Raw genomic sequence first — 57,671 nt, forward strand, 5'->3', positions numbered from 1 at the left:
ACATCGGACAGACTCATAGGACGAATCGTTACCTCACGCCACTGAAATGGAAAATCCAAGGCTTTCGGATTACCGCCCGATCCCTGTTCTCTTTCCAAAATCGTATAAGCCACCTTATTACGAACGTAAACAGGCTGTGCCATCATAGGATCGATAAAGGCATCTGGGTGATGTTCAACCGCATACACCGCCATATTGCTCAAGACATTTGCATTGACCGTTTGCTCACAACGTTTAAAAGCAATGATTTGGCCCCGTTCTTTTTCCCAAATCGGTTTCATTTTCAGCAAGTAATCATCGATTTTGTCAAAAGGTATCAAACAAGGGGCTTGTTTCTCTAACAATCCAAAAGGTGCGTGCTCATCTTTTTCGTAAACAGCCAAAAACACCTCTTCCATCCTTGCATCCAGCACAGATACTAAAAATTCATGATGATGATTTAATGTGTGTTCAAACGCCATAGCCTGCAACGAGCCAATAGGCAAAACGGGAATATTTAATCCCGACGCAAGTCCCTGAACCGTTGCACAAGCCACTCTAAGCCCTGTGAATCCACCAGGCCCCTGATTAAATGCCAACGCATAAATATCTGACAAAGTGATAGATGCTTGCTCTAACAAGGCTTCAATGAACGGAATAACGCCATCGACTTTATGCCGCCCTTTTTCATCGATAATCGACCATTGTTCCTTGTTTTCACCTGCTAGGTGTACCAAAGAAAAGCTGGCCCCTTGGCCTGAAGTATCTATTGAAACGATATATTTACTCATAAAAAGTATTTTACCCTAATATATTCGCTTTTAATTTCCCAAAGTTTCTTTTTAAAAGTTACAATATAGAACATATCAACTAGTTAAAAAAATATGACCAACCGTAAAATATTAATCGTGGACGACGACGAACGTCTGCGCGAGTTACTTCAACAATACCTCCAAGGTCAAGGGTATTATGTTGATATTGCTAAAGATGCTGTATCAATGGACCAGCTGTTCCCTACCCAGCCTTATGATTTAATTGTTTTGGACATTATGCTACCCGATGAGGACGGCTTATCAATCTGTCGTCGTCTAAGAGGTAAAAATATTACCACACCTATTTTGATGTTGACGGCCAAAACAGAAGAAATCGATCGTATTTTGGGCTTAGAAATGGGGGCCGACGATTATCTAACAAAACCTTTTAATCCTCGAGAATTACTGGCACGCATTAACGCCATTTTAAGACGTGTTCCGAAAGAAAATTCATCCGCGACAACGGCTCACGCTTTGTCATCACACTCAGAAGAAATCTATACATTCGGACAATTTACCTTAAATTTAACCACTCGTACTTTGAGCAAACAAGGCAAAATCATTCCTATCACAACCAGTGAACTAGGGCTTTTAAAAGTATTTATCCAAAATGCCAACACGCCTTTATCACGTGACCAGCTCATGGAACAAACCAAAGGGAAAGAGTACGAAGTGTTTAATAGAAGCTTGGATGTCCAAATCTCACGTTTAAGAAAACTCATTGAACCCAACCCCACTGATCCCATCCATATCAAAACTGTTTGGGGCGTAGGATACGTGTTTATTACCGAACCCAATACCTAATAGCTGTTCATGACGATCCGTAAATTTTTCTCAACATTAGCCAATAGCCCTCATCTTCAACTTGGGGTGTTTACACGTGCATTTTTATTTATCGGAACCGTCATTATTGTCAGCATGACTGTTTGGCTCATTATCTTCTTTTCGGCACAAGAGACCCCAAAAGCCAAAACACTGGCCCATCGCAACGCCACCATTCTTAACATTATTTACGATGCTTTTACCATCAATCACGCCATTCATCAACAAGACTTAATCAATGCCATTAACCAATCACACAATATCGTGATTTTGCCTCGTTTGCCTAGCGATCAAGTGGTGGAACATAATGCCGTTAATTTTTGGCATATTTACCAGACAGAATTAAAACAACAAGCACTCACTAAGCACACTAAGGCATATGCGGCCGTTAATGGGATAAACGGACTTTGGCTAAGTTTCAGTGTTCATGACAAAGATTATTGGCTGATGATTCCTGATAACAGCAGCCATGACTCTATGCGATTTCAATGGCTCGGCTGGGGGATTGTCGCGTTAATTCTTACGATTAACGGTGCGGCCATTAGCGTACGTTTTGTAAACAACCCTTTATCTCGATTATCGCGTCTGGCTCAACAACTGGCTCGACATGAAAAACCCGATCCATTGCCAACGAATGAGGGACCTTACGAGATTCGTGAATTAAACCAAACATTCAATAAAATGGCTCAAGAATTAAGACAAAGTGAGGAAGATCGTGAAATTATGTTAGCAGGTATCTCTCACGACATCCGAACACCTTTGTCTAGAATTCGACTAGAAGTAGAAATGGGGCCTTTAAGCGAGAAATCAAAAGAAGGAATTGAACAAGATATGTCTCAAATCGAGCATTGCATCGATCAGCTGATTGATTATGCACGCACGATTCAAAAAAGCAACCCTAGTGTGATAGACTTATCTGCAACGCTTCATGAAATCGGACAACGCGAACAAGTGCATTGTGCCAATCGAAACGCCACGCTTACCCTAGCTATCGCCCCTAATCTACATGCACATATTTTAGAAATCAATTTGCAACGAGCGATCAATAATTTAATTGAAAATGCTTTGCGTTATGGACAAAATCCTCATACGCATACCACTGATATCACTTTGAAAGCCTTTCAATTCAATCACAAAACCGTTCGTATTGAGATCAGTGATACAGGGAAAGGGATTCCAGATGACCAAATTGAGCGACTGCTACGACCTTTCTCAAGAGGAGAAGTTGCTCGTTCCAACACCACTGGTACGGGGCTAGGCCTATCGATTGTGGAAAGACAAATTAGCCAATCACAAGGTAGCTTTTCTATCTTTAACCATGCTCCACACGGCTTAACAGCTAGGATTGACTTAGTCTCTGCTTAATTTAAAGACGTTTTTTTTCATAGGCTATAGTTGCCAAAACTAGCTCGATCCTGCTTCACGAGGATGTTAAGGGGTGAGTTATGTTTCGGTGGCGGATAAAAATTTAGAAACAATTTCTAAATCCGCTGGCCATGTCACTTTTAGATTTTGCCAATCCCCTCTTACCAACAGAGGATGTCCTCCTTTCAATTCCACTGCACTGGCCTCATCGGTCACACTGCTCAAATCCACTGTTTCCAAGGCATTCAACAATTCAGAAACTGGAAACATTTGAGGCGTTTGTGCCAAATATAAAGATGAACGTGATTGAGTATGATCGATATGCAAACAACCGTTTTCATCTTCAATGCCGTATTTAACCGTGTCTGATACAGGCATAGCCAAGATTCCACCTTTTTGTTGTGACAAACACATATCGATTAAACGTGCCAATCCATTCATCGTCAAACCGGGACGTGCGGCATCATGAACCAACACCCAATCTTTGGCACCACTTGTTTTTATCGTATTTAACACGGTTTCTGCACGCGTCTGACCACCACAGTAATACCATTTTACGCGTGCATCCTGAATATCCACCAAACGTTCAAATTCTTTATCTTGAGGCGATAAACCAATATGCACAAACGTGATTCTTTTGTCCGCCAATAACGCTTGTATGCTATACCAAATCAATGGTTTACCATCTATCATCAAGTACTGTTTTGGTAGCGATGCACCTAATCGTGAACCAACACCCGCCGCAGGTAGAATTGCATGGATCTCCATCACTCATATCCTTGTTCATCTTCTGAAAACGTGGATTTTGCTTGTTTTGATTGTTTGGGTTTCTTTTGTTTACCTAACCATAAATGACGATAAACGTAGGCAGGATAAGCCATTGCCACAAAAATACATAGGGTCACGACATAAAATTCCCACCCCTGCTGAATCGAATTAAAGTAATGCGTTTCAATGGAAAAGCCCACCGCTCCTACTATCAGATACATGGCAAACCATTCAATCAAGCGAGCAAAAAAACCTTTGTATTGCGTGCGATTGAACAACAAGGCTGACACCGCCATCACCAAAAACAAAATAATACCTAACACAAAAATTTTAATATCATCACCTGAAACCGCAATACAATACGTAGCTAAGCACACCAAAATATAATTGAGCAGAACCTGCCCAACAGAAAGCCATATCGGCATATTGGGACGATATGTAAACAATAAATGTCGATTTAATAAAAATGGCAACATCGCCATAACAAAAGCAAATATGGTGTAAAGCAGAACAGAAGTCGTTGAGAACATATGAACCAACCCATAAAAAAACCCGTACTATTGTAACATTGAGAAAAGAGAATGATATTGGACTTTTTACCCTACATAGTGATATTTATCGTTGGATTTTTGGCTGGCGTTGTCAATATTATGGCAGCAGGCGGTTCTTTTGTCACGATTCCCGTACTCATGTTATTAGGGCTAGATGCAAATATTGCCAATGGCACCAATCGAGTAGGCATTTTCATTCAATCTTTAGCGGGGTTAAAGGGATTTTCACATGCAAACAAAGTGCCAAGTGGCCATAAGCTTTGGGGGATTCTGATTCCCTGTGCATTAGGCGGATTAAGTGGATCATTGCTCGTAGCTTATCTTCCCAAAGAAATTTTAAAACCTATTTTGCTCATTGTGATGCTGATTGCTGCTACGTTTATAGCCGTGCGTAAAAATCTTTTTGCTCAACATCATCATGAACCGCTAGACATCAAAGATCGCCCCATCGCTATCTTTTACTTGTTTTTAGGCGGTGTGTACGGTGGCTTTATTCAAGCGGGGGTAGGCATTATTCTCTTACTGATTTGTGCAGAACTACTTCGTTATGATATTGTTCGTGCCAATGCTTTGAAACTTATCTGTACCTTGATTTTCACGATCGTGTCACTGGTTATTTTTGTCATCTACGATCAAATCCATTGGGGATGGGGAATTACCTTGGGTATTGGCAATGCACTTGGCGCATTATTAGGCATCCGAGTGATGATACACGTCAACCCAAAATTCATTCGATTACTGCTGTTCATTGTTGCAGTGATTGCTATTGTATGGGCTTATTTTAGCGGTTAATGAAGCTCATCATTAAGACCAAATACGTTTTATATCACACGCTGATATTGATTCATATCACTGCTTACAGAGACAGCGTCACTCACATTTAAACCTTGGCAAGTAACACTACAGCGTTCGCCGCAATGCCTTGTTCTTGACCAAGATAACCGAGTTTTTCATTTGTTTTAGCTTTAATATTGACTTGGTCAGCCGACAAACCTAAATCGTTACAGATATTTTTTTTCATTTGAGGGGTGTGAGGTAGCATTTTAGGCTTTTCCGCATGAATAGTCGCATCAATATTGACAATCTGCCATCCCAAACTTTTAACTTTTTCATATGCCTTTTTCAACAGCTGACGACTATCTGCATCTTTGTACAATGCATCGGTATCTGGAAAATGCGTTCCAATATCACCCAAACCAACTGCTCCCAACAAAGCATCCGTAAGGGAATGAAGCAAAGCATCCGCATCCGAATGCCCTTTCAGTCCTAAATGATGAGGAATATGCACGCCTCCCAAAATCAGTTTTCTGTCGGGAACCAAGGCATGCACATCAAACCCTTGACCAATACGAAATGGTATCGACATTAAAATGTTTCTCCACCAATTTCACGGTTGCACGCACAAGGAGCTTCTGTTTGCAAAGCGTCTAACACTCTTAACACTTCATGCGTGCTACGACATACGCGATGAGCATTCACGCTTACAAAACGAATCTCATTGTCAGGATCGATAATAAAGGTCGCACGCATCGCCACGCCTTCTTCATCACGGACCCCCAACTGATCGACCAAAGATCCTGTCGTATCAGCAAAGGAATAATGGCTTAAATTCTCCATCTCTGGATATGCTCGTCGCATGGCCAATTTACAATGTTCACTATCCGTTGAACCGCCCATCAATACAGCATCACGCTTTTCAAACTCAGAAGCAATTTCCTCAAATGCAATAATTTCTGTAGGGCATAATAAGGAAAAATCTTTTGAATAAAAATAAATCACTTTCCATTTTCCAGGAAAAGAACTGGCGGTGATCGTTTCATAAGCACTCACGCCATTTTCCTCACGACATTTAAACCCTGGCTTCACACCCACCACTGAAAACGCTTCTAATTTATCGCCTACTGTTTTCATCTCAAATACCTTCATTCTAGAATAGATGACAAGTAATACTATAGCCGAAAAATGACGACCACTCAACTTTCATCTCGTGTTACCCTCTACGCCATCTCTTCTTTCACCTTTGATCCCCATAAAAAAAGGATCTCAATAAAATACTGAGATCCTGTTAAATTTAGTATGGAGATATTGACAAATATTTTAATTCATTAAAACTTTAAAGAAGCGTCAATCACTTGTACGCAAATCATCATTAAAGCACCTGGCAAGATACCGAGCAACAATACTAATAAAGTATTTACCGACATCACGCCACTGCGGAAACTAAAGGCATTTCCAATAGCTGGCGCATTTTCGCTAGGCTGATCGAAATACATCACTTTAACGACACGCAAATAGTAGAACGCACCGATTAAAGACATCACCACACCGAAAATGGCAATTGAGAAATACCCTGCGGCAATAGTTGCTTGCAATACAGCTAATTTAGCATAAAAACCTGCCAAAGGAGGGATACCTGCTAAAGAAAACATTAATAACAAAATACCCAACGCCATCGCTGGATTGCGTTTGTTTAAACCCGCCAAATCAGAGATTTGTTCACATTCAAATCCTTTTCGGCTCAAGATTAAAATCATACCAAATGTTGCCAAGGTGGTTAACACGTAGATAATGATGTAGTACAAAGAAGCACCGTAGGCTCCTGTGGCCACAGACCCATCTGGCAAATATCCAGAAAACAATCCCAAGAAAATAAAACCTACTTGAGAAATTGTTGAATATGCCAACATACGTTTAAAATTTGTTTGTACAATCGCCGTTAAGTTACCCACTAACAACGATAATACAGCCAAAATCATTAACATGGGTTGCCAGCTAAGCACGGTTTCATGTAATCCCTCAACCAAAAGACGCATTAACATGACCATCACAGCAAGTTTTGGTGCTGCCCCTAAAGTCAATGTAATCGCCGTTGGTGAGCCTTGATATACATCAGGTGCCCACATATGGAAAGGCACCGCTCCCATTTTAAACGCCAATCCGCCAACAATAAATACTGTTGCCAACATCAAGCTCATTAACTTAGGATCGTTTGATGCAATTAATTGGCGAGACACCTCTAAGACAGCAGACAAGTTGATTTGGCCTGTTGCCCCGTAAACCAAGGAAATACCGTATAACAAGAATCCAGATGCCAATGACCCTAATACGAAGTACTTCATGGCCGATTCAAGTGCCGTACGATCATCACGACGAATGGCGATCAAGGCATAAAGCGATAAAGACATCAACTCTAAACCAAGGTAGATAGTCAACATACTAGATGCTGAAATCATCACCATTTGACCCAGTAAAGCCAACAAAGTCAAGGCATAGGGTTCACCGCCACGAATCATATCGCGGTCCATCATATATTGACGACCGTATATTAAGGTGACTAATACGGCAATGTATGACAGCACCTTGAACAGATGAGCCATCGGATCAAGGACAAACATCCCATAAAAAGTCGTTCCACTTTCACCTGCATTCCATTGGATTAATTGGACGACGATAAGCAGTACCAATGTAATCAACGATGCAACGTAGCTAAAACAAGCATTTTTACTTTTTACAAAGGCCTCTAGCAAGAGGATTCCCATCGCCAAGACTGCCAATAAAATCTCTGGCAAGGCAAGTACAAAATTAAATTCATTTTCCATTGCAATTCGACCTTATAGTTTAGAGGCAGCTGCCTGTTCTAATAAATGAGTCACAGAAGTATGCATCATGTCTGTAAAGAATTTTGGATAGATACCCATAAACAACACAAATACCGCCAACGCGAGCAATATAAAGAATTCACGACAACATACGTCAGACATTTTCAATATATGCTCATGTTCTGCTTTACCAAAAATCACACGTTTTACCATCCACAAAGTGTAAGACGCACCAAAAATCAAGGCAGTCGCTGCAAACAGCCCTACCCAGAAATTCGATTCTACCGCTCCCATGATCACCATAAACTCACCCACAAATCCTGCGGTTCCAGGTAATCCAGCGTTCGCCATACCAAAAAGGATAAAGAACGTTGCAAACTTAGGCATCACATTAATCACGCCACCATAATCAGCGATCTGGCGACTATGAACGCGATCATACATCACGCCGATAGACATAAACATCGCACCTGAGACGAATCCATGTGCGATCATTTGAACGATCGCCCCTTCCATACCAGCCGTATTAAAGAGGAAAAAGCCCAAAGTCACGAACCCCATGTGGGCAACTGAAGAATACGCCACCAACTTTTTCATATCGTCTTGAACAACAGCCACTAAACCAATGTACACGACTGCCACCAACGATAAGGTAATCATAAAGGTCGCTAAATACTGAGACGCATCGGGTAAGATAGGCAAAGAGAATCTCAAGAAACCGTATGCACCTAATTTCAACATAATGGCCGCCAACACGATAGAACCGCCAGTAGGTGCTTCCACGTGAGCATCTGGCAACCATGTATGAACAGGCCACATAGGCACTTTGACCGCAAACGCAGCAAATAAGGCAAAGAAAATCAAAATCTGTGCCGTCATACTCAAGTGCGGTAAGGCTTGCCAAGTCGCAATATCAAACGTACCTGTTTTAACGTAAAGATAAATAAAGGCAATTAACGTTAATAAAGAGCCTAACAATGTGTATAAGAAGAACTTAAACGCTGCAAACACGCGGTTTGGACCACCCCACACACCAATGATAATGTACATTGGGATCAGCGTCGCCTCAAAGAACACATAGAATAACAACCCGTCTAATGCCGCGAATACGCCAATCATCAAGCCTGATAGCATCAAGAACGCAGCCATGTACTGGGCCACTTTTTTCTGAATGACTTGCCAACCCGCTAGAATCACGATGATCGTGATAAACGCTGTTAACAAAATAAACCAAACAGAAATACCATCAACCCCTAAATGATAATTAGCATTGAACGCATCGATCCAAGATACGTTTTCCACAAACTGCATATTGGCTGTATGCGGATCAAAATAAACATATAAAGGTATCGTTACAAGAAATGAGACGATTGCGCCTAATAATGACAATTTGCGAGTAAACTCAGCCTTTTCATCTCGACCGAATACCAATACTAAAATACCTGCCAAGATGGGCACAAAGATAGATAACGATAACCAAGGAAATGTTGTCATCATAAGCTCCTTAGTTCATCAAAACAAAAACTGAAATTAACACGATTACTCCCACGATCATCGCAAAGGCATAGTGATAAATTCGACCTGTTTGCAAGATTCTACTCATCCAAGCTAATCCTGCCACCAATCGAGTTGCACCACCGATAAGATAACCATCGATGACCCCTTTATCGCCTTTAAGCCAGAAGAAGCGACCTAATGCACGAGAAAAACGTGCCACCACTTGCTCGTTCACCCAATCCACAAAATACTTATTCTCAAGGATTGAATTAATAGGTACTAAAGCACGATAAATCTTAGGAGGTAACGCAGGATTGATCAAATAAGCGTACCAAGCCACCACTAAACCAGCGATCATCAACCAGAAAGGCACTGAAGTAAAGGCATGTAAGCCATACGCCACCCAACCATGCCATGCTTGAGCCAACTCACTCATCACTTCATGATTTTCATGGATCGTGATAGTTCGAGCAAAGTAACTACCAAACAACATATAGTCCACCGCGATAGCACCGATAATAATCGATGGAATCGCCAATAACACTAAAGGTAACGTCACTACCCAAGGGGATTCATGTGGTTTTCCGCCATGATGTCCATGATGTTCGGCTTGATCATAACGTTCTTTGCCGTGGAACACTAGGAAATACAAGCGGAATGAATATAACGAAGTCACGAATACGCCACATAATGTTGCATAGTAAGCAAAGGTATGTCCCCAAATATGGCTTTCTGCAGCTGCTTCGATAATTTGTTCTTTTGAGTAAAAACCAGAGAAGAACGGTGTACCCACCAAAGCTAATGTACCAATCAAGAAGGTTATCCAAGTAATGGGCATATATTTACGCAAGCCACCCATATGACGAATATCCTGATCGTGGTGCATACCGATGATCACTGAGCCCGCACCCAAGAACAATAAGGCTTTAAAGAATGCGTGTGTCATTAAATGGAAAACCGCCACGGGATAAGCTGATACACCCAGTGCTACGGTCATATAACCCAATTGGGATAAGGTCGAATAAGCGATAACACGTTTAATATCGTTTTGGATAATCCCTAGCAAGCCTAAGAATAACGCTCCAATCGCACCGATAACGGTGATGATAGACAAGACGGTAGGTGCTAATTCAAACAAAGGTGAAAAACGAGACACCATGAAGATACCCGCTGTTACCATGGTCGCCGCGTGAATCAACGCAGAGATCGGCGTAGGACCTTCCATGGAATCAGGCAACCATGAATGCAAAGGTACTTGTGCAGATTTTGCCATGGCACCGACGAATAAACAGAAGCAAGCTGCCGTCAATAAAGGCCATCCCGTTCCTGTCACGGTTTGTTCAGACAAGGTTTCTGCTTGAGCGAAGATTTCGGTATAGTTCATGCTACCTGCATGAGCAAAAATCAAACCAATCCCCAAAACAAAACCAAAGTCACCCACACGGTTAACCAAGAATGCTTTTAGGTTTGCAAAAATAGCTGTTGGTTTGGTGTACCAGAAGCCGATCAAAAGATACGATACCAAGCCTACCCCTTCCCAGCCAAAGAACAACTGCATCATGTTATTACCCATGATCAGCATTAACATGGCAAAGGTAAACAAAGAGATATACGCAAAGAAACGCTGATAACCTGGATCATCGGCCATATAACCAATGGTATAAACGTGTACCATCAAAGATACGCTGGTCACTACAACCATCATCGTAGCACTCAACGAATCAATCATAAAGCCGACTTCAAAAACTTTATTGCCCAACAAGGACCACGTATAAAGACTTTGGTTAAAACTGTAGTCATTTGCCAGCACTTGGTATAAGACCCAAGCTGAGCTAAAAAATGAAAAAGCAACCAAAGCTATCGTAATAGACTGAGCACCTTTGCGACTGACACAGCGACTAAAGAAACCTGTGCCAAATAAACCTGCCGCCATCGCGCCAAATAAAGGTGCCAATGCAATCAACAGCAAAAAGGTTGCGGAAAATGTTTGTGTCATTTGAATTTTCCCCTTAACCTTGAAGACTATCTAAATCGTCCACGTTGATAGAATTTATCTTACGGAACAACAAGACTAGAATCGCCAAACCAATCGCCGCTTCTGCCGCTGCCACCGTCAAGATAAAAAATACAAAAATCTGTCCATGAGGATCAGGAATCCCCTCAGGTGTCGGCATCCAGCTAGAAAACGCAACAAAGTTTATATTCACTGCCAACAACATCAACTCAATGGACATCAACAAATTAATTAAATTTCGGCGATTTAAGAAAATTCCAAAGACGCCAATCGCAAACATAATCGCGCCTAAAATCAAGTAATGCGATAAAGTCATGATTGAACTCCTTTTTCTTCTGTTGCCTCAGTCGTTTCTGCTTCCGCTTTCGTTTCCACTTCGGCAGGCATAGAAACCACTGTTAAACGATCTTTTGCACGAACTTTAAGCTGTTCACCCACTAAAACATACTTTGGATTGTGGCGTTTTTGGAGGGTAAGCGAAATCGCTGCAATCATACCCACAAACAGAATTAAGGCACCAATTTGAATTGCATAGGTGTATTCTTGGTACATTAATTTACCTACTTCTAGTGTACTGTTGTAGCCTTCAGGCAAAACGATGCTCGAACCGTCTGTAAAGCTGCTAGCTAACACAAAACCTAATTCTGACACCATCACCACCGCCACTAGGATTCCTAAAGGCAAATAGGCTTTGATGCCTGCTCTTAATTGTTCTGGCACTGTATCGATCATCATGATCACAAATAAGAACAGCACCATGACGGCTCCTACATACACGACGATCAATAACAAAGATAAAAACTCAGCTCCTAATAACATCCAAAGCATTGAAGCTGTAAAAAATGTCAAAATCAAATGCAATACCGCTACGATAGGACTACGTGCTGTAATGACGCGTAAACCCGCAACAATCAGTATCAATGAAAAGACATAAAACAGAAAATCAGTAAATGTCATAATTACCCCTTAGCGATATGGTGCATCAGCTTCACGGCGAGCAGCAATTTCTGATTCATACTTATCGCCAATCGCCAGTAACATTTCTTTTGTCATATACAAATCACCACGTTTTTCACCATGGTATTCGTGAATATGCGTTTCAACAATGGAATCCACTGGACAGCTTTCTTCACAGAAGCCACAGAAAATACATTTCGTCAAATCAATATCGTAACGAGTGGTACGACGTGTACCGTCTTCACGAACGTGCGACTCAATCGAAATCGCCATCGCAGGACAAATGGCCTCACACAATTTACAGGCAATACAACGTTCTTCACCATTAGGATAACGACGCTGTGCATGTAAGCCTCTAAAACGTGGAGAAGTAGGTGTATGCTCAAGCGGATAGATCAACGTAAACTTTGGCTTAAAGAAATATTTTCCCGTTATGGCCATACCTTTGAGCATTTCGGTTAGCAGTAAGCTACTAAAAAATCTTTTGATACTCATATTCCTATTTCCAAATATTAAAAGGTGTTTGCATCCAAATGGCAACGACCAAGAACCATACACCTGTTAAAGGTATGAAGACTTTCCAGCCTAAACGCATAATCTGGTCGTAACGGTAACGAGGGAATGTCGCTCTAAACCAAATAAAGAACGAAACCACGCATACGGTTTTAATGGCCAACCATACCCAGCCTGGGATCCATGTAAAAGGAGCAAAATCCAAAGGAGATGACCAACCGCCCAAGAACATAATGCTTGCCATCGCTGACAATAACAACATATTGGCGTATTCAGCAAGGAAGAACAAAGCAAATCCCATACCTGAATATTCCACCATATGACCCGCTACAATCTCAGATTCACCCTCTACCACGTCAAATGGGTGACGGTTCGTTTCTGCGACCGTACAAATCACGTAAATCACAAATAATGGCAACAAAGGCAACCAGTTCCATGACATAAACGTCACTCCGTGATCAGCAAACCAACCGCTGGTCTGACTCATCACGATACTGTTCATGTTCAAAGAACCTGTCACTAGCAATACGGTTAACAACACCACGCCCATTGCCAATTCATAAGAAATCATTTGTGCTGATGCACGCATGGCTCCCAAGAAAGAGTATTTTGAGTTAGATGCCCAACCCGCAATAATCACCCCATAAACACCTAATGAGGTAATCGCCATGATGTAAAGCAAACCAGCGTTTACATTGGCCAACACAGCTTCTGGTCCAAAGGGAACCACAGCCCATGCTGCCAAAGCGGGAGCAAGAACGATAACGGGTGCAATGTAGTAAAGAATTTTGTTAGCTTTAGAGGGTGTTAACACCTCTTTCGTCAACAACTTCAATACATCGGCAAAAGGTTGCAAGATACCGCCCGGACCCACACGGTTAGGACCACGACGGATGTGCATGTAACCGATCATACGGCGTTCCCATAGCGTTAAAAATGCCACACTGATAATGACAGGGAAAGCGATCACAAGAATACAAATTACGTACCAAATAATCGTCCAAAGCGTCTCTCCAACAAGACCTGTTCCCCACGCATTAAGTGCATGAATAAAATCCGTAAACCAAGACCAAATATTCATTTAAACGCACTCCACTTTTAGTTCTACAAATGAGCTACCTAACACCGCTGTTTGTTCAAAAGACTGGGCCACTTTCACGGTATGGTTTGCTAACTGGTTAGCCACCGCTGCTTCTAACGTTACACTTCCTTGCGATGAAGAAACCTTAACAGACTGACCTGCTGTCACCCCTAATTGGCCCATTGTCCACTCATTCATATAGGCTTTTGGTGGCAAGCTATGGTTGTCTTTTTGTAAGGCCTCTGCACGTCTTACCATCGCATCAGAACGATAAACAGGGATATTGCCTACACGTTGTAACCCTTGTGATGAAGTAGGTGTGCTAGGTGCAAGCTGATACGCGTTATTCAACAAAGCACTCACTTCTTCACTGAGGATCTCATCTCTGATTGTTTCTGTGCTTTCATCTTCAAAGTTTTCTAACTTCAAGATATTACCAAGCACTCGCAATACTTTCCATGCAGGACGACTTTCACCTTTACCTGGTACCACACCTTTGAAGCTTTGGACTCGTCCCTCAGCATTCACAAAGGTACCTGAAGTTTCAGTAAAAGGAGCAACAGGCAACATAATCTTCGCCCATTTTTCTGCAGCACTACGATAAGAAGTTAATGCGATACTAAAGCTATTGGCTAATTTTGCTTCCAACTTCTGACCATTTTCTGCATCTAACAAAGGTTCTGCATGCAAAACCACAAAGGCACTTAAATCACTATCAGCCATTTGACTAGCATTCAAGCCACCTTTCTGAGGAACAGCTTTTGCCAAATAAGCACCTACTGTGTTTGCACCTGATGTCAAATAACCTAATTTGGCACCGATTTCTTGAGCGATCGCTTGGGCATAAGCCACCAAATTAGACGCATCTGGGGCACTCATCGCCATATTACCAAGGAATACATAAGCATGCTCACCTCCCTCTTTCAAGGCTGCTGCGGTGCTAGCATATTCATTTTCCTGACCTTTCAAAGCATCCCATACTTTTGCAAGGGCCGAAGCCATCTCAGCAGGAGACACAACGTGATGACGAATATTTTTGATATAAGGATCGGTACCAACGCTTTCAATCAAAGCAATCTTCGCACCTGATTTTGCTGCTTGACGCAAACGCTGTGTTAATAAAGGATGTTCGGCTCTCATATCCGATCCAATCACCAACACGCGATTTGCTTTATTTAGACTTGCGATAGACGTGCCTAACCATGGCACACCTGCACGTCCCTCATCAAAACGAGCATCCACCAAACGCAAACGGCTATCAATGTGTTTTGATCCCAAACCTTTCATGAGACGTGACAACAGACCCAATTCTTCTAATGTCGCATAGTCTGTCGATAATGCCGCGATTTTATCAGCACCTTGAGTCTCTTTAATCTGGCCTAACGCCTGTGCTGCAGCCGTAATCGCGTCTGACCACGAAGATTCACGCCATACGCCATCATCACCTTTGATCATTGGTGTCGTTAAGCGATCTTCAGCATTTAAGCCCTCATAAGACCAACGATCACGGTTACTAATCCAGCATTCATTAACGTCTTCATTCTCAAAAGGCACTACACGCATCACTTTATCGCCTTTAACTTGGACGACTAAGTTGGAACCCACGCTATCATGCGGTGTAATGCTGTAACGGCGTGCCAACTCCCATGTACGTGCAGAATAACGGAATGGTTTAGAGGTCAACGCCCCAACGGGACAAATATCAATCGCGTTACCCGAAATCTCAGAGCTGACCGACTGACCCATAAATGTCGTAATCTGAGAAGTCTCATTACGATTAATCATGCCCAGTTCCTGAATCCCTGCAATTTCCTCGCCAAAACGCACACAACGTGTACATTGGATACAACGAGCCATCTCTTCTGCTGAAATCAAAGGCCCCAAGTTCTTATGAAAGACGACACGTTTTTCTTCTTGATAACGCGTACCGTCCTTACCATAACCAACGGCGATATCTTGTAATTGGCATTCACCTGCTTGGTCACAAATCGGACAATCCAGTGGGTGATTAATTAACAAAAACTCCATCACCGCTTGTTGAGCAGCAACAGCCTTAGCCGAACATGTATATACCACCATACCATTTGTCACGGGCGTTGCACAGGCTGGCAATGCTTTGGGAGCCTTTTCGACTTCCACTAAACACATACGACAGCTCGCTGCAATTGATAATTTCTTGTGATAGCAAAAATGAGGAACAAACACACCTAACTTGGTGGTTGCATCCATCACCATACTACCTTCTGGCACAGAAACGGGTTTACCGTCAATTATTAATTCAACCATTTTTTGACCTATCGGTATTTAGGAACCACACATGTTTTATGTTCAATGTGGTATTCAAATTCATTACGGAAATGTTTTAAGAAACCTCGAACAGGCATGGCGGCTGCATCACCTAAAGCACAGATGGTGCGACCCATGATATTACCTGCTACAGAATCCAATAACTCTAAATCTTCAGGACGACCTTGTCCATTCTCAATGCGATTCACAATGCGATATAGCCAGCCTGTTCCCTCACGACAGGGAGTACACTGTCCACAACTTTCTTCATGATAGAAATAAGAAAGGCGAAGCAAAGATTTCACCATGCAACGAGTTTCATCCATCACGATAACCGCACCTGAACCCAACATCGATCCTGCTTTAGCGATAGAATCATAGTCCATCGTTAATTCCATCATTTGGTCACCTGGAATCACAGGTGCTGAAGATCCTCCTGGAATCACGGCTTTTAACTTACGTCCACCACGCATCCCACCTGCCAACTCTAACAATTTAGAAAACGGCGTACCCATCGGGATCTCATAAGTACCAGGTAATTCCACATCTCCCGTGATAGAAAAAAGTTTTGTGCCGCCGTTATTGGGTTTACCTACATTTAAAAACGCTTCGCCACCATTGCGAATAATCCAAGGAACGGACGCGAATGTTTCTGTGTTGTTAATTGTTGTAGGTTTACCAAACACACCATAACTAGCTGGGAAAGGCGGTTTGAAACGTGGCTGGCCTTTTTTGCCCTCTAAAGATTCCAACAAGGCCGTCTCTTCACCACAAATATAAGCACCAAAACCATGGTGAGCGTGAATATCAAAGCTGAAAGAAGTGCCTAAGATGTTTTTGCCAAGAAAGCCTGCTTTACGAGCCTCTTCCAAGGCTTCTTCAAAACGCTCATAGACCTCAAAAATTTCACCATGAATGTAGTTATACCCTGTGCAAGCACCCATGGCATAACCAGCAATAATCATCCCCTCGATAACAGTATGGGGATTCCATCTTAGAATTTCTCTATCTTTAAACGTACCTGGCTCGCCCTCATCCGAGTTACAGACCAAATACTTATCCACAGGTAAATTACGAGGCATGAAGCTCCATTTTAGGCCTGTCGGGAACCCTGCACCACCACGACCACGCAAAACAGATGATTTAATCTGCTCAATCACTTCGTCTTGTTGCATTTGGGTCAATACCTTACGCAAAGCCTCGTAGCCACCGCGTTTAATATATTCTTCAATATGCCAATTCTCGCCATTTAATCCTGCCAAGATCTGTGGCTGGATATGACGATTGTGCAAAGACATACTGTTTTCCCAGTTTCCACCTGGATTAGGTGTCATACCATTTCCATATTTTTCTAAAAATTTCATGATTGACCCTCTTCTTTTTTGATGTCTTCTAGCATTTCATCAATGCGTTCTTTGGACATACGAACACACATATGAAGATTATTGACCAACATGACAGGGGCATCACCACAAGCTCCCATGCACTCACCCTCTTTTAGCGTAATCAATCCATCTGGTGTCGTTTCGTTGTAGTCAATACCTAATTTTTCTTTTAGGTACTCACCAACCACTTCACCATCACGCAAAGCACAGGGCAGGTTTGTACATACAGTAATTTTGTACTTACCCACTGGTTTCAAATCATACATATTGTAAAAAGTAGCCACTTCCTGAACGGCAATAGGAGGCATACCAATGTATTCAGCGATATCTTGAATGACTTCATTTGATACCCAGCCTTTTTCTTGCTGAGCAATACGTAATGCAGACATCACGGCAGATTGACGACGATCGGCAGGATACTTCGCCAATTCCTTATCAATCTTTTTGTACGCTTCTTGAGTTAACAACATATTCTTATCCTGAAATCAACGGTCAATTTCACCAAACACAATATCTTGTGTACCAATAATCGTCACCACGTCGGCCAACATATGTCCACGAGCCATCTCATCAATCGATTGCAAATGAACGTAACCGGGAGAACGGATCTTCAAACGATAAGGCTTGTTGGCACCATCTGACACCATGTACACACCTAATTCGCCTTTTGGATGCTCCACTGCCGCATACACATCACCTGCTGGCACGGGATATCCCTCTGAGAACAACTTAAAGTGGTGAATCAACTCTTCCATCCCTGTTTTCATCTTCGCACGTTTAGGCGGTGCAATCTTATGATTCTCCACCATCACAGGACCTGGATTTTCACGCAACCACTTCACGCATTGTTTGATAATACGGTTACTTTCACGCATCTCTTGCATACGCACTAAGTAACGATCGTAACAATCCCCAGTTTTACCCACTGGAATATCAAATTCAAGGCGATCATAAACCTCATACGGTTGTTTTTTACGCAAATCCCAAGCAATACCTGAACCGCGTAACATCGGACCACTAAAACCAAGCTCCATCGCTCTTTCTGGTGTCACAATACCCACGTCCACCAAGCGTTGGCGCCAAATACGGTTATCCGTTAACAAGGTCTCATATTCATCCACATGATGATCAAAGCGTTGGGTAAAAGCCTCGATAAAATCTAATAAAGAACCCGAACGGTCTTCATTCATGCGATCGATGGCCTTTTTGTTGTGGTATTTGTTAGGTTCAAACGTGTGACGAGGCATGCTATCTGGCAGATCGCGATACACACCACCTACACGGTAATACGCCGCGTGCATACGAGCCCCTGACACCGCCTCATAGCAATCCATTAAATCTTCACGGTCCTTAAATCCGTACAACATAACCGCCATGGCACCCACGTCCAAAGCGTGAGAACCCACACTCATCAAGTGATTCAAAATACGGGTAATCTCATCAAACATCACGCGGATGTATTGGGCACGAATCGGTACTTCAATACCTAACAAACGCTCTACCGCATTCACATAAACGTGTTCATTACACATCATCGATACATAATCCAAACGATCCATATAAGGCATCGCTTGGGTAAATGTTTTCGTTTCTGCCAACTTCTCGGTACCACGATGTAATAAGCCAATATGCGGGTCAGCACGTTCAACGGTCTCACCATTTAGCTCCAAAATCAAACGTAATACACCGTGAGCGGCAGGGTGCTGCGGACCAAAGTTAATCGTATAATTCTTAATCTCTGACATGATTTGCTCCATAACCCTCTTCACGAATAACTCGTGGCGTGATTTCTCGAGGTTCGATTGTTACTGGCTGATAGACCACACGCCCTTGTGCTTCATCGTATCGCATTTCAACATAGCCAGAAACGGGGAAATCTTTACGTAACGGATGTCCAATAAAACCATAGTCCGTAAGAATACGTCTTAAATCTGGATGGCCTTCAAATACGATGCCATACATATCAAACGCTTCTCTTTCAAACCAATTCAATGGATTCCAGACAGTAACCAAAGATGGTACAGATGGAAAATCATCACTCTTAGCCCATGTCTGCACACGCAAACGCCAGTTCTTTGGAACGGACAATAAATTCACAACCACTGCATAACGACCTGGGAAAGGCTGTTTAGGACCATTACCTGGCTGTCCCCAAGTCGAATAGTCCACTCCACACAAGTCCATTGCTGAGATAAACTTTAAACGTTCATCATCACGCAACTGAGTACAGACTTCAATCCACTTTTCCACGGGGACGTGAAGTGTTAATTCACCCACATGCTCCGTTATCTCGTATTCTTGCCCAAAAACAGCAAGCAAATTCTCTTTTAATTGTTCAAGGCGTGTCATTTGAAAGACCTTTTTTAGTCACAAAACACATTCCCATTAAGCTTCACGCTTAATCATATTGGAACGACGAATCTTATTCTGAAGTTGCATCATGCCATAAATCAATGCTTCAGCAGCTGGCGGGCAACCCGGCACGTAAATATCTACAGGCACGATGCGATCACATCCTCTGACAACGGAATAGGAATAATGGTAGTAACCACCACCGTTTGCACAGGATCCCATCGACACCACCCAGCGAGGTTCAGCCATCTGGTCATAAACCTTACGCAAAGCACCTGCCATCTTATTTGTCAAGGTTCCAGCCACCAACATCACATCAGATTGGCGTGGACTCGGACGGAAAATAATACCAAACTGGTCTTGGTCATAACGAGCACAGGATGCGTGCATCATTTCTACCGCACAGCACGCCAAACCAAATGTCATCGGCCATAAAGAATTCGAACTACACCACTTTAATACATTATCTGCGGTCGTTACCAAGAAGCCTTGTTTATTCATCACATTCTCAGACATACTTTCTCCAACTGCTTAGTCCCAATCCAAGGCACCTTTACGCCACTCATAGACAAAGCCAGCGGTTAAGATTGCCAAAAACACTATCACCGTCCAGAAGCCAACTAAGCCTACATGACCGTTTGCAATTGCCCATGGAAAGACAAACGCTACCTCTAAATCAAACAAAATAAACAAGATTGCAACCAAATAATAACGCACATCAAATTTCATGCGTGCGTCTTCAAACGGGTTAAAACCACATTCGTAGGGAGAGTCTTTCTCAGCATACTTTCTTCTAGGACCCAAAAACGAACCTAGAAACACTAAGAAAATGCCCAAACCAGTAGCGATTGCAATAAACAATAATATAGGAAAATATTGAGCAATATTGGACATAGAAATTCCGTATAGAGTCGTTAAACTGTTAGATTTTAGCACTTTTCGCCCATCTCACACAGATTTTCTGCCCGTTTTATCGAATTATTAAAACTTTTTTTGATTTTAATTAAACTTCTTTTGAGGCCAATTTTTAGTTTGTTGATATTAAAAAACATTTTTTGCCCATCAGCCCCAATCCAACTATGGTTATTTAGCAAACAAGCGATGAGGGATTATACGCAAAAATCTCAATGAATCAAAAGGCGAGGTTCGAGGAATACTGGCGTTTGTCACTGACAAGTATATTTTTCAGACGCAAATCTAAAGGAGTTCACAAACGCCGACTTTTTGAATGCCGTTTAAACATACAACCACTATGAAAGATCGCCACGTTAGGTAAGCTGCTGGCGTGATTTGATACGCGAATCGAGGAGTGTTGGCGTTTCGTTGGTGACAAGTGTTTTTTTGGGCATAAAAAAACCCGCCTCGTTTGAGACGGGTATGAAGATTTAAGCGAATTATGAACGTTTTGCTAAACCTTTTACAACTTGAATCATCACGCAGAATACACCGATGATGAAGACGACATCACCAAATGTTCTTACCCAACGCAATGTTTGCAAGATAGGAGTTTGCATAAACTCTTCGCCACGAGCATACCACAAGCCTTCGCTCATTGAAGCGTGAGCTTGGATAATACCTACAGGCAACAAGCTTGTAAACAACATCAACGCTAAACCAATGTTCATCGTCCAGAATGCCCAAGACATCAGTTTATTGCTGAACTGCATGTTTGGACGAATATAGCGAAGAATCATCAATACAAAGCCTAATGATAAGAAACCATACACACCAAACAATGCTGCGTGACCGTGGTTAGCTGTTGTGTTCAAGCCTTGAACGTAGAACAATGACACTGGCGTATTGATCAAGAAACCAAACACACCTGCACCCAACATGTTCCAGAATGCTACTGCCACAAAGCAAAGGATTGGCCAACGCAAGCTAGACATCCATGGTGCACGATGTTGTTGACGCCAGTTTTCATAACCCTCATAACCAAGAATGATCAAAGGCACTACTTCTAATGCAGAGAACATGGCACCCACCGCCAATACAGGTGTTGTCGTACCTGAGAAGTACAAGTGGTGGAATGTACCTGGAATACCGCCCAACATGAATAGGACCGCTGACAAGATACAGCTAACTGTTGCTGTACGTAAGCCCACCAAACCTAGGTTGTAGAAAATAAAGGCAATCGCTGTTGTCGCAAACACTTCAAAGAAGCCTTCCACCCATAGGTGAACGATCCACCAACGCCAGTATTCCATGATTGACAAGTTAGTATGCTCGCCATAGAAGAAACCTGAACCGTAGAATAAACCGATAGCCGTTACAGACAATGTCAATAACCACAATAGACTCTTGTCACCTGGTGCTTTCAAGGCACTCCAAACGCCTCTTAACATCAAGATTAACCAGAACACCATACCAACAAACAATAAAATTTGCCAGAAACGTCCGATTTCCACAAACTCATAACCTTGATGTCCGAACCAGAAGTTCAAGTCACGAGGCATCATGTTATTCACAGCCAAGAATTGACCCAAGAATGACAATGCGACGACCGCAAGCAAGGCCACAAATAAAATATTTACGCCTGCTCTTTGGAACTTAGGATCTTTGCCCCCGTTAACGATAGGCACCAAGAATAAACCAGCTGCCAAGAATGCTGTTGCAATCCAGAAAATCGCTGATTGTACGTGCCATGTTCTTGTTAAGCTATAAGGCAACCATGAAGAAACGTCGATACCGTAGAAACTTTGACCTTCCACTGTATAGTGAGCGGTGAAGCCACCTAACAACACTTGTACACAGAATAAAGCCACTACGACCAATAGATATTTCCATAAGGCCTTTTGAGAAGGAGTTAAGCTGATCAAAGTCAATGGATCTTTTGAAGGAGCCACTAAATGGTCTTCTTCATGTTTGGTACAGAACGCCCAAATCCAAATCACCAAGCCTACACCGAACAATAACAATACTACTGACGCGATAGACCAAAGGATGTTTTCAGCTGTCGGTACATTGCCTAATAAAGGCTCATGTGGCCAGTTATTAGTGTAGGTAACATCTGTACCAGGACGATCTGTAGAAGCCGCCCATGCAGACCAGTAGAAGAAAGCACCTAAATTAGCACGATCTTGAACGCTTGGCATCGTATTTTCTTTCATGGCAAAATGCTCACGAGATTGACGATACTCAGGATCGTTACCAAATAATTTATCGTAATAAGCCGCTGTTTTTTCGATAGCCGCAATGCGATCATCGCTTAACGTTACAACACCTGTTTGAGCGTTGAATGTGTTTTTACGATATTCCGTTTTCAATGCAAATTGCAATTCGTTTTGCTCACTAGCCGTCAACTGATCGTAAGACATGCCATATTTTTTCTGAGCTTGAATATCTAACCAGTTCAACAACTCTCTGTGTAACCAATCAGCAGTCCAATCGGGAGCTTGGTAAGCACCGTGTCCCCAAACTGTCCCAATACTCATACCGCCAACAGACTGCCATGCAGACTGGCCAGCATAAATATCATCTTTTGTATATACAATATTTCCAGACTCACTAACGTAAGCATTTGGAATAGGTGGAGCATCGTTATAGACTTCTTTACCCAAATAACCTAATAGGGTAAACATCAGTACCATGACAATACCTAAAAACCACCAAAACGGCTTATATGATTTCATGATTTCTCCATATATTATCAAATAGCGTCCCTAGTCTAACAAGCCCATCTATTCTTATAAATATACCTATGGGTTAGTATCAACTAGTTCTAAAGTAGTAGATGAACATTTAATTTTCTAATTTAGATTTAAATCATTTTTATTTCCGACAAAAAAACTCGGGAATTACCCTGATAAAATCAATACCTTAGTAAAACAGTAGGATATTAGAAAAAAGATAAATAAAACTTATTATCAATTCATATCAAATGAAATTGTGACATTTAAAATGATTGAAAAAAGAAAATTTGTCGTTATAAAACAACAAAAATATCCTTTCTTTTTGTACGGTTATGCGATATTGGTTGTGAATTTTGTCTGCCTCATATTGATGGGTTTGAGGAATTTGATGAGTAAAAAAATCGTTCAATCACGTAAGTAGTGATTCGTGTGGATAAGGAGTTGGCGTGCCATTACCCTCCGAAACCTAACCATAATTTACATCCCTTAAATCGCTTGATACGCGTAAGTAATAATTCAATGCGGATGGAGGATGAGCAGTGATGTCTGTCAATGCGATTATAAGTGGCGTGGGGTGCACAGGAGAATCACTACGGTTTTGTGCGGATAAGGAGTTAGGGTGCCATTACCCTCCTGAACCCTAAGCATAATTTACATCGCTTAAATCATGAGATTCAAATAAGGCCTAAAGAAGCAAAAGAAAACGCCTCACACAGATGAAACCCGCATGAGGCGTAATCGTCTTATCACCAATTCGGCTTAACGATCATTGGCGGTGTAGTCACGGTAGAAGTGAATTAATTTCACATCTCCATTACCCAAAGCTTTTAACGTGTATTGGAGACCGAGACATGCTGCAGGCATTTCTTTTGCCCACTTCTTACTTTTCCAAGCATATTCAATATCGTAAACATAATGACGTTTCATGCCACCTGGATAGTCACGATTTATCAAAGTCTTTAACTCTTCGCGACACACCGCAAACAGCTCATTACGCAATTCACGATTGCCTCTCAACTTGTCAAAGAACGCATTTCTAGACTGTTCAAAAGCTTTTTCCATCATCGTACAATCGCGATACGTATCTGGATCCTTTTTTATCCCAAAACTTGAGTGTTTGCGATCATCGCATTTCAATGAATCCATTTCTATTTCCAATGCCTTGCCATATTTCACATAATCAGGCACAGGATTGTCTTTCAACACATCTACAATACGCTGTGTATATGCATCATAGGCCGCATTACAATATGAAAAAGGTTTATCCTTTTCAATACTCGAACAAAAATAAGCATATGAACCATCTAATGTTTTCAGATCAAACTGCGCTAATTCCTTTTGGAAATCGGCCAACATATCTGAATACAGTTCTTTTGCTGACACACACGTCGGTGCATTCTTATCTTGAGAACATTCCTGCGTAACGGTTTCTAGCACTTCTTGGCGATTTAAACCTAAATGTGCTTTCAACCAAACTGCCTGTTCAACCAGTTTTTGACGACGTTTGTTATCACGCAACGCTTTCTCTTCTTTTGCCTCATATTCATTAATCACTCTTTTGGCAGCGTCGCATGATTGCATAAACTCAAACAAATCACTTTCTGTCCAGTTTTTAACATCGCTGTTACGAATTGCTTGACATTTTGCCCATTCTTTCTTTGCTTCTTTATAACGCGTTTCTGGATCATCGCTTGAACCGCAGGCTGTCAACACCGCCACTGCCAAACCTAAACCTAATAATTGGTAGAATTTCATCTTGGTTCCCTCTATCTAAATTTTCTCATCCATTATTCCGTTGCCATATCTTTTAAGAAGGTCGCTTCTTCAATGCTCAAGCCCATCTCTAAGGCCGTCAACCCCACTTGGGTACACTCAGCACTAGTGTTTAAGAAAGCATTTAAGACTTTATCAGGCGTTGACTGATTATCTTTCGCATACTGCGCTAATTGTTCCACGCAAGCATGATGCTTTTGAGCAAAAACTTGTTTATCATTTTTCAAGCTAGCCTGCAATTTACGCGTATTTTCTTGGACAATAGGAACAATGTCTGAACACGCCTTACCTTGCAAGCTATCCAAATCTTGACAATTCTTTTGTACAAAATTAGACAACGCTTCGGCATTAGCATTTGTTCTAAACGCATTTAATGTACTATCTAATTTTTGTCTCAACAAACCGCATTTTGAGGCGGGATCTAAATCAGACAAACGATTTTCGCACCATGATTTTTGCAACGCGTATAAGCTTGTGTAATCATCTTTCGATAAGGTGTCGATGTAGTCTGACAAGTTTTTCTGATAGTGTTGATAAGCCACTTGGCATTTGGCACTCATATCAAACGTTCTGGCACAATCACTTCTTTCATAACGTTGAATCAACTGTTCAGTCGTAAATCCCAGATTATCTTCAACCCACTGTGCTTCTGCAGTCGCTAATTCTTTAGTTAACTGCTCCTTAATACGTTTCTGAGCATTTTCTCTTTGTGCCTGTTTAGCCGCCTGACATTCCGATTTTTTCGCATTAATCAATTTAATTTTCTGTTCAGCACGATCAGCAATTTCTTTCGGCGACAACTTCGATAAATCCTCTCCATCTTGATCGTCATCATCATTTTCACCAAAAAAATTAAACGTCTTTTCTTTAGGCATCAAACTTAAATCGACCGCACATTCCAAAACTTTTTCATCGGCCTCTTTTTCATTTGCTAAGAAATAAGCCTTATCGTGAAACGTCATCTCTTCTACCGTCTTTGCTTTATCATCTCCACAAGCAACGACTAACAAGCCCATCAACGTTATTAAAGTGAGTTTCTGTAATTTCATTTTTCTCTCTCAATAAAAAACATTTTTTCATCATATCATTTTTTAAAAAAGTGTTTAAGATACAAACAATTATTCTGTATCAAAATCACAACCTTAACAACCCCTCTTTCTTTTATCCCCCCCTTATTTCCTTGCTTCTCATGGTTTATTAACCACCCGCTATCACCAAACACCATTCATCCAATCCTTACAGCCTTACTCCTCTTTCATTTCTAAAGTGTCAATGCATATGTGATGTCATCCACAAAGTAAAATGTTTATTTTGCTCATAACTTCATCTACTATTTTTCGATCACTTGATCACCTCTTATTTCCTTGCTTTCGTCTATTATTCGATCTACTCTTTGCACCTTTACGCATAAAAAAAGCCTTGCTCAAAAACAAGCAAGGCAAATGAAGATTTATACAAAAAGAAATGATTACTTCGCGCAAGTAGCGTTAGGCTGAATGCGAGTTTCAGAACCCTTACCGTAAGTTGAAATCATGACCGCTTGACCTTTGGCAAACTGACATGGTTTTCCAACTTGTGTCGAACTATATACTTTATTGTTCTCACTATATACCAGTGTCACACCTTCTACGATGTTAGTTTGTTTAGAAGCCGTTGCACCACCTGCATAGCCTGCTGCACCACCGACACCAGCACCAACTAGCATACCTGATTGGCTGTCTAAATTATGTCCAATCGCACCACCGATAACCGCACCAGCCACCGTGCCCAATACACGAATAATATTAGAACTTTCTTCATTGCTGACTTCAACGCGTGCAGGCATAATCTCAATAATTTTAACCACTCTCGTTTCTTGCTTACGATTTAATTCGCCAGGTCTATATACATCAGCCGCATAATTATCACCTGTTGCCGCACAACCCGCCAAAACAGACCCCAAAACAGCAGTAAGCATTATTTTTTTAAGCATGACATACATCCTTATAAGAGATTTCCAAATTGCACATTATTATAGGATAATTTTTTTTAATCCAAAGCATTTTGTTTCTTAACTGTTTCACACACAAAAAAAAGCCACCCACGTGATGACACATAGATGGCTTATTTAGCTAAGATAAGGAGCAGATATTAGATCTCCACGCTATCGGCTACTTCTTTGAAGTCAGGAATACGATCAAAGTTCATGTAACGATAGATATTGTGCTTGTCTTTCTCAAGAACTTGCATATCGCTCATATATTCCTCTTTCGTTGGGATCTTACCTAAACGCGAACATACTGCTGCCAACTCCGCAGAACCCAAGAATACATTGGTATTCTTACCTAAACGGTTAGGGAAGTTACGTGTACTCGTTGACATCACGGTTGCCCCTTCATGTACCTGAGCTTGGTTACCCATACATAATGAACAACCTGGCATTTCCATACGAGCACCTGCCACACCCAAGACACCATAGTGACCTTCTTCAGATAGTTCTTTTTGATCCATCTTAGTAGGAGGTGCTACCCACAAGCGTACAGGAATATCGCGTTTACCTTCTAGTAATTTAGACGCTGCACGGAAGTGACCAATGTTTGTCATACAACTACCGATAAACACTTCATCAATCTTCGTACCTGCGACATCTGACAATGTTTTCACATCATCTGGGTCATTCGGGCAAGCAACGATAGGTTCGTGAATTTCATTCATATCGATCTCGATAATTGCTGCATATTCAGCATCGGGATCTGCTTCCAACAACTGTGGATTATCCAACCATTCTTGCATGCGTTTGATACGACGTGCCAAAGTACGCTCATCTTCGTAACCATTAGCAATCATCCACTTCAACAATGTGATGTTACTATTCAAATACTCAATGATAGGTTCTTTATTTAGCTTGATCGTACATGCCGCTGCAGAACGTTCAGCAGACGCATCAGACAACTCAAAGGCTTGTTCCACTTTCAAATCAGGTAAGCCTTCAATTTCAAGAATACGACCTGAGAAAATATTTTTCTTACCTTGTTTTGCAACGGTTAAAAGACCTTGTTTAATCGCATAATAAGGAATAGCATTCACCAAATCACGCAAGGTCACGCCTGGTTGCATTTGTCCTTTGAAACGCACTAATACAGATTCTGGCATATCCAATGGCATCACGCCTGTCGCCGCTGCGAATGCAACCAAACCAGAACCTGCAGGGAAACTAATACCCAATGGGAAACGTGTATGAGAGTCACCACCTGTACCCACTGTATCAGGCAAAATCATACGATTTAACCAAGAGTGAATCACTCCATCACCTGGACGTAACGCCACACCACCACGAGTACTAATAAATGCTGGCAATTCATGATGCGTACGTACATCAACAGGTTTTGGATAAGCCGCTGTATGGCAGAATGACTGCATCACTAAATCAGCCGAGAAGCCCAAGCACGCTAAGTCTTTCAATTCATCACGTGTCATTGGACCAGTCGTATCTTGAGAACCTACAGATGTCATGCGAGGCTCACAATACGTACCTGGACGAACACCTTTACCTTCTGGCAAACCGCAAGCACGTCCCACCATTTTCTGAGCCAAGGTATAACCTTTACCGCTATCTACGGGTTCTTTAGGCAATTGGAATAAAGTCGATGGTGGCAAACCTAATGCTTCACGAGCTTTCGCAGTGAGTCCACGACCAATAATCAATGGAATACGACCACCTGCACGTACTTCATCAAACAACACAGGAGACTTCACTTCAAAAGTCGTAATCACCTCACCGTTTTTCACCACTTTACCTTCATATGGGAACAATTCGATCTCATCACCCATCTTCATTTGAGTCACATCTAACTCAATCGGCAACGCACCTGCATCTTCCATCGTATTGTAGAAAATCGGTGCAATCTTAGAACCTAAACAAACACCACCAAAACGTTTATTAGGTACAAAGGGAATATCTTCACCTGTCCACCACAATACTGAGTTTGTCGCAGATTTACGAGAAGAACCTGTACCTACCACGTCACCTACATAAGCGACTTGGTTACCACGAGCTTTCAACTCATTTAATAGCTTAATCGGACCTACTTTACCGGGTTCATCTGGCTCAATACCCGGACGTGGGTTTTTCAACATCGCCAAAGCGTGTAAAGGAATATCAGGACGACTCCATGCATCAGGTGCGGGCGACAAATCGTCTGTATTCGTTTCGCCATCTACCTTAAAGACAGTCAGTTTCAAACTCTTAGGTACTTCTGGACGACTCGTAAACCATTCGCCATCGGCCCAGCTTTGAATCACCGCTTTTGCATTGGCATTACCCGCCGCCGCTTTTTCTTGAACATCGTGAAACGCATCAAACATCAATAAAGTGTGTTTTAATGCATCAGCCGCTTTTTCACCTAACTTCGCATCATCTAAAAGCTTCACTAATGGGTGAATGTTATAACCACCCAACATCGTGCCCAATAATTCCACTGCTTTTTCAGCAGAAATCAATGAACAGGACTCTTCACCAAAAGCAAGAGCCGCCAAATAAGACGCTTTCACTTTTGCGGCATTATCCACACCAGCTGGCACGCGATGAACAAATAAATCCAAAATATACTGTTCTTGCCCTGCAGGTGGATTTTTCAATAGCTCAATTAACTGTGCTGTCTGATCTGCGGTGAGAGGCAAAGCAGGAATACCTAATGCTGCACGCTCTGCCGCATGTTGATTGTACGCTTCCAACATGATGCTTTCCTTTTCAAAAATTAAGATGGTTTATTATACTCTAATTCTTATATCTTATATAAGACTGAAAAATTAAAAAACGTTGTTATTGAGATACATTAGCGAAACCACGTCACTGAAAAATGATACCAAAATCATCTTATCAAACTCTTTGATTTAAATTGAATTTATTCATATTAATTTCCGTATTCCTATCCTCCAAAAGGAGTATTTACATTTTGTCACAACTAAGTAACAATTAGTTTCAATCTCTTAAATAAGAAAGATAAGAGAGGATTAAACTACTATGAGGTTTTAAATATGCGTAAATTAGCTTTATTAACAGCAATCATTGCTGGTGCAGCATTTGCAGCCCCACAAACACCAGCTATTACTGGCGGGATTCCAGGATATGAAGTTGGCGTACAAGCCCCCGATTTATCAAAATTGGTTCACGTCAAACAAAAACTCGTTGCTCCTCCAAACGTTCCTGAACACACATTAGAAGCTCCTGCCGCACCTCGTGTAGTTCAAGTTGAATTAACGATTGAAGAAAAAGAAATCGAAGTAGAACCTGGTGTATTCATTTGGGCATTTGCCTACAATGGCTCTGTTCCTGGTCCTATGATCGTCGTTCATGAGGGCGACTATGTTGAATTAACATTGAAAAACCCTAAAACTAACAAACTTGTTCACAACATCGACTTCCACGCATCAACTGGTGCTTTGGGTGGCGGTGAGTTGACTCACGTTGCTCCTGGTCAAGAAACCGTTCTTCGTTGGAAAGCGATCAAACCTGGTGTATTCGTTTACCACTGTGCACCTGGTGGAGCGATGACCCCATGGCACGTTGTTCACGGTATGAATGGTGCTATTTTGGTCATTCCAAAAGACGGACTTAAAGACAAAAACGGTAACAAAATCACTTACGACCGTGCTTACTACATCGGCGAACAAGACTTCTACATTCCAAAAGATGCTAACGGTAAATACAAACGTTACGCTTCTGCCGTAGAATCTTCTGCTGATGACAAAGAAGTCATGGATAAACTTATCCCTACACACGTCGTGTTTGGGGAACGTAAAGGTGCTTACACTGGTGATAACGCAATGACTGCCAAAGTTGGTGAAACTGTGATGATTTATCACTCTCAGGCAAACCGTCAGTCATATCCTCACTTAATCGGTGGTCACGGTGACTATGTTTGGGAACGTGGTAACTTAGCTGATGCTCCTGTACAAGATATCGAAAGCTGGGTCATTGGTGCTGGTTCTGCTGGCGGTGCAATGTACACGTTCAAACAACCTGGCACTTACGTTTACCTTAACCACAACTTGATCGAAGCCGTTAACTTAGGTGCAGCCGCTCAGATCAAAGTGGATGGCAAATGGAATAACGACTTAATGGAACAAGTCGTTGCACCTAGAGCGATCAAAGAAGAGAAGAAATAATCTAATATTCTTTTCTGACTAGAATCAAGGTAAGGCCGACTGTTTGATATTCAAATACACGCCTTACCTTATTTTTTAAACAAACTGAATTTATGCGCATCCTCTCATTTTTTCTACGTCATTTATTTTTGGGTGTGATATTTTTAAGCACTCAAGCTATTGCTCAAGCCATTCATTTCCAACTCGTTGATGCCAATGGCCCCATCACTCAAGATAACTTTAAAAACAAATACCTTTTACTAACGTTTGGGTACACCTCCTGCCCTGATATTTGCCCAACTACTTTGTATGAATATGCCAATACATGGAAACTGCTTGAAAAGCCTTACGCCATAACCCCTGTATTTGTCAGCATCGACCCGAACACCGATAGCATCCAGACATTAAGTGCTTACACCAAATATTTTGACAGTCGTATTGTCGGATTGACAGGCGATATTCAACATATCCGTCAATTAACCGATCAACTCGGTGCTACCTTTGGTTATCGACTCAATGGCAAAAAAATTGAGAATCCTGAACCCAAATCTGGCTATACCGTTTACCATACCTCTTTGATTTATTTGATTGACCCTGAACATCACTTAATTGATGTTTATGATTATCAAATCGGTGCCAAAGACCTTGCTGCCAGCATTAATCAACATCTTGCAGCCTCTAAAGAGTCAAGCATCACATCCAAGCCTACTACGCAAACAAACCATATTAGCAACGAAAGTAACGGTAATTCGCAGGCGATTGAAAGCACCTCTTCGATTCAAACTGAACGCAACGAACCTAGTACCGCTTCTAAAGCCACTGTTGCTCACACAGTGGAGAACTGCCCCTTACCAGAAGGATTTCAAGCCCATTCAAGCGATAACGATTTAGCAAGCTTGATAGCTCATCCACCTCATCAACCAGTGGTATTGCTGAATTTATGGGCATTGTGGTGTGCTCCTTGTCGCATAGAATTGCCTGTATTAAACAAACATGCGGGTTCTCAAAGTGCATTAACCATTCATAACCTGAATTTTGGTGACGATCCTCATGACATTCAAGCCTTTTTTCACGACAATCATTACGAACACCTTACCCCTGATACCACCCAAGACAGCACGTTGATCAAAAAATTAGGGGGCAAAGGACTTCCTTTAAATATTCTTTTTGTTCACGGAAAACAAGTCGCTTTGAAAAACGGGATTATCCAGAAAACACAGGCTTTGGATGACTTTGCAAGCTGTATTCAACAAAAAACTCAGGACCAATAACATGATGAAAACAACGATCAAATCTTTATTTTTGCTTACTTGCATGACTTTATCTGTTCACGCTTTTGCTCAAACCACCCTGAATCATTGCGTGATCCAAGAACCGTTGCCTACTAAACATATGACCGCTGCTTTTTTTAACGTAGAACATACGGGACCTGATGTCGCTATTGAACGCCTTGAAATACCAGCCATCAGCGAACATATTGAATTACATCGTATGAAAATGAACCATCATGTGATGTCAATGGAAAAAATCGATAACCCCACTTTAACGCAAGGAATCACCGCGTTTCAAAAAGGTGGCGATCATGCCATGATCATGAATATCCCTGACGATCGTTTACCAAAAGCAGGAGAACAGTTTGAGATGATCTTGCTTTTAAAAGATGGCACCCAAGCTTCTTGCCAAGCGATTGTAAAAAATGCAAAAGACTTAATGAACAGCACTCACCCTCATCACTAATATGAACAGACGCGATTTTATCTCTTTAACACTAGGATTAACGTTTGGTGCAAGCTGCTCAAATGCATGGGCGATTAGCCAGCGTCCTCCCTCACTTTATCAACCCACACGTTATCTTTTTGTAGCGGATAAATCTTCGTATTTCATTACCGTTATCGACATTCAAACTGCTGAACGCGTCGATTTACTGGACTTTAATTTCAAACCTGATGTGCTAGAAGTGGCACGTGATGATGCTATGATTATTGTGGGCAATAACGCTTTGTCCCAACTTTGTTTACATCATTTGCAAAGTCGTCGTACTCAGCGAATTGACCTACCCTCCCCACTTTATCAAGCTTTCTTTATCCCCCAATCAAAACTAGTGGCGGTGGCCTTACGCGATCAAGTCGGCCTTCTTAATTACGAAACTGGCGAATTAACCCTCTTTGCTAAACGCTTTGATTCAAGCGAAAGAGACACCACTTTATATCAGTATTACACGCTTTTATTTAGCTCATTTAGCCAGTCTTTTTGGGTGTTAGACAAAACAAAACCCATCATCTACCATAAAAATGGTCATGAACCTCAAAAACCTTGGGATATTCTTGATTTCAGTCAGCGTTTAAATATCAAAGGTGGCTTAGACAAAGGCGTAGCCAGTCCTGAAGACTATATGATTGCTTTTAATACCTTAGATGGTCGCGAGGGAATAATTTATTTTCCAGAAACCGATAAGTTATTAAGCACAGGACCTATGTACACCGCTGGTACCACCTACCGTCCCATGATTAGCCCTTATATTGATGCTTACTCCAAACGCGTCATGTTTGCTGATGTATCGGGACATATGGCCTTTTTTAATTTAGAACGTGGCGATGAAAAACCCATTCGTTATCAATTAGATTTTTCACCGCGTCTTATCCGCACAGGTTGGCTGGAAAGCACTTGGATTATTGGCGGTGATCGAGGATTACTCTTTCACGACATCGACAATCCTGAGAACCAAAAACGTTACACCTTCCCTTACGAACCTTTAGATATGTGGGTAACCGGCGATAGCAAAACGCTTCTCATGACGGTGGATGAAGGAGCCCCACAAGTTCTTAGGTTTGATATACGCACCCGCGAAAAACTCGATCCCATCCCTATCGTAGGCGTTGTCATGGGATCCATGTTAAGAATGGGTAGCAATAATAGTATTTGTTATTGAGTGTCTGGTTTAGTGGACCTTGGCGAGGGTATTGGTCAAACATCTTTTTATTCTAAGTCTCAAACCCTTTATCGCTTCATCACCATATCTACTGCACGGTTGATAACCTCATCGGTAATATAGGCTGCAAACCTCAAACGATTCCCTTCTGCAAAGCATTTCTGATAATGCAATAACTTCTCTTTATTATTTCGCATCACCAATGCCGTGATATGATGACCTGGAGCAATTCCCCAACAATTCGTAGGTAATCCAGCATAATAGTCTATGGCTTTGTCGATGTCTTGATAACTCGCCCAATCCAACGTATCTGCCAACAATCTATCAAAAATCTCTTCTGTTAATTCAGGAAATATTTTTTCTTGAACACCTTTCTCTATCGGAGGTGCAAGCCACCCAAAACGAGCAATCAGTGGCATATAGTCATCATCCTCTTCTAAAAGGAAGTTTCTTGTTTGAATAAATTCTTTTCTACTAATCGACGTAAAAAGTATAAATTCAATCCCACCTTGGTACCATTTTTTAGAACGTGGCAATATTTCTATTACTTTATCACCATCAATATTTTTTCTAAACGATCGATCGCCTATAAATTCACCTTTACTGTATTTCCAGCCTAATTTTTCTAATTTCCTTCTTAACTTTCTGGAGTCCATTTGTCCATTCTACCTAACCACTTATAGTTTTCAGCTAATCCAACATCATGTTTTATACAACATGAGTAAAAACATTCTCCAATCTCACTTAAATTCTGGGGTATTGATGACGCTTCTATGCTTTCACATACCAGTGCTAAAAAAAAATAAGTCGGCACATCATAACGTTGATTTAATACATCCATTACACCCGAATAATATTTCACCTCATCGTTTTCTTTTATTTCTCCTCTTTCTAACACATCAAATATCACTTCATCTGCGTATCGCCCATAACTGTATTTCAGTTTCAAATAACTTAGTTTCTTAAACTTAATTTTTACCCATTCTTTATCTTGTGAAGCATTTGTTTCTTTCAATATCTTTCGATGATTTGCTGGTTTCATAATAATCTGCAACTCATCATTATCCAAAAAATAAACCAATAACTCATCATCATTACCATGCAAACGTTCCCACTCTTCCTTAGAGAAAGAAGGAACTGGTTGTGGACTAACTGGCAATTGCCCTTCATTACCAATTAAATCCTCTATTTTTCTTATCCTCTTGTTTTCTTCATACAAAAACTCTAATTCTACTTCTTTGCAGGCAACATCAAGAGAGGTCCCTGCTGGAGAACCGTACTCTTCTCCTACAACTCTTACTCCTGGCGAAAAAGTCAAATATTTGTCTTTTTCCTCATTCAGCTGTCCTATTCTTATCAAATGACAACCATGATTTATTTCATCTTGAGTTGCATACATTATCAATAGTTGAATATAACTACATTCCTTAAATTTTATCTTTACCCAATCTCTACCATCACATTTATATCGATCATCGTTGGGTTCATAGGGAAGAACGGCATGACGTATCACTATATCTAAATCATTCCCTTTTATTTCATAGTTCAATAAAGAGCCATAAGCTATGTCAATACTGAGCCAATCTCTTTTACTAAGAGTATAGGTATTACTCATTTTTTCATCACTAGTTCCACAGCACGATTGATCGCCTCATCCGTAACATAAGAAATGAAATCTAAACGATTCCCTTCTGCAAAGCATTTCTGATAATACAAAAGTTTTTCTTTTTCCCCTCTGATGACAAGTGCAGCTAAATGTTTGGCAATAGCTTTTTCAAATTGATTCGTTGATAAATTAGCATAATATTCTAGAGCTTTATCAACATCCTGGCATCTGACCCACTCCAACGATGATTCCAATACCTCATCAAATACCTTATCAGTAACCTCTTTAAACTCCGTTGCAGGGCATTTTGTTTCTGTTTCTGGTGCCATACACCACCATGCAGAACGAGCTAGTATAAATTCGCGTGGAAACGACTCTTGCATCACATAGTTCCTAACATCTTGAAACTCTTGTGTGCTAATTGCTGGACCTAAGCTAAACTCAACGCAACCGTCATCTCTCTCTTGCATCTCAAGATAAAGATAGACTTGCACACCCTCTATCATTTTCCAAAAACACTCTTCAAGAACCTGCCCAAAGATTTCCTCTGGATCATACGTCCAACCCTGTGATACAAGTTTCGCTTTTACTGCTTCAATATCCATTTCATTCATCCTTTATAAATTTATGTTGTTTAAAGTAAACCTTTTCTTTCTTCATTTTTTCATGACCATATCTACCGCACGGTTGATAACCTCATCGGTAATATAGGCTGCAAACCTCAAACGATTCCCTTCTGCAAAACATTTCTGATAATACAACAACTTCTCTTTATTATTTCGCATCACGAGTGCCGTGATATGATGACCTGGAGCAATTCCCCAACAATTCGTAGGTAATCCAGCATAATAATCTATGGCTTTGTCGATGTCTTGATAACTCGCCCAGTCTAGTGTCTCTGCTAACAGTTCATCCACAATCTCTTCTGTTAATTCAGGAAATATTTTTTCTGGAACACCTTTCTCAATCGGTGGTGCAAGCCACCCAAAACGAGCAATCAATGGAACATACTCTCTTTCCTCTTTTAAAACTAAATTTCTTGTTTGAAGAAATTCTGTTTCACTTAACATTGGATCAAACGTAAACTCTATTCCACCTTGATAGTGTTTCCTAGATTCTGGTAATAACTGAACCATCTTTCCATCATCGAGAACCTTCGTAAAAGATCGATCGCCTATAAAATCGCCTTTATCATATTTCCAGCCTAATTTTTCTAGTTTCCTTCTTAACTTTCTAGCGTCCATTTTTTATCTCAAACCCTTTATCGCTTCATCACCAGTTCTACTGCACGGTTGATAACCTCATCGGTAATATATGGTGCAAATCCTAAACGATTCCCTTCTGCAAAACATTTCTGATAATACAATAATTTCTCTTTATTATTTCGTATCACTAATGTTGCTAGATGATCACCTGGAAGAGCTCCTTTACAGTTTGTAGGTAACCCAGCATAATAGTCTATAGCTTTGTCGATGTCTTGGTAACTCGCCCAGTCTAATGCTTCTGCTAACAGTTCATCTACAATCTCTTCTGTTAATTCTGGAAATATTTTTTCTGGAACACCTTTCTCTATTGGGGGTGCACACCAGCCAAAACGAGCAATCAGTGGAATATAGTTAACATCCTCATTCAAAACAGCATTGCTGATTTGAATAAATTCTACTGTACTAAGTGCAGGATCAAATGTAAATTTAACTCCGCCTTGATACCATTTCTCAGAACGCGGAGCTAATTGAACTACCTTTCCATCATCAATCACTTTTGTAAATGATCGATCCCCGATAAATGCACCTTTACTGTATTTCCAGCCTAATTTTTCTAGCTTCCTTCTTAACTTTCTAGCATCCATTTTTTATCTACCTATAAAGATTTTCCATACTTTTGGTAAGAATGTTTCTGATTTTTTCATCACCAGTTCTAGAGCACGATTAATCGCCTCATCGGTAACATAAGGAACGAAATCTAAACGATTCCCTTCTGCAAAACATTTCTGATAATACAAAAGTTTTTCTTTTTCTCCTCTGATGACAAGTGCGGCTAAATGTTTGGCAATAGTTCTTTCAAATTGATTCGTTGATAAATTAGCATAATATTCTAGAGCTTTCTCAACATCTTGACATCTAGCCCACTCCAAAGACGATTCCAACATCTCATCAAATACTTTATCAGTAATTTCACTGAACTCTGTTTCAGGGTATTTTGTTTCTGTTTCTGGTGCCATACACCTCCACGCATAACGAGCTAGTATAAATTCGCGTGGAAACGACTCTTGCATCACATAGTTCCTAACATCTTGAAACTCCTGTGTGCTAATTGCTGGACCTAAACTAAACTCAATGCGACCCTCATCCATCTTTCTCATGTAAGGTTGAAGATAAACTTGTACATCTCCTATCATCTTCCAAAAATATTCATTAAAAACCTGACCAAGAAACTCATCTTGATCATACGTCCAACCCTGTGATACAAGCTTTGCTTTTACCGCTTCAATATCCATTTCATTCGTCCTTTACAAATTTATATAACCTATTCTTCCTTCATGACTAACGAAACAGCTCTATTCATGATATCTTCTGTAATTCCTGGAAGAAATCTTCTCATTTTCCCCTTTTTTGCCTCAGAAAAGATTTCTCTGTAATATAAAATTTTTTCTTTTTCCTTCCGCAAAATCAAAGCTGTTAAATGTTCAACAGCGGCCCCACCACAATATGTCGGTAAATTCGCATAATAAGCTAATGCTTTATCCACACTCTGGTATTTTGCCCATGCTATAGACTCTTCTAACAACTCATCAACAATCTCTTCCGTTAATTCTGGAAATATTTCTTCTGGAACACCTTTCTCTATCGGGGGTGCAAGCACTCCAGAACGAGCTACCAGTGGATAATAATCCTCTTCTATTTGTAGAAGAAAATTTCTTGTTTGCATAAATCTCTCTGTGCTGATTGATGGAAATAATACCAAGCTAATTTTATTCATCGATTCTTTTCTAATACGAGGGTGCAACTCAACTAATTTTCCATCAATACATTTGGAAAAAGATCGACAATCAACTGTACCATCACCTCGGTTAAACTTCCAACCTGATGCCACTAATCTAGACTTCAATTCTTTAAAATTCATTCATTTACTCCCGAAAATCTAATAATATGAATACGAATTGTTCTTTTATCATTACCTTTCCAAATATTCAAAGGAACATTATGTTCAAACCCTGCTTCTATTGCATTAGCTTCCAGCCTAATTTTTCTAGTTTCCTTCTTAACTTTTTAGAATCCATTTTTTTATCTTAAATCCTTTATCGCTTCATCACTAGTTCTACCGCACGGTTGATAACCTCATCAGTAATATAGGCAGCAAACCTCAAACGATTCCCTTCTGCAAAACATTTCTGATAATGCAACAACTTCTCTTTATTATTTCGCATCACGAGTGCCGTGATATGATTACCTGGAGCAGTTCCCCAACAATTTGTTGGTAATCCAGCGTAATAGTCTATAGCTTTGTCGATGTCTTGATAACTCGCCCAGTCCAATGCTTCTGCTAACAGTTCATCTACAATCTCTTCTGTTAATTCAGGAAATATTTTTTCTGGAACACCCTTCTCTATCGGTGGTGCAAGCCATCCAAAACGAGCAATCAATGGAATATATTCTCTTTCCTCTTTTAAAACTAAATTTCTTATCTGAAGAAATTCTTCTATACTAATTGCGGGATCAAACGTAAATTTAATACCACCTTGATAATGTTTCCTAGATTGTGGTAATAACTGAACCACCTTTCCATCATCAATCACTTTTGTAAATGATCGATCCCCGATAAATGCACCTTTATCATATTTCCAACCTAATTTTTCTAGCTTCCTTCTTAACTTTCTAGCGTCCATTTTTTATCTACCTATAAAGATTTTCTTAAACCATGTACATTACTATTTTTTTAACCACTCATCTATATATAACCATCATTATCGTACCTCCGACCCTAATTTTATTTTATGCTTTTTAACTTCCATCCGTATTCATTTATATAAAGCACCTTAACTGGAATACCTTTAAGATCCCCTTGTTCAATCAAAGGTTTCGTGACATCAAATCCTATTCGATCTGCAAGTTTTCCAACTGGTATTGCCTCACCACTTTGAATCTTTGGCATAATGCCTTGCTGTCTAACACTAAGAGTAGCATTCCCCGTCTTAACTTCAATAAAGACCTTTTGGCCTCTTGGCGTAATAGCATAAATATCAGGACGTGTTCTTCCTTTTGTTATCGGATCCTTAAAGCTCAACTCTCCATCAAAAACTTCCCAACCTCTACTTCTTAGTAACTCTTTTACTTCATTAACCCTCTGTTTGTGTTGAAGTGCATTTTTTGTTACTTGTGCAACTACTTTTGAATTTAGAAGAGTTTCAATCTGAGTATCTTCTCGATTAGCACGTAGTACGACACTCTTTTCTTTCTCTGCATAAGCATTAAACTTACTAGTATCTCGTGCTTGTTTCGAGTTACTAACATTCTCTAAAGCCTTTTTTTCTACCCTGTTTACCGAGTCACTTGCTTCATTTAATGCATTATCAACAATTGTTTCTTCTTTTTTCGTAGCTTTTTGAACCAACTTAATTTCATCGTCACTGACTTTTATCGAGTTGGCTACTGCTGAATTTAGTGATTTTCCATAAGAGAATTTCGCTACTCTAAATACTGTTGCCTGTGCTACCCAGAACGCTCCACTTCTAATCCACTCCGTTAACGTTGAATTATCCTCGGTAGGTTTGTAAAGCGATTGAATAACGTAAGCACCTTTCGTTGATTGATATTCTCCAAATAGCTGTTGTACACCTTCCTGAGATTGTTCATAGCCTGCTTGAAAGCCTAGTGCTCCCAAAGCCGCAGCTGGAATACAACCCATTCCTGCAGAACCAGTACAAGCAGTAGCGGCAGCACTCACAGAACTTGCTGCTGTTACGCCCCCCATTACTACGTTACCCGCTCCTTTAACTCTGGTAACAATTTCGTCATTGCGATCAAGATAATCAGAAAACTTATCTCTCCAACCATGATCAAATTCTCCAGAAGCAAGCAATTGTTTTTGTTCTTCTTTGTATTGTTCACCCTGCTTTTCTAAAGCTTTTAAAACCGGATAGAATTGATCAACTTCTGGCACACCTGAACCACAGTGAACCAAGGCACAGGCAGCTGCCATTAAACGGTCTTTTTCTTCATCCGTTTTGCCTTCCATCAGTTGTTGCAAATAAATCGTCTCTTTTGGATGCAACTGTCGATTATGCCAATCAATATTTGCCCCGATGACGGCGGCACTTGCCTGTCCACCTGTTGCATAACCAATCGCAGCGCCACCAACTGTATTGATTAATGCCCCACCAACATCGCCTAGCTGGTATTGCCATTTGTTTAAATAAGGAGCAGCTAAAGAACTAGCTGTACCAGCGACTGCACCGCTGACTTGACCACTCATCAAGCCGCCTAAACCACCTTGCAATAAAGCACGTCCGATACCACCTTCTTTCCAAGTCTCATAACGAGTTTGATGCTCTGACAGGTATTGCTGAACACCGTCATATATCTCCATCAGTTCTTCTTTGGAATCGCTATCTTTAAGGTGATTAAGGCGTGCTTCAATCGACTCTTTAAGTAGCAAGTGCTTTTCATAGTCTCGTGTGTTTCCTAATCTATCCGACACATCGGCTATCATGGCAGGCATATTCTGCCCAAACTCTTGCACCACTTCTTTTTGCAATTGAATTTCTTTTTCGACAGACTGTGCATCAAACTTTTTCGTGAGATATCCAGCTTGTTGAGCATAGTTATCAGTCGTTTTATTGGTATGTAGTTCCTCTATCGTTTGTGCAACGCTTTTCCCCGTTAAAGCCTGTTGTTCAGAAGCATGGGTAATCTCAACATGACGAGTATTAACACCACTTCTCGTGGTACTTCGTTGATTGCCTTTTTCTTGACCAAAGCCCATGCTACCACTAGCTTGAAACTTCCCAGCAACCTTATTACTCTTTTCACCTTGATCGTCACTAGGCTGATTTGTGCCATAACTTGATAAAGGAATACCGCCCAACTCTTTAGGTGCTTGGCCACCACCTTTACTAAACGATCCACCTATCCCAAAACTGCTCGCACGATAGTGTTCGTGATTGGCAATATCTTCTGCTTCCAGGGTTCCTGTACGTAATACGTTTAAACCTTGATCTTCAGCAGTTTGACTACTGGTGATCAATGCACCGACTAATTTTGTCTGATCGTCAACCGATATCTGATAGCCTTTATCACCCGCAAAAATGCCCGATTGTTCGGTGACCGAAGCATAATCTGCTTTCACCTTACTTTGAGAATAACTGCCTGATCCACTAAAGCCATAACCCACCGTCACTTGCGCACTAATGTTTTGTTGTTTACTGTCGTACTTAAACGTGTCTTGTAAACTTTCTAATGCAAGAGATTGAGCACGAAGTGAGACATCTTGCCCAATAACTTGAGCACCACGAATGCGTGTTATATCACCACTTTCTAATACAGTTTGACTACCTCGATCGCCTACATAACTGTTTCGATATGTCGTACTATCTCCATTACGATGACCGCGACCAAAATTACCGCCAGCCGTCACACCTATTGAAGCACCGCCTTGACTGCTGTATGAGATCGCCAATCCCGCATTAAAGCCCATTGACTGATTTTTATGACGATACCACTCACTTTGTTCTTGCGCTAAAAGTTCAATCTGATGAGCCGCAGACAATGCTGTTCCTAACTGTCCATTTACATCAGAACCAACCACGCGAATATCACCGTCATCCTCCCCTGTAGCGTAAATCGATACCTTGTCTGTGGCATAAATCCCACTATTAACCGCTGTTCGACTCTTTTGATGCGTCTCGTCACGATTTTTTTGTTGACCGTATGTAATCGAAACACTCACCTGACTTAAATCTTGTGCAGGTGTAGGGCTATCACTTAATGACTGAATCATCGATTGGAATTTCTGATAGCTCTGATAATTCTGGAAACCACTGTTGACTGCTGCCATCGCATTGACGCGATCATGCTGGCTTTGTCCTACCTTATCCCATGATTTAACTGACTCAACCGCTTCTTGCAACATCTGCAAAGCTGGTACATTAACCGCTACAGTTAAGCCTTTTTGTTCAAAAATATGTGACTGATCTTCTTGATGTAAGTTTTCATCCGCTAGTATAGAAGCACTTTTGGCAACTATCTGTATATCTCCCTCTTTAGCCGAAACAATACTAGCTTTTTGTTGATATTCTCCCTTGGCAAGAATTTGAGTGTTACCCTTTAAGCTACCGACCATACTTTGTAAGTGAGCCACAGAGTAACGGTCCACATCATTCGTATCTTTTTTACTGCCAATACTAAAACCAATACCACCTGTTCCCATCAATCCCGATTTTCTGAATTGATGAAACTCTCGATCTTTGGCACGATGTATGCCATTTAAAATATCGATATTGCCTAAAGCCTGCAGTTGCGTTTGTTCATCAGAAACCACGTGACTGCCTTGAATCTTAATATCCGATCCAGAACGCAACACAATACTACGTCCTGTCACTTGGCTAGCTACCGCTTCGTCATGATGTCGTTCATACTGATCTATTTGTCGTGAACTTGAAAATAATCCACTAGAAGACACGGATATCGATTCATCAAGATCTAAGGTGCGGCGACCCTCTTGTATGCTCACGCCTTTTTCAGCCTGAATCGTTACCTGTCCTTGCTGACTACGAATATCGCCTTGTACTACTTGAACCTGGTCATGTGCACTGATCGTGACATCATGCTGTGCATGAATCGTTGTCCCCACTTGACTGTGTTGATGTACTTGTCGATGATTACGATCCGATAAAGCCCCTTGAGACTGATGATCAGCTACATCCACCGCACCTAAGGTCACCTTACCCTGTTGTGATCCAATAAGCGTTTGTCCAGATTCACCTTGATTGGTAATCTGTGCCGCATTAATAGCGACATCTTGTTGTCCCACCACTGATAACACGCCTTCTTTACCAGTCACATATAAACCCGCCACGCGGTCTATAACGGTGCGACCATTTTGTTCATCACCACTGGTGCTGACCGTACTGCGTATATTGATCTTATCGCCTTGTAATAACAACGCATCCTGTGCGTGAATTTGACCGCCTGTTACGTTTAACGTTTCAGCTTTAAGTTGCGTGGCTTGAGCTTGAATGCGTCCTTCATGATCTAATGTCACCGCATTCAAATCCACCACTTTGCGACCAGCTATAATGCCTGTATTTTCTATTGTTTGAGCTTGTCCTAACACATCTTGTGCACTAATTAATGCACCTTGTTCGTCAACATCTCCTGATCTAACTTTCAAATACACCTTGGGCACTAAGACATTTTGTTTCTGACCATCAGGTAACGTTACTTCCTGATTAACCATCCAAACCATATCACTGGTTAGACGAGCCACTTGCTCAGCACTTAATGCCACACCTGGCACTAAAGACATCGATTGACCAACCGTTATTCCCGCATCCATTAGGGCTTTAAACTGTTGTTCATCGTTTTGATAGCCTTCTAAACGACGATATCCTGTTAAACGTCCTATCTGTTCATTAACCAGTTGTTGTTCATAGTACCCATCGCCTAAACGCTTGTGCATATGTTGCGGATCTTGATACCATGCTTGAAGCATATAATCACTACCCAACCATTGACGATGTTGTGTAAACGCAGGATCTGCCTCCACTAAATAAGCTGAACGCTCTGGCACAATGTGAAATAATTGATTTTTAGGCAATCGTGCTTGATCATCAACCAGCGTTTTAACTCGCCCTTGAATCTGAGCCACATCAACAGGTTCAGCACTACTGGTTTGAGAAGAAGCATCCCACGAGTAGTTTTGTTCAACGATCGAAATAGGCGTCTCAAACTCATGCGTAAACAACGTTGTTTCAAATAAAGGAGCTTTATTAATTTCTACACGACGTTGACGTTTTTTTCTCTTATACCATTTACGCTTTGAAGTCGATGTCCATTGTCGACCAATTTTGTCAATATGACCCTGACCCAATGTTGCCTGATTATTCAACGACAACACGACCGAATCTAATACGTCACCTACTAAAATTTCACTATCGTGATTATCCCAATTCTGTCCTTGAGCATGTAAATATCCACCTACCAAAATCTGAGCAGGATCGCTCTGCACGACTTTTTCTTGATACGTCTGGGTGTAATAGTTCTTAACATGCCAGTTTTTACTTTGAATCGTTTGACCGTTTTTTAAATGAAATCCAGCAATACTCTGATCTTTCTTTCCTCTCGAATTATCAAAATAACCATCTTTTCCATCTTGATAATATTGTGGGCTTCCCGCAACAGCATAGTCCTCTACACGCTCACTTTGATGAGCTAAATATGTTTCTGTTGCAAAATGACGGTTTTCATTATTTAACTGTTCAACATCAATCCACGCATCACCTTTTGCCTCGATTTTGGCACTCGCATTAAGCAGTGTTTGAGCATGGTCTGTGGCTTGTTTTTGTGAATCTAAATGTCCTCCAATTGCCAAATCACCTAAACTGAACAATAAAGCATGTTCTTGATTGACCACATGGCTGGCTCCAATATCTAAACGTGAACGTGCCGCCACCACACCAGCTTGTTCCGTATTTTCTTGTTCTTTATTTGTTAATGAATAAGCATCAATCGCCACATGATCGCCATAAATACGCCCTGTATTGTTTAATTGACGAATAGCTTTTAAATACGTGAGTCCCTGACTATTTATCACGCCTTTCTGATCAACATCCAAGCTCAAAATCTGCGTATTTTGTCCACTTTCCATCACGCCACTAGCTTGGTGATTTAGCACGCGAGACATAACCCAGAGATCTTGACCTGCTGCTAAATGATGCCCCAGATCTAACTGTCCTTCTGTAGCTAACGTTAAATCACGCTGTGCATAAATATCGGCTTGCGAACGATAATCAGATTTCAATACCACACTAACATCTTGCCCTGCCACCAATTGTCCTTGATGAATCAAGCTATCTGCCTGAATCTGCACATCCGTATCAGAAGCAATTCGTCCTTGTGAATGGTTGACCACCTTCAGATTTGATCCACCTTGGATCGTTAAACGACCGCCTGCATCAATATGACCTTGGTTATCCACTTCTTGTTTTTGGTTAATTGTCAAAGCCCCTACACTACTTATCGTGCCTTGATTATCTAATTTCTCTGCCTCAAGTTGCATATCTCCTTGTGAGGCAAGATGCGAAACATTTTTTATTTGCTTGGCTTTTACCTTAATCGGGGTCGGTGTTGAACGTTTTTTTGCGTCCGCTGCAATGACCTTACCTTCATTGATCAAATTACCATTCACATCAATCAATACCGCACCAGCACTAGCGTACATCTGTCCTGCATGATGCACACCTGCCCCTTTTTCTGTACTGACAACTGTAATCTGATCAGCATACATCCCACCTAATGCTGTACTATCTATCGCTACTTTTTGAGTGTTTGCACCATCCTCACCAGCTTGTGAGACCGTTTGACGCACCTGTCCTTGTGCATCCAGATCATTTTTACCTGCTACTACCTTTAAGTCTTTGGCCCATACCGCACCACTAATTTGTGCCGCTTCACTTAATAGCTGTGTATAGTTCGCATCTGCTGTATCTAAACCTTGTGATTGAATATCAATACGTCCTGAACGCACCTGATACCCTGTTAAATGATCATCTTGATATTGTGGCTTACCTGTAGTTAGCGTCACACCCGAAGCATTAATAAATCTTGCTCCATCCACTTCAATACCCGATGGGTTGGCAATCACCACATCTGCACGCTTACCACCAACTTCAACCGTTCCTTTTAATGATGAAGCTTTGGTGCTATTGACTTCATTGACAATCACTTTAGCTTCACCACCAGCCAAGTGTGGGTTAGCTTGCACCCAGCCTCCTATCTGAGTTTGCACTTGTCGATGACTGTTATTTAAAATCACGCCTTTCTGATCAACATCAAATTGGCGATACTGATTAATCGACACCCCGCCAGCTGTCGGTGTTTGAATCTGAACTAATGGCGTTTCGTTCGCACTTTTTAACAATACCGCTTGATGTGAAGCAGGTGCTTGGCGATCCACTTCGATCGTTGAAGCATAAGCACCTACCGTTCCCAATAATCCCAACCAAGCCCATCTCATACGATGCAACCATTTCATTTTTTGTTTCCCGAAAAGAATACCTGTACCTTTATTCATCTTTTTATTCATTCTATTCATCTTTTTTCAACACTTAAAATTCATAACTTAACGAAAAACCAGTACTAAACGACTGTGTCTGAAAATATCTCGGTCGCTTTAATGGTTTGCCGACAAACACGTCATAATGCAATCGACCACCCCATGCCAACGTCCCTCTAAATCCCAATACCGTACCCATCAAGTATCGACCTAATTGTTCAGACATCCATGAACCCGACACACGCCCTGCATCCAATCCCAAATACACTTGATGTTCTCCTTGATACTGCCAATTCAAGGTATTTTGCCAATACCACCCTCTTTCACCCATCAAGGTTACTTCACCGTCAAAACCTCTAACGGTATAGCGATTACCAATCGATAATCTATCTTGCGTAATCAAAGGTGTTTGATTCCATTGATGATGAAAATAAGCCTCATAACTAAAACGTTCTTTACCCAACTCAAAAGGCTGGTACCACTGCACATCCAAAGTCAAAATTTTCATGCGTGAAGTACCCTCACCAAACACTTCTTCAGGAGCAGGTAAACTTTCCCATAAGCCCGTTCCTCGCTTATATCCCACATCTATATTCAATACACGACGACCTATATATTGCTGATGCGACAATCCTATTTTCCAACCCGCCATGCGACGACGTTGCACATTAATTCGAGCATCATTAATGTAGTTATCCGACAAACGTTGCCACAAACCCGCTTGTAGATATGTTTTACTGCGTTGACTACGTTGCAATAAACGACTCACTTTAATGTCCAACTGATGACTTTTTCCATGATAATCATAGTTTTCATTTAAACCAGCTACCGCCTGATGATATTGATACCCGCTATAATTCGTCGAAAATAGCCACTTCCCAAAAGGCACAGAATAATGGAATGCATAACCATATGTTCCACTATTGACACCTGCTAGGCGTTCTTTTCCACCTATATCACGGTTATAGTTCGCGTAGAATAAATCACTCAACCCCAACAAATTGTCCGCTGCTAAGGTCATACCAGCCTGATACTTTCCTGTGATTTTGCTACCCGAATCATCCACACTTAAAGATAAACGAAACGGTATCGTTCTTTGTTGCCAACGAACCACCACATCACTTTCATTAGGCATTTGAGCGGGTTCAATCTGAATATTGGCAGCCACCGTGGGATTACGTTTTAAGTTTTCTATGCCTTGTTCGATCTCGCGTAAATTCAACACATCTCCTGCCTTAAACGGAAACTGAGTCCCTAAAGACGATAAACGATGAATATGTGTCTCTTTCGCCTCATGTTGATCATAGGCAATGGCATGAATTTTTCCAGGAATCACCGTCAACACTAATTTACCCGTTTTAATATTTTGTGCACCCGCTAAAATTCTTGTTGTTGTATAACCTTTTTCAATTAACTTATTTTGAGTAAGCGTCATGATCTGATTAATTCCCATCGCCCCCAAACACATCCCTGACTCGAACTTTAACTGTTTTAATGTATCGTTTAATGCAAACTTAAAATCTTCCGATTGCTCACCCGATAAAATGATCTGGTCAATCGCAAAACAAGGATACTCAGGCTTTAATGGTGTGGTCGGTTTGTCATATTTGTCTGTTTTGTTCGCATCTAATCTAACATCCACCTTTGATTGCATCGCTTGTTCTAATCGTTCTTGCTGTTGTTGCTGACGCGTAAACATATCCTGCTGCCCCACTGGTTCAGCTTGTGCAAATCGACAAAAAATAATCGCTAGCATGATCACCATGCCACGTATCAACAAAAACATAAAATCCCTCAATGAATCGTGCAAATTACTGAATCGTTTTTTTTTTAAACTTCTAGTTGTTCTTATGCAAAAACCATTCAGTTAACTTATTGCACAGCAATATTAGCAAGTTTTTTAAAAATTAATTTTTAATTGTTTCTAAATTGTTTCATTTTGTTGCTATATCTTCACAGAAGTATCTATTTGATAAGTGGTAGGATATTATCATTGGCGTCCTCGGCAAGATTCGAACCTGCGACCTTTCCCTTAGGAGGGGAACGCTCTATCCACTGAGCTACGGGGACTTTTATCATGAGATGGTATATTTTAAATCAAAAAGCCACTCGTTAAGAATGGCTTAAAACCTATTATTCTGCTTATTTATCCAATAAGAAAAGATAAATCAATCTTACCGTCTTTCATAGGTGGCATCCAGAAACAAGTACTGCTGATAGGACGTGTAAATTTAAACAAACCGTCAGTAATACCATCTTCTACACCTACCATTCGACGCCATTGCACGTTAAAAGCTGCTTGTCGATTCACAAAAGAACTGAACATCAGGCCACTACGCTCGCCAATCGACCATGGCATTGAGTTACGGAAAATATGTGCTTCTGGTTCAAAACTTTCCTGATCCGTTCGGCTAACGTGTGAAGAAGCAGGTCTATCATCTATTTGTTCATTATCTGATAAGCGACGACCGATAATCGCATCGGTTTCATGACGAGCCATTAAGCCTGCCAACTTATCTAAATCATGTTCCCATTGTTGAACAGCCATAAAAGTAGAACCATCTAGTCCCGCACCTAATCCACTTAATACTGCGGCAGCTTTGGCATCATCACCTTGAGGGTTCTCGGTACCATCAATATACCCTGATAAATCACGATTATCCGTTGTACCTTGTTCGTGGTGCATAAAAGCAGGCACTTCATTTTTCAAAATAAAAACAGGTTTCAACTGGGTCTTGATTTTATGAGCCAAACGCACCAAATTACCTTGGTCATCATCACGCAACCAAATCCATACTGCTGCTGGAACAATCGGTGCATCCACTAAGGCATTAGGATACACTGGGAATGGGCGAAATCCTGGAATTTCTTTTTTTAAATAGGCTAATACAATATGACCAATACCCACAATCACCTGATCACCATCAGCCAATGATTGCAATGTTTTCAGCCCTTCAATTAGACGATCTGTACAGGTCAAATCTAAATCAAACGTTAAATAACGACCATTTTTCTTTGGATCAACCATAATGCCCGGTTGCATAAAAGACCTCCAAAATATTCATAAATTGTTTCAAAACCTTATTATACTGCCTTGCAATACGCTCACAATGTGGAAGTTATACAACACTCAAAAATTTTCATTAATAGACACCTTAACATCAAAAACTTCACCACAACAAACGTTGACTTATTGCCAAAACCCCTCGATATAGGTATCCTATAGGCATATCTCAATCTATCATTTTCTTTACTATGCAGCTCATAACATCTCAAGATGAACTTCTATCTCTCATTGAGAAAAAAGAAGCGAATACCTGGATTATCACTGGCTCTAACAGCTTATCCTACCAACTCAGAAAAGATTTAAGCCGACTGTCATCTAAAAAAGTTTTTGAGTTACCCACTATTTTTCCTTATCGTTCAGCATTACAGAAGTTTTACACCAATTCTATTCGCAACCTTGCCCCTGATCATGTTTATACTTTACTGGACAAATTCTCGAGTTTGTATCTTTGGCAAAATATTATTCAGCAAAACAAAGCTGATTTACTGGATATATCAGGTACGGCACGAGCTGCTTTTGATGCCTACGAGATCGAAAGTTTATGGCAAGTTCAAGTAAATGATCATGAAACCACGCCCGAATACGAACAGTTATGTCGCTGGAAAAAAAGTTATTTGGAAACGTTAAAAAGCAAGCAATGTATCGACTCGGTTATGTTAGTAGATTTATTGCTGACACTCTCTCAGGAACATCGTTTAAATCTCCCCGAACAAATTATTCTGTATAGTTTGGACTCTTTGACCCCTAAAGAACGTTTATTACTTGAATCACTGGATTGTTCATTATTTCAATATGAGCCAAACCATGAAGTGAATGAATCCAGAACATGTTTAGCTTTTGATAGCTTTGATGAGGAGCTGGCTGCCGCTTTTCAATATGCTCGAGAGATTGAAAAAGAATCCAAAACTCAATTTGCTGTATTGGTGCCTAACCTTAAACAAAATTTATACAAGGTACATCGCATAGCCACTTATTATCTAGGTGATCGCTATCATGTCAGTTTAGGACGTGAACTCAACCAATGGCCTTTAATCCGTTATGCCTTAACTCATTTAGAGTTTATGAAAGATTTAGCCATTAAAAAATCGGTAACCAATGTACAGTGGGGAAAATGGCTAGAACAAGCTAAAGCCTTTCAGATGGAAGGTATCCATTACCACCAATGCATTGTCTGGGCCAATGAAGTCCGTCATAAAGAAAAATTATCTTATCGTCAATCTGAAATTATTGAAAAATTATCATTAAGTCCTACATTAGCGTCATCACTGGCTGCACTTTTAAACGCGTGGAATCAGATCCAAGATATTCACGAGTGGACAGACATTTTTTATCAAAGTCTGGAGCTATTTGGTTTTCCCAACCCTAGTTTTAATCAATCGGCACATATTACCGTAACAGATGATTTAAATGAATCATTGGAGAGCTTTACTAATCTTAGCTATATTGTGCCACCCCTAAATGCTCAAACGGCTTTACGCTTATTTAATCAGTTTATTAACAATCGTTCTTCACAGTTAAGAGCTACGACTAAAAATATCGTATCCATTCGAGATTTATCTTCAGCTCAAGGTCTATCATGGGATACCGCATGGATCGTAGGGTTAAATGACCATGCTTTACCTGAACCTGTACACATCAATCACTTTTTACCATTTATTTCACAGGATAAAGCAGGTGTACCTACCGTTAATATCCATCGTTCTAAAGCCCAGTCTCTAACACGTTTCCAAGGTATTTGTTCACGCACTAAAAAACTCATATTAAGCACCCATCTCAAAGATGAAAAAGGCAACGAGCTACAGATCAGTCCTTTCTTAAATGATGATGACATTCATCACCTAGAGGCCAAAACAAAGGATATTCCCGATTATTCGGGGTTTCATATCACTAAAAAAGAACCCTTTTATTTAAATGAACAACAACCTCGTCAGTTAAAAGGTGGTTACGGTTTATTGGAAATGGCCGCACAAAACATGCTGGCTGCTCATGCTCGTTATCGCTTGCAACTACAAGCTTTGCGTGATTTTAATAAAGGCTTTAATGCTTCCACACGCGGAAATTTAAGACACTTATTTATGGAACTTGTGTGGAAAAAAGTCAAAACGCTCACCGCACTCAAAACATTATTACAAAATAAAGAGAAGAAAGACAAACTACTGGATGACATCAGTCAAACGGTGAAAGAAAAAACCATTCAAACATTAGGCATTGACCACTACAATCTACTTGATTATGAAGTTCAGACTGCACGTCAATCTTGCGAACTGCAGTTAAACCTTGATGTCACGCTAAATGACTTTACTTCTGTTGATCTAGAACATCAGGTTGAATGGACCCATGAGGGGATCAAAATTACCTTACGTGCCGATCGTGTCGATAGATTGAAAAATGGCGGTATGCGAATCATTGATTATAAATCTGGGCGTTACTTTAAAGCATCAAGCGAAATTAATGCATGGAGTTGTAGCAACGAAATCAGTTATCAACTACCGTTATATGCCGTGGCATTACCCCAAACCTCTCAACTATCTGTTGGTGAGCTGGCTTATTCTAATTTACAGCCTCATGAAGTAAAGTTTGAAAGTGCTTTTTGCCAAGAAGATGGCACTATCGCCAAAAGAAGTTTGACCGCGAAAAATGACGATGTCTATATTGGAAAGATAGAAAATATTTACAAGGAAAGAAAATCCGATATATCTTTTAAGGATAACCAATTCACTGCATTTGTAAATTATTATCAAGATACCGTGTTTGGAACGTTGTGTCAGAAGTTAGCAAAAGAATGTATTGAAAATATATCCTTTAATGATGTGAAAAACCATGAATTACATCCATTTTTAAGACAGTGGGAAATCAATGAGTAAAGATAAGTTACCCAGCGATATTATCGCTCGCGAAAAAGCATTAAATCCAAGCAAATCTTTTATTGTTCAAGCACCCGCTGGATCAGGTAAAACGCATACATTGACGCATCGAATTTTAGCCCTTATTCCAACGGTTAAAAAGCCTGAAGAAATTCTCGCCATTACGTTTACCAACAAAGCCGCTAGCGAGATGCGTAGCCGTTTGATTAAAGAATTACGCGAAGGACAAAGTGAATTAGCGATTAAAGCACGTGAGTATAGTCATGCCCAAAAGTGGGATTTAATCAATACGCCCAGTCGTCTCAACATTAAAACCATTGATGCGTTTTGTGCACAATTAGTCCGTAGTACACCGTTTATCTCTGGTGCAGGTGCGGCACCCACCCAAAGTGAAAATTTTCAAGTCTTATATGAAAACGCGATTAGACGTACTTTGGCTAAAAACAAAGACTATGTGATTCACTTTTTGAATTACATTGATAACAACATGAATTCAGCTATTCAGCTGTTGTCCGATATGTTAGGCAAACGTGATCAATGGATTCATATCGTGTCGAATTCAGATGAATATATTGCAGATAAGCTGGTATTAATTTATGCCGAATATTTAAAATCTCATATCACGTTTGTTTCTCAAGCATTAAGCAAACTTGATTTTCGATTTTTACATGAATGTGCTCAATACAGTATTGCTGCCAGTGAATATTTGGGCAATTCACCTCTTGCTTGGGATAAGCTTAAAAACTGGGACGGACGAGAACCTAAGCCTTTAAAACAAGGAAATATTGATTTTTCTGAATATCTGACATTCATTTATTTGGCCCATTTTTTAACTACAAAAACTCACGCGATTAGAAAAACAGTCTCCAAAAAAGATGGTTTTCCATCAGCCAAAGAAGTGCCTCCTGGGCTTGAAGATAAGAAACAAACGTTTATCGAGTACTTAGAGATATTAGCCACTCATGAGAATATCGTTCAGGCATTAACAGACCTCAAATTCATGCCCACGGAACCACCTTCTGAGCAAGTATTACATGATATAGCCTATATTATGGACACATTAAAAGATGCTCATGAAGAACTACAAAAAGAATTTCAACGCACCTCAGAAGTTGACTTCCAAGAGATTGCTCTTCGTGCTATTCAAGCTTTAAGTAGCGATGGCGAAACACCCACTGAACTCTTACTCAAAAAAGATCAACAGATCCAACATATTTTGATCGATGAATTCCAAGATACTAGCAAGTCACAAATGGATTTATTAAATCTATTAGTCAGTGGCTGGGATGGATCGCAAAACCGTACATTATTCTTAGTTGGCGATCCCATGCAATCTATCTATCGCTTTAGAAAAGCTGAAGTTGGCTTGTTCTTAAAAGTTTGGCAAGAAAAACGTATTGGCAATGTATTTATCGAACCATTGTCTTTCGTGGAGAACTTCCGTAGTAGCCCAACTATTATTGATTGGGTGAATAAGACCTTTCAATCTGCTTTTCCTATCATCGACAATATCTCTACTGGTGCAATTCACTTTCACCGTTCCGTTGCCTTTAAAGAGGCAGAACCTACTGATCAAGTCGATATTCGCTTATATGCGGGTTATCAGGATAAGGGTGATGATCCTGAAAAAGCCACACAAGAAGCATTATTAGATTTATGCCAAACATTATCTTCTAAAAACAAATCAACCGCTATTTTGGTGCGTTCACGTACCCATATCACTCCCTTGTTACCTGAATTTCAAAAACGCGGGATACCGATTAATTGTGTTGATCTTTTAAGTCTTTGGGACTATCCTGAAGTGATTGATATCGTGCAACTGATCAAAGCGTTGGTACAAATCAATGATCGTATCGCATGGGCTAGTTTATTGCGTTCGCCACTATGCGGTTTGGATATGGCCACGTTGACAAAATTATTAGACAACCACCATAATCCGTTTGCTGATCTGACTATTCCTAGTCTGTTATTCAGAACATTTAATGATCCTGATTCTTTCTTAAACCAGATTCCAAGCGATGTACGCAAACGTTTATTACGTTTTACTCATCTCATGTTAAGACAGTTAGAAGAAGATTCAGGCCTGCCCTTTTCCAGTCAGGTACTTAATCTTTGGCGAGCATTAGGTGGTGACATCATCTACCCTGATGACAATGCACGCAACAATATTGAAGTAGTTTTGAAAATATTAGATTCACTCGCTCCTTATGGTGATTTAGATGTTCATGAATTTGAAAAAGCCGTAAAAGAACATCACGCATCTACCTTTGCACAAGACGGTGCCATCGAGATTATGACCATGCACAAATCCAAAGGCTTAGAGTTTGATCACGTGATTGTCTATGGTCTGGATCGTGGACAAAATCGTGGGGATTCGCCTATTGTTTACACCGATACATTAAGCACGGGTGAAATGATTGTTAGCCCCAAAAAGGCTTCTTTTGAAGAAGAGGGACCTGGATTTACAACACTAATTAAACGTAATGAAACACAACGTAATGAGTATGAAAAAATGCGTTTACTTTATGTTGCTTGTACTCGTGCAAAATCGCATTTACATATCTTTGCTTCAACTTTGTACAACGACAACCACGAAGAAGTCAAACAAAGTTCCTTATGGCACACCATTTCTGAGCATTTTAAAGAAGATGTTCAAATCGTACATATCAATCAAGACACAGAGGAGCTTCAAACATTACCTAACCATCATCTTATGGTTATTGATGATGCGTCCATTGAAAACTCAGAAAGTGTTAATCAGCCTCAATACACGCATTTAACCAAAGCAGGCATTGATTTTCTAAACGAACAAAAATATCTACCCTATGAAGAGAAAGAATTAGACTCATTCTGGGGAAGTTTAAATTTTTCTTCTACACTGAAACCTCGTTCAAAACACTATTTACAAAAACAGCAAGCACATTTTGGTGAGGTATTCCATCAATTTATGGAATGGATGGCTTTAGATAAAATGCAAGGATGGGATGAGCAACGAATTGATGACAGTTCCGATCTCATTGAAAAAACCTTGCACTTATACAAGGTCTCCGATAGAGTGATTAAAGACGCGGTATCAGAAATTCAAAAGTCACTAAAAGCGGCGATTTCACATCCTCAATTAAAAGAATGGATACAAACTAAAAACTGTATGCCTGAATGGTCGGTTTATACACAACACGACTCTCAAACCAAAAACCGAATCATTGATCTGTTGGTTTTAGATAAAGATGAAATTATTCTTTTAGATTACAAGACTGATGCACGATTAGAAAATGAATCCATTAGTGAATTTAAATCCAGACTCATCACGCGTTATAAAGAAAAAATGGCGGAGTATTTAGATATTCTAAAACAGTACTACCCTAATATGCCCATCCGATCTTATTTATACGCCACTGCATTGTCACCAGAGGATGTATTGATCGAACTTAATGACTAACCTTAGGATTCATCCCCGACACTCGATTATTATGGTTAAAGTGTGGGGGATGAGGGTAAAAACTTTACGTTCTTAATTAGCAGACGTATCTGTGTTTTCAACACTTTCCTTTCCAGGTTTATTCATGAAGAATAAAATAATCCATCCGATCGGTGCTAGGAAAAAAGAGCAAGTATAAGAAGTGGCAAAAATAAGATATTTAAACAATATTTTCTTGAAAATAGCATCGAAAATACCGTTATGCACAACAACAACTCCTGAAAGAAATGAGGTTATCGCATCAACAACAAGATCGCAAACAAATCTTGCATAAGGATATACTAAAGAAAGTATGATACTCACCACAAAAAAAGCTAGTAAAAAGAACCATGGAAAAGCTCCATTATTTTTTATACTCAAATATATAGCCATTATATTGATTACCGCCGACATAATTAATGCGACAATCAAGTGCTTTTTATAATAACTAGGCGATAAACCAAAAATAGTTCTATTTAAAATATTGACAACGACATTCATCAGTAACCCCATAAATATTTTATAAAACAATGAGCTACTGTAGCATAGGGGGGGGGTATGTCAAGATTTTTGTAAACATTCAATTAACTGTGTGGTTAAATCTTTTTGGGTGCTTAATGTATGACGATAGTCGGTGAGTTGTTTCTCCCAGTGTGCATACATTGCATCGTCCCAAACAAAGTTATCTCCAATGTTCCACGACAAAAATTGTTTTTGAATGCGTTCGTCAAATGAAGTGGTCGCTAACCACGCTTTAAGTTTTTCAATATGCGTTTGTTCAGATTGAGGGTAGATATGCCATAAGAAAGGTTTACCCGCCCAAATCGCCCGTACAAAGCTGTCTTCACCACGAATAAAATTAAAACCACAGTATTGTAATAATTCATCAAAATCAGATTGTGAGACAAAAGGAATCGGGCATATCTGTGGATGAAAAGCGTCTAACTGCGGTGCTAGCAATATCA

At 40.5% G+C, this 57,671-nt stretch carries 46 protein-coding genes and 1 tRNA gene (2 of these 47 running past the window's edge); 9 read left to right on the forward strand and 38 right to left on the reverse strand.

All coding sequences use genetic code 11. The annotated features are described in order from the left end of the window. Positions 1-770: the 5' portion of a bifunctional tRNA (adenosine(37)-N6)-threonylcarbamoyltransferase complex dimerization subunit type 1 TsaB/ribosomal protein alanine acetyltransferase RimI gene (locus tag IX83_RS07395; RefSeq protein ID WP_038500885.1), read on the reverse strand. It extends 406 nt beyond the left edge of the window; 770 of the gene's 1,176 nt are visible here — the first part of the coding sequence; it begins with the start codon at positions 768-770; its stop codon lies off the left edge, out of view. Between the two features lie 93 nt (positions 771-863). Between IX83_RS07395 and ompR the strand changes: the two genes are divergently transcribed. Both ompR and IX83_RS07405 read left to right on the forward strand, forming a co-directional pair. Then, the gene (gene ompR / locus IX83_RS07400; RefSeq protein ID WP_038500888.1) at positions 864-1,595 is read left to right on the forward strand and encodes an osmolarity response regulator transcription factor OmpR; all 732 of its coding nucleotides are present in this window, start codon (positions 864-866) and stop codon (positions 1,593-1,595) included. 9 nt (positions 1,596-1,604) lie between these two features. Further along, positions 1,605-2,978 carry an ATP-binding protein gene (locus IX83_RS07405; protein ID WP_038501823.1) on the forward strand — a complete coding sequence of 458 codons (1,374 nt, stop codon included), beginning with the start codon at positions 1,605-1,607 and terminating at the stop codon, positions 2,976-2,978. Between the two features lie 78 nt (positions 2,979-3,056). Here the strand turns inward: IX83_RS07405 and ispD are convergent, their stop codons facing one another. Together ispD and IX83_RS08700 are read right to left on the reverse strand one after the other, a co-directional pair. Then, positions 3,057-3,746, reverse strand: a complete 690-nt coding sequence (ispD, locus tag IX83_RS07410; RefSeq protein WP_038500891.1) for a 2-C-methyl-D-erythritol 4-phosphate cytidylyltransferase — start codon at positions 3,744-3,746, stop codon at positions 3,057-3,059. Next, positions 3,746-4,276, reverse strand: a complete 531-nt coding sequence (locus tag IX83_RS08700) for a DUF2818 family protein (protein WP_051919540.1) — start codon at positions 4,274-4,276, stop codon at positions 3,746-3,748. Before IX83_RS08700 ends, ispD begins: the two co-directional genes overlap by 1 nt. Before the next feature lie 51 nt (positions 4,277-4,327). Between IX83_RS08700 and IX83_RS07420 the strand changes: the two genes are divergently transcribed. Next, positions 4,328-5,089, forward strand: a complete 762-nt coding sequence (locus IX83_RS07420; RefSeq protein WP_038500894.1) for a sulfite exporter TauE/SafE family protein — start codon at positions 4,328-4,330, stop codon at positions 5,087-5,089. Positions 5,090-5,177: 88 nt separating this feature from the next. Here IX83_RS07420 and ispF read toward each other — a convergent pair whose 3' ends face one another. The 21 genes from ispF to acnB all read right to left on the reverse strand — a co-directional run bounded on the left by ispF (position 5,178) and on the right by acnB (position 30,102). Beyond that, positions 5,178-5,663: a 2-C-methyl-D-erythritol 2,4-cyclodiphosphate synthase gene (gene ispF, locus IX83_RS07425; protein ID WP_038500897.1), complete on the reverse strand. Its 486-nt coding sequence runs from the start codon at positions 5,661-5,663 to the stop codon at positions 5,178-5,180. Beyond that, positions 5,663-6,208, reverse strand: a complete 546-nt coding sequence (locus IX83_RS07430) for a redoxin domain-containing protein (RefSeq protein ID WP_038500900.1) — start codon at positions 6,206-6,208, stop codon at positions 5,663-5,665. Before IX83_RS07430 ends, ispF begins: the two co-directional genes overlap by 1 nt. Before the next feature lie 194 nt (positions 6,209-6,402). After that, complete coding sequence (gene nuoN / locus IX83_RS07435; protein ID WP_038500903.1) at positions 6,403-7,896, reverse strand: NADH-quinone oxidoreductase subunit NuoN; 1,494 nt, start codon at positions 7,894-7,896, stop codon at positions 6,403-6,405. A 12-nt stretch (positions 7,897-7,908) separates the two neighbouring features. Continuing rightward, a complete protein-coding gene (locus IX83_RS07440) occupies positions 7,909-9,393 on the reverse strand; it encodes an NADH-quinone oxidoreductase subunit M (protein ID WP_038500907.1) in 1,485 nt (494 codons plus the stop codon). A 7-nt stretch (positions 9,394-9,400) separates the two neighbouring features. Continuing rightward, positions 9,401-11,389, reverse strand: coding sequence for an NADH-quinone oxidoreductase subunit L (nuoL, locus tag IX83_RS07445; protein ID WP_038500910.1), 1,989 nt, complete (start codon positions 11,387-11,389; stop codon positions 9,401-9,403). A gap of 13 nt (positions 11,390-11,402) precedes the next feature. Then, positions 11,403-11,723: an NADH-quinone oxidoreductase subunit NuoK gene (nuoK, locus tag IX83_RS07450; protein WP_038500912.1), complete on the reverse strand. Its 321-nt coding sequence runs from the start codon at positions 11,721-11,723 to the stop codon at positions 11,403-11,405. Beyond that, entirely contained in the window at positions 11,720-12,364 is a 645-nt protein-coding gene (locus IX83_RS07455; protein WP_038500915.1) for an NADH-quinone oxidoreductase subunit J, read from the reverse strand. Before IX83_RS07455 ends, nuoK begins: the two co-directional genes overlap by 4 nt. A 9-nt stretch (positions 12,365-12,373) precedes the next feature. Then, entirely contained in the window at positions 12,374-12,859 is a 486-nt protein-coding gene (gene nuoI, locus IX83_RS07460; RefSeq protein WP_038500918.1) for an NADH-quinone oxidoreductase subunit NuoI, read from the reverse strand. A gap of 4 nt (positions 12,860-12,863) precedes the next feature. Then, positions 12,864-13,958, reverse strand: coding sequence for an NADH-quinone oxidoreductase subunit NuoH (gene nuoH, locus IX83_RS09040; protein WP_038500920.1), 1,095 nt, complete (start codon positions 13,956-13,958; stop codon positions 12,864-12,866). Further along, positions 13,959-16,244: an NADH-quinone oxidoreductase subunit NuoG gene (gene nuoG, locus IX83_RS07470; RefSeq protein ID WP_038500923.1), complete on the reverse strand. Its 2,286-nt coding sequence runs from the start codon at positions 16,242-16,244 to the stop codon at positions 13,959-13,961. A gap of 8 nt (positions 16,245-16,252) precedes the next feature. Further along, a complete protein-coding gene (gene nuoF, locus IX83_RS07475) occupies positions 16,253-17,608 on the reverse strand; it encodes an NADH-quinone oxidoreductase subunit NuoF (protein WP_038500926.1) in 1,356 nt (451 codons plus the stop codon). Continuing rightward, positions 17,605-18,099, reverse strand: coding sequence for an NADH-quinone oxidoreductase subunit NuoE (nuoE, locus tag IX83_RS07480; protein WP_038500930.1), 495 nt, complete (start codon positions 18,097-18,099; stop codon positions 17,605-17,607). Before nuoE ends, nuoF begins: the two co-directional genes overlap by 4 nt. Before the next feature lie 15 nt (positions 18,100-18,114). Beyond that, positions 18,115-19,374 carry an NADH-quinone oxidoreductase subunit D gene (locus IX83_RS07485; protein WP_038500933.1) on the reverse strand — a complete coding sequence of 420 codons (1,260 nt, stop codon included), beginning with the start codon at positions 19,372-19,374 and terminating at the stop codon, positions 18,115-18,117. Beyond that, a complete protein-coding gene (locus IX83_RS07490) occupies positions 19,361-19,978 on the reverse strand; it encodes an NADH-quinone oxidoreductase subunit C (RefSeq protein WP_038500936.1) in 618 nt (205 codons plus the stop codon). Before IX83_RS07490 ends, IX83_RS07485 begins: the two co-directional genes overlap by 14 nt. Before the next feature lie 36 nt (positions 19,979-20,014). Next, on the reverse strand, positions 20,015-20,497 hold the full coding sequence (locus IX83_RS07495) for a NuoB/complex I 20 kDa subunit family protein (RefSeq protein ID WP_038500939.1): 483 nt from the start codon (positions 20,495-20,497) through the stop codon (positions 20,015-20,017). A 15-nt stretch (positions 20,498-20,512) separates the two neighbouring features. Further along, positions 20,513-20,875: an NADH-quinone oxidoreductase subunit A gene (locus IX83_RS07500; RefSeq protein WP_038500942.1), complete on the reverse strand. Its 363-nt coding sequence runs from the start codon at positions 20,873-20,875 to the stop codon at positions 20,513-20,515. A 500-nt stretch (positions 20,876-21,375) separates the two neighbouring features. Then, complete coding sequence (locus IX83_RS07505; RefSeq protein ID WP_038500945.1) at positions 21,376-23,613, reverse strand: nitric-oxide reductase large subunit; 2,238 nt, start codon at positions 23,611-23,613, stop codon at positions 21,376-21,378. Between the two features lie 759 nt (positions 23,614-24,372). Continuing rightward, a complete protein-coding gene (locus IX83_RS07510) occupies positions 24,373-25,368 on the reverse strand; it encodes a hypothetical protein (protein WP_038500949.1) in 996 nt (331 codons plus the stop codon). A gap of 32 nt (positions 25,369-25,400) precedes the next feature. After that, positions 25,401-26,435, reverse strand: coding sequence for a hypothetical protein (locus tag IX83_RS07515; RefSeq protein ID WP_038500952.1), 1,035 nt, complete (start codon positions 26,433-26,435; stop codon positions 25,401-25,403). A gap of 419 nt (positions 26,436-26,854) precedes the next feature. After that, entirely contained in the window at positions 26,855-27,358 is a 504-nt protein-coding gene (locus IX83_RS07520) for an outer membrane lipoprotein (protein ID WP_143244837.1), read from the reverse strand. A 158-nt stretch (positions 27,359-27,516) separates the two neighbouring features. Continuing rightward, a complete protein-coding gene (acnB, locus tag IX83_RS07525; RefSeq protein WP_038500955.1) occupies positions 27,517-30,102 on the reverse strand; it encodes a bifunctional aconitate hydratase 2/2-methylisocitrate dehydratase in 2,586 nt (861 codons plus the stop codon). 300 nt (positions 30,103-30,402) lie between these two features. Between acnB and nirK the strand changes: the two genes are divergently transcribed. From nirK to IX83_RS07545, 4 genes are all read left to right on the forward strand, one after another. Continuing rightward, positions 30,403-31,533 carry a copper-containing nitrite reductase gene (nirK, locus tag IX83_RS07530; RefSeq protein WP_038500958.1) on the forward strand — a complete coding sequence of 377 codons (1,131 nt, stop codon included), beginning with the start codon at positions 30,403-30,405 and terminating at the stop codon, positions 31,531-31,533. Between the two features lie 134 nt (positions 31,534-31,667). After that, complete coding sequence (locus tag IX83_RS07535) at positions 31,668-32,783, forward strand: SCO family protein (RefSeq protein ID WP_236620635.1); 1,116 nt, start codon at positions 31,668-31,670, stop codon at positions 32,781-32,783. A 1-nt stretch (position 32,784) separates the two neighbouring features. Beyond that, positions 32,785-33,249 (forward strand): copper chaperone PCu(A)C, encoded by a 465-nt coding sequence (locus IX83_RS07540; protein ID WP_038500964.1) that lies wholly within the window; start codon positions 32,785-32,787, stop codon positions 33,247-33,249. 1 nt (position 33,250) lies between these two features. Continuing rightward, a complete protein-coding gene (locus tag IX83_RS07545; protein ID WP_038500967.1) occupies positions 33,251-34,441 on the forward strand; it encodes a YncE family protein in 1,191 nt (396 codons plus the stop codon). Between the two features lie 68 nt (positions 34,442-34,509). Here the strand turns inward: IX83_RS07545 and IX83_RS07550 are convergent, their stop codons facing one another. The 12 genes from IX83_RS07550 to IX83_RS07605 form a co-directional block, all read right to left on the reverse strand. Beyond that, positions 34,510-35,097: a DUF6990 domain-containing protein gene (locus IX83_RS07550; RefSeq protein WP_038500969.1), complete on the reverse strand. Its 588-nt coding sequence runs from the start codon at positions 35,095-35,097 to the stop codon at positions 34,510-34,512. Continuing rightward, positions 35,079-36,056, reverse strand: coding sequence for a hypothetical protein (locus tag IX83_RS09045; RefSeq protein ID WP_038500974.1), 978 nt, complete (start codon positions 36,054-36,056; stop codon positions 35,079-35,081). The genes IX83_RS07550 and IX83_RS09045 overlap by 19 nt, the downstream gene beginning before the upstream one ends. Continuing rightward, positions 36,053-36,652, reverse strand: coding sequence for a DUF6990 domain-containing protein (locus IX83_RS07560; RefSeq protein ID WP_038500977.1), 600 nt, complete (start codon positions 36,650-36,652; stop codon positions 36,053-36,055). Before IX83_RS07560 ends, IX83_RS09045 begins: the two co-directional genes overlap by 4 nt. 51 nt (positions 36,653-36,703) lie before the next feature. Then, the gene (locus IX83_RS07565) at positions 36,704-37,291 is read right to left on the reverse strand and encodes a DUF6990 domain-containing protein (RefSeq protein ID WP_038500981.1); all 588 of its coding nucleotides are present in this window, start codon (positions 37,289-37,291) and stop codon (positions 36,704-36,706) included. A 17-nt stretch (positions 37,292-37,308) separates the two neighbouring features. Further along, complete coding sequence (locus IX83_RS08705) at positions 37,309-37,896, reverse strand: DUF6990 domain-containing protein (protein ID WP_051919546.1); 588 nt, start codon at positions 37,894-37,896, stop codon at positions 37,309-37,311. 3 nt (positions 37,897-37,899) lie between these two features. Further along, on the reverse strand, positions 37,900-38,544 hold the full coding sequence (locus IX83_RS08710; protein ID WP_051919549.1) for a DUF6990 domain-containing protein: 645 nt from the start codon (positions 38,542-38,544) through the stop codon (positions 37,900-37,902). A 29-nt stretch (positions 38,545-38,573) separates the two neighbouring features. Then, positions 38,574-39,170, reverse strand: coding sequence for a DUF6990 domain-containing protein (locus IX83_RS07580; RefSeq protein WP_038500984.1), 597 nt, complete (start codon positions 39,168-39,170; stop codon positions 38,574-38,576). Between the two features lie 175 nt (positions 39,171-39,345). Further along, positions 39,346-39,933 (reverse strand): DUF6990 domain-containing protein, encoded by a 588-nt coding sequence (locus tag IX83_RS07585; RefSeq protein WP_038500986.1) that lies wholly within the window; start codon positions 39,931-39,933, stop codon positions 39,346-39,348. Positions 39,934-40,034: 101 nt separating this feature from the next. Then, on the reverse strand, positions 40,035-47,348 hold the full coding sequence (locus tag IX83_RS07590) for a two-partner secretion domain-containing protein (RefSeq protein ID WP_158074694.1): 7,314 nt from the start codon (positions 47,346-47,348) through the stop codon (positions 40,035-40,037). A 22-nt stretch (positions 47,349-47,370) separates the two neighbouring features. Further along, the gene (locus IX83_RS07595; protein ID WP_201770240.1) at positions 47,371-49,074 is read right to left on the reverse strand and encodes a ShlB/FhaC/HecB family hemolysin secretion/activation protein; all 1,704 of its coding nucleotides are present in this window, start codon (positions 49,072-49,074) and stop codon (positions 47,371-47,373) included. A 238-nt stretch (positions 49,075-49,312) separates the two neighbouring features. Continuing rightward, positions 49,313-49,388 (reverse strand) — tRNA-Arg (locus IX83_RS07600). Positions 49,389-49,464: 76 nt separating this feature from the next. Next, positions 49,465-50,361 carry a Dyp-type peroxidase gene (locus tag IX83_RS07605; RefSeq protein ID WP_038500992.1) on the reverse strand — a complete coding sequence of 299 codons (897 nt, stop codon included), beginning with the start codon at positions 50,359-50,361 and terminating at the stop codon, positions 49,465-49,467. Between the two features lie 212 nt (positions 50,362-50,573). Here IX83_RS07605 and IX83_RS07610 point away from each other — a divergent pair, with 212 nt between their 5' ends. Next, positions 50,574-53,249 carry a PD-(D/E)XK nuclease family protein gene (locus IX83_RS07610; RefSeq protein ID WP_038500995.1) on the forward strand — a complete coding sequence of 892 codons (2,676 nt, stop codon included), beginning with the start codon at positions 50,574-50,576 and terminating at the stop codon, positions 53,247-53,249. After that, complete coding sequence (locus IX83_RS07615) at positions 53,242-56,688, forward strand: UvrD-helicase domain-containing protein (RefSeq protein WP_038500998.1); 3,447 nt, start codon at positions 53,242-53,244, stop codon at positions 56,686-56,688. The genes IX83_RS07610 and IX83_RS07615 overlap by 8 nt, the downstream gene beginning before the upstream one ends. Before the next feature lie 72 nt (positions 56,689-56,760). Here IX83_RS07615 and IX83_RS07620 read toward each other — a convergent pair whose 3' ends face one another. Continuing rightward, positions 56,761-57,207: a hypothetical protein gene (locus IX83_RS07620; RefSeq protein WP_038501001.1), complete on the reverse strand. Its 447-nt coding sequence runs from the start codon at positions 57,205-57,207 to the stop codon at positions 56,761-56,763. 60 nt (positions 57,208-57,267) lie between these two features. Then, on the reverse strand, positions 57,268-57,671 hold the 3' end of the coding sequence (locus IX83_RS07625) for an elongation factor P maturation arginine rhamnosyltransferase EarP (protein WP_051919554.1). Its footprint extends 664 nt past the window's final position; the window shows 404 of its 1,068 coding nt (coding positions 665-1,068); the start codon falls outside the window, past its right edge; its stop codon occupies positions 57,268-57,270.

It is taken from the genome of Basilea psittacipulmonis DSM 24701 (assembly GCF_000743945.1).
GTDB lineage: Bacteria > Pseudomonadota > Gammaproteobacteria > Burkholderiales > Burkholderiaceae_B > Basilea > Basilea psittacipulmonis.

What these genes read in the sequence shown, in the direction of transcription:
- IX83_RS07550 (WP_038500969.1), bottom strand. Translation starts at nt 35,097, where the DNA reads ATGGACTCCAGAAAGTTAAGAAGGAAATTAGAAAAATTAGGCTGGAAA.
- IX83_RS07495 (WP_038500939.1), bottom strand. Translation starts at nt 20,497, where the DNA reads ATGTCTGAGAATGTGATGAATAAACAAGGCTTCTTGGTAACGACCGCA.
- IX83_RS08705 (WP_051919546.1), bottom strand. Translation starts at nt 37,896, where the DNA reads ATGGATGCTAGAAAGTTAAGAAGGAAGCTAGAAAAATTAGGCTGGAAA.
- IX83_RS07565 (WP_038500981.1), bottom strand. Translation starts at nt 37,291, where the DNA reads ATGGACGCTAGAAAGTTAAGAAGGAAACTAGAAAAATTAGGCTGGAAA.
- nuoN (WP_038500903.1), bottom strand. Translation starts at nt 7,896, where the DNA reads ATGGAAAATGAATTTAATTTTGTACTTGCCTTGCCAGAGATTTTATTG.
- IX83_RS07605 (WP_038500992.1), bottom strand. Translation starts at nt 50,361, where the DNA reads ATGCAACCGGGCATTATGGTTGATCCAAAGAAAAATGGTCGTTATTTA.
- nuoL (WP_038500910.1), bottom strand. Translation starts at nt 11,389, where the DNA reads ATGACACAAACATTTTCCGCAACCTTTTTGCTGTTGATTGCATTGGCA.
- IX83_RS07440 (WP_038500907.1), bottom strand. Translation starts at nt 9,393, where the DNA reads ATGATGACAACATTTCCTTGGTTATCGTTATCTATCTTTGTGCCCATC.
- nuoG (WP_038500923.1), bottom strand. Translation starts at nt 16,244, where the DNA reads ATGGTTGAATTAATAATTGACGGTAAACCCGTTTCTGTGCCAGAAGGT.
- nirK (WP_038500958.1), top strand. Translation starts at nt 30,403, where the DNA reads ATGCGTAAATTAGCTTTATTAACAGCAATCATTGCTGGTGCAGCATTT.
- nuoE (WP_038500930.1), bottom strand. Translation starts at nt 18,099, where the DNA reads ATGTTGTTAACTCAAGAAGCGTACAAAAAGATTGATAAGGAATTGGCG.
- IX83_RS07520 (WP_143244837.1), bottom strand. Translation starts at nt 27,358, where the DNA reads ATGCTTAAAAAAATAATGCTTACTGCTGTTTTGGGGTCTGTTTTGGCG.
- IX83_RS07455 (WP_038500915.1), bottom strand. Translation starts at nt 12,364, where the DNA reads ATGACATTTACTGATTTTCTGTTTTATGTCTTTTCATTGATACTGATT.
- IX83_RS07610 (WP_038500995.1), top strand. Translation starts at nt 50,574, where the DNA reads ATGCAGCTCATAACATCTCAAGATGAACTTCTATCTCTCATTGAGAAA.
- IX83_RS07560 (WP_038500977.1), bottom strand. Translation starts at nt 36,652, where the DNA reads ATGGATATTGAAGCAGTAAAAGCGAAACTTGTATCACAGGGTTGGACG.
- IX83_RS07585 (WP_038500986.1), bottom strand. Translation starts at nt 39,933, where the DNA reads ATGGACGCTAGAAAGTTAAGAAGGAAGCTAGAAAAATTAGGTTGGAAA.
- IX83_RS07620 (WP_038501001.1), bottom strand. Translation starts at nt 57,207, where the DNA reads ATGAATGTCGTTGTCAATATTTTAAATAGAACTATTTTTGGTTTATCG.
- IX83_RS07545 (WP_038500967.1), top strand. Translation starts at nt 33,251, where the DNA reads ATGAACAGACGCGATTTTATCTCTTTAACACTAGGATTAACGTTTGGT.
- IX83_RS07590 (WP_158074694.1), bottom strand. Translation starts at nt 47,348, where the DNA reads ATGAATAAAAAGATGAATAAAGGTACAGGTATTCTTTTCGGGAAACAA.
- acnB (WP_038500955.1), bottom strand. Translation starts at nt 30,102, where the DNA reads ATGTTGGAAGCGTACAATCAACATGCGGCAGAGCGTGCAGCATTAGGT.
- IX83_RS07420 (WP_038500894.1), top strand. Translation starts at nt 4,328, where the DNA reads ATGATATTGGACTTTTTACCCTACATAGTGATATTTATCGTTGGATTT.
- IX83_RS07595 (WP_201770240.1), bottom strand. Translation starts at nt 49,074, where the DNA reads ATGCTAGCGATTATTTTTTGTCGATTTGCACAAGCTGAACCAGTGGGG.
- IX83_RS07515 (WP_038500952.1), bottom strand. Translation starts at nt 26,435, where the DNA reads ATGAAATTACAGAAACTCACTTTAATAACGTTGATGGGCTTGTTAGTC.
- IX83_RS07485 (WP_038500933.1), bottom strand. Translation starts at nt 19,374, where the DNA reads ATGTCAGAGATTAAGAATTATACGATTAACTTTGGTCCGCAGCACCCT.
- ispF (WP_038500897.1), bottom strand. Translation starts at nt 5,663, where the DNA reads ATGTCGATACCATTTCGTATTGGTCAAGGGTTTGATGTGCATGCCTTG.
- IX83_RS07430 (WP_038500900.1), bottom strand. Translation starts at nt 6,208, where the DNA reads ATGAAAACAGTAGGCGATAAATTAGAAGCGTTTTCAGTGGTGGGTGTG.
- IX83_RS08700 (WP_051919540.1), bottom strand. Translation starts at nt 4,276, where the DNA reads ATGTTCTCAACGACTTCTGTTCTGCTTTACACCATATTTGCTTTTGTT.
- IX83_RS07500 (WP_038500942.1), bottom strand. Translation starts at nt 20,875, where the DNA reads ATGTCCAATATTGCTCAATATTTTCCTATATTATTGTTTATTGCAATC.
- IX83_RS09045 (WP_038500974.1), bottom strand. Translation starts at nt 36,056, where the DNA reads ATGAGTAATACCTATACTCTTAGTAAAAGAGATTGGCTCAGTATTGAC.
- IX83_RS07505 (WP_038500945.1), bottom strand. Translation starts at nt 23,613, where the DNA reads ATGAAATCATATAAGCCGTTTTGGTGGTTTTTAGGTATTGTCATGGTA.
- IX83_RS07405 (WP_038501823.1), top strand. Translation starts at nt 1,605, where the DNA reads ATGACGATCCGTAAATTTTTCTCAACATTAGCCAATAGCCCTCATCTT.
- IX83_RS07510 (WP_038500949.1), bottom strand. Translation starts at nt 25,368, where the DNA reads ATGAAATTCTACCAATTATTAGGTTTAGGTTTGGCAGTGGCGGTGTTG.
- IX83_RS07580 (WP_038500984.1), bottom strand. Translation starts at nt 39,170, where the DNA reads ATGAATTTTAAAGAATTGAAGTCTAGATTAGTGGCATCAGGTTGGAAG.
- IX83_RS07490 (WP_038500936.1), bottom strand. Translation starts at nt 19,978, where the DNA reads ATGACACGCCTTGAACAATTAAAAGAGAATTTGCTTGCTGTTTTTGGG.
- IX83_RS07540 (WP_038500964.1), top strand. Translation starts at nt 32,785, where the DNA reads ATGATGAAAACAACGATCAAATCTTTATTTTTGCTTACTTGCATGACT.
- nuoH (WP_038500920.1), bottom strand. Translation starts at nt 13,958, where the DNA reads ATGAATATTTGGTCTTGGTTTACGGATTTTATTCATGCACTTAATGCG.
- IX83_RS08710 (WP_051919549.1), bottom strand. Translation starts at nt 38,544, where the DNA reads ATGGATATTGAAGCGGTAAAAGCAAAGCTTGTATCACAGGGTTGGACG.
- nuoF (WP_038500926.1), bottom strand. Translation starts at nt 17,608, where the DNA reads ATGAAATTTTTAGAAAAATATGGAAATGGTATGACACCTAATCCAGGT.
- ompR (WP_038500888.1), top strand. Translation starts at nt 864, where the DNA reads ATGACCAACCGTAAAATATTAATCGTGGACGACGACGAACGTCTGCGC.
- nuoK (WP_038500912.1), bottom strand. Translation starts at nt 11,723, where the DNA reads ATGACTTTATCGCATTACTTGATTTTAGGCGCGATTATGTTTGCGATT.
- ispD (WP_038500891.1), bottom strand. Translation starts at nt 3,746, where the DNA reads ATGGAGATCCATGCAATTCTACCTGCGGCGGGTGTTGGTTCACGATTA.
- IX83_RS07615 (WP_038500998.1), top strand. Translation starts at nt 53,242, where the DNA reads ATGAGTAAAGATAAGTTACCCAGCGATATTATCGCTCGCGAAAAAGCA.
- nuoI (WP_038500918.1), bottom strand. Translation starts at nt 12,859, where the DNA reads ATGAGTATCAAAAGATTTTTTAGTAGCTTACTGCTAACCGAAATGCTC.